General features: G+C 50.5%; 31 protein-coding genes, 2 tRNA genes, 2 rRNA genes and 1 CRISPR repeat array (1 of these 36 only partly in view). Of the genes, 12 read left to right on the forward strand and 23 right to left on the reverse strand.

Annotation, left to right across the window (positions count from 1 at the left end; translation table 11 throughout):
- The 19 genes from C8275_RS13990 to C8275_RS14075 form a co-directional block, all read right to left on the reverse strand.
- Nucleotides 1-1,047, reverse strand: a 23S ribosomal RNA gene (locus C8275_RS13990) (it extends 1,827 nt beyond the left edge of the window).
- Nucleotides 1,048-1,173: 126 nt separating this feature from the next.
- Nucleotides 1,174-1,247 (reverse strand) — tRNA-Ala (locus tag C8275_RS13995).
- A gap of 74 nt (nt 1,248-1,321) precedes the next feature.
- Nucleotides 1,322-1,395: transfer RNA gene (locus C8275_RS14000), tRNA-Ile, on the reverse strand.
- Between the two features lie 131 nt (nt 1,396-1,526).
- Nucleotides 1,527-3,060, reverse strand: a 16S ribosomal RNA gene (locus tag C8275_RS14005).
- The 16S and 23S rRNA genes sit together here with 2 tRNA genes alongside, the layout of an rRNA operon.
- A 563-nt stretch (nt 3,061-3,623) precedes the next feature.
- Nucleotides 3,624-4,958 carry an NADP-specific glutamate dehydrogenase gene (locus C8275_RS14015; RefSeq protein ID WP_022384739.1) on the reverse strand — a complete coding sequence of 445 codons (1,335 nt, stop codon included), beginning with the start codon at nt 4,956-4,958 and terminating at the stop codon, nt 3,624-3,626.
- A gap of 215 nt (nt 4,959-5,173) precedes the next feature.
- Nucleotides 5,174-5,341 carry a hypothetical protein gene (locus C8275_RS14735; protein WP_199881944.1) on the reverse strand — a complete coding sequence of 56 codons (168 nt, stop codon included), beginning with the start codon at nt 5,339-5,341 and terminating at the stop codon, nt 5,174-5,176.
- A gap of 92 nt (nt 5,342-5,433) precedes the next feature.
- Nucleotides 5,434-7,737 carry an NADP-dependent malic enzyme gene (locus tag C8275_RS14020; protein ID WP_022384737.1) on the reverse strand — a complete coding sequence of 768 codons (2,304 nt, stop codon included), beginning with the start codon at nt 7,735-7,737 and terminating at the stop codon, nt 5,434-5,436.
- A gap of 223 nt (nt 7,738-7,960) precedes the next feature.
- Entirely contained in the window at nt 7,961-8,758 is a 798-nt protein-coding gene (locus tag C8275_RS14025; protein WP_199881946.1) for a DUF6261 family protein, read from the reverse strand.
- Between the two features lie 562 nt (nt 8,759-9,320).
- Complete coding sequence (locus C8275_RS14030) at nt 9,321-11,312, reverse strand: hypothetical protein (RefSeq protein ID WP_157948292.1); 1,992 nt, start codon at nt 11,310-11,312, stop codon at nt 9,321-9,323.
- 21 nt (nt 11,313-11,333) lie between these two features.
- Nucleotides 11,334-13,451: a hypothetical protein gene (locus C8275_RS14035; RefSeq protein WP_106625621.1), complete on the reverse strand. Its 2,118-nt coding sequence runs from the start codon at nt 13,449-13,451 to the stop codon at nt 11,334-11,336.
- 5 nt (nt 13,452-13,456) lie between these two features.
- Nucleotides 13,457-14,833: a FimB/Mfa2 family fimbrial subunit gene (locus C8275_RS14040; RefSeq protein WP_157948293.1), complete on the reverse strand. Its 1,377-nt coding sequence runs from the start codon at nt 14,831-14,833 to the stop codon at nt 13,457-13,459.
- A 25-nt stretch (nt 14,834-14,858) separates the two neighbouring features.
- Entirely contained in the window at nt 14,859-15,785 is a 927-nt protein-coding gene (locus C8275_RS14045; protein WP_234395782.1) for a FimB/Mfa2 family fimbrial subunit, read from the reverse strand.
- A 104-nt stretch (nt 15,786-15,889) separates the two neighbouring features.
- Complete coding sequence (locus C8275_RS14050; RefSeq protein WP_106625624.1) at nt 15,890-16,966, reverse strand: hypothetical protein; 1,077 nt, start codon at nt 16,964-16,966, stop codon at nt 15,890-15,892.
- 76 nt (nt 16,967-17,042) lie between these two features.
- Nucleotides 17,043-18,497, reverse strand: coding sequence for a DUF3868 domain-containing protein (locus tag C8275_RS14055; protein WP_106625625.1), 1,455 nt, complete (start codon nt 18,495-18,497; stop codon nt 17,043-17,045).
- 18 nt (nt 18,498-18,515) lie between these two features.
- A complete protein-coding gene (locus C8275_RS14060) occupies nt 18,516-18,806 on the reverse strand; it encodes a DUF3575 domain-containing protein (protein WP_106625626.1) in 291 nt (96 codons plus the stop codon).
- The gene (locus C8275_RS14065) at nt 18,790-19,782 is read right to left on the reverse strand and encodes a transposase (protein ID WP_199881879.1); all 993 of its coding nucleotides are present in this window, start codon (nt 19,780-19,782) and stop codon (nt 18,790-18,792) included. The genes C8275_RS14060 and C8275_RS14065 overlap by 17 nt, the downstream gene beginning before the upstream one ends.
- Nucleotides 19,748-20,134, reverse strand: coding sequence for a hypothetical protein (locus C8275_RS14740; RefSeq protein ID WP_106484096.1), 387 nt, complete (start codon nt 20,132-20,134; stop codon nt 19,748-19,750). The genes C8275_RS14065 and C8275_RS14740 overlap by 35 nt, the downstream gene beginning before the upstream one ends.
- On the reverse strand, nt 20,067-20,525 hold the full coding sequence (locus C8275_RS14745) for a DUF3575 domain-containing protein (RefSeq protein ID WP_199881948.1): 459 nt from the start codon (nt 20,523-20,525) through the stop codon (nt 20,067-20,069). The genes C8275_RS14740 and C8275_RS14745 overlap by 68 nt, the downstream gene beginning before the upstream one ends.
- A gap of 752 nt (nt 20,526-21,277) precedes the next feature.
- A complete protein-coding gene (locus tag C8275_RS14075; RefSeq protein ID WP_106625627.1) occupies nt 21,278-21,844 on the reverse strand; it encodes a TlpA disulfide reductase family protein in 567 nt (188 codons plus the stop codon).
- 295 nt (nt 21,845-22,139) lie between these two features.
- On the opposite strand from C8275_RS14075, the gene C8275_RS14080 reads away from it, so the two are divergent.
- Nucleotides 22,140-22,805 carry a TetR/AcrR family transcriptional regulator gene (locus C8275_RS14080; RefSeq protein ID WP_022385240.1) on the forward strand — a complete coding sequence of 222 codons (666 nt, stop codon included), beginning with the start codon at nt 22,140-22,142 and terminating at the stop codon, nt 22,803-22,805.
- 105 nt (nt 22,806-22,910) lie between these two features.
- Here the strand turns inward: C8275_RS14080 and C8275_RS14085 are convergent, their stop codons facing one another.
- Nucleotides 22,911-23,681 carry an ABC transporter ATP-binding protein gene (locus tag C8275_RS14085; RefSeq protein WP_022385241.1) on the reverse strand — a complete coding sequence of 257 codons (771 nt, stop codon included), beginning with the start codon at nt 23,679-23,681 and terminating at the stop codon, nt 22,911-22,913.
- Nucleotides 23,678-24,421 (reverse strand): ABC transporter permease, encoded by a 744-nt coding sequence (locus C8275_RS14090; protein WP_022385242.1) that lies wholly within the window; start codon nt 24,419-24,421, stop codon nt 23,678-23,680. The genes C8275_RS14085 and C8275_RS14090 overlap by 4 nt, the downstream gene beginning before the upstream one ends.
- Before the next feature lie 119 nt (nt 24,422-24,540).
- On the opposite strand from C8275_RS14090, the gene lptB reads away from it, so the two are divergent.
- The 11 genes from lptB to C8275_RS14145 all read left to right on the forward strand — a co-directional run bounded on the left by lptB (nt 24,541) and on the right by C8275_RS14145 (nt 42,376).
- Nucleotides 24,541-25,344, forward strand: coding sequence for an LPS export ABC transporter ATP-binding protein (gene lptB, locus C8275_RS14095; RefSeq protein ID WP_022385243.1), 804 nt, complete (start codon nt 24,541-24,543; stop codon nt 25,342-25,344).
- Nucleotides 25,345-26,481: 1,137 nt separating this feature from the next.
- Nucleotides 26,482-26,760 carry an RNA-binding protein gene (locus C8275_RS14100; protein WP_106625629.1) on the forward strand — a complete coding sequence of 93 codons (279 nt, stop codon included), beginning with the start codon at nt 26,482-26,484 and terminating at the stop codon, nt 26,758-26,760.
- A gap of 319 nt (nt 26,761-27,079) precedes the next feature.
- A complete protein-coding gene (gene tig / locus C8275_RS14105) occupies nt 27,080-28,435 on the forward strand; it encodes a trigger factor (protein ID WP_106625630.1) in 1,356 nt (451 codons plus the stop codon).
- Between the two features lie 177 nt (nt 28,436-28,612).
- Nucleotides 28,613-29,278, forward strand: coding sequence for an ATP-dependent Clp endopeptidase proteolytic subunit ClpP (gene clpP, locus C8275_RS14110; protein WP_106625631.1), 666 nt, complete (start codon nt 28,613-28,615; stop codon nt 29,276-29,278).
- 43 nt (nt 29,279-29,321) lie between these two features.
- Nucleotides 29,322-30,566, forward strand: a complete 1,245-nt coding sequence (clpX, locus tag C8275_RS14115; RefSeq protein WP_106625632.1) for an ATP-dependent Clp protease ATP-binding subunit ClpX — start codon at nt 29,322-29,324, stop codon at nt 30,564-30,566.
- 142 nt (nt 30,567-30,708) lie between these two features.
- Nucleotides 30,709-32,889, forward strand: coding sequence for a DNA helicase RecQ (gene recQ / locus C8275_RS14120; protein ID WP_022385249.1), 2,181 nt, complete (start codon nt 30,709-30,711; stop codon nt 32,887-32,889).
- A gap of 203 nt (nt 32,890-33,092) precedes the next feature.
- Nucleotides 33,093-34,568 (forward strand): IMP dehydrogenase, encoded by a 1,476-nt coding sequence (gene guaB, locus C8275_RS14125; RefSeq protein WP_106625633.1) that lies wholly within the window; start codon nt 33,093-33,095, stop codon nt 34,566-34,568.
- Nucleotides 34,569-34,864: 296 nt separating this feature from the next.
- A complete protein-coding gene (cas9, locus tag C8275_RS14130) occupies nt 34,865-38,542 on the forward strand; it encodes a type II CRISPR RNA-guided endonuclease Cas9 (RefSeq protein WP_106625634.1) in 3,678 nt (1,225 codons plus the stop codon).
- A 65-nt stretch (nt 38,543-38,607) separates the two neighbouring features.
- Nucleotides 38,608-39,495 (forward strand): type II CRISPR-associated endonuclease Cas1, encoded by an 888-nt coding sequence (cas1, locus tag C8275_RS14135; RefSeq protein WP_106625635.1) that lies wholly within the window; start codon nt 38,608-38,610, stop codon nt 39,493-39,495.
- Entirely contained in the window at nt 39,492-39,830 is a 339-nt protein-coding gene (gene cas2, locus C8275_RS14140; RefSeq protein WP_106625636.1) for a CRISPR-associated endonuclease Cas2, read from the forward strand. Before cas1 ends, cas2 begins: the two co-directional genes overlap by 4 nt.
- A gap of 90 nt (nt 39,831-39,920) precedes the next feature.
- Nucleotides 39,921-42,128: a CRISPR direct-repeat array (repeat unit 36 nt; unit sequence GTTGCGGTTTGATGTAGAATATTGATAAGGAACAAC).
- 17 nt (nt 42,129-42,145) lie between these two features.
- Entirely contained in the window at nt 42,146-42,376 is a 231-nt protein-coding gene (locus tag C8275_RS14145) for a hypothetical protein (protein WP_157948294.1), read from the forward strand.
- Nucleotides 42,377-42,558: 182 nt separating this feature from the next.
- On the opposite strand, the gene der is transcribed toward C8275_RS14145, so the two are convergent.
- Nucleotides 42,559-43,872, reverse strand: coding sequence for a ribosome biogenesis GTPase Der (gene der, locus C8275_RS14150; RefSeq protein WP_022383336.1), 1,314 nt, complete (start codon nt 43,870-43,872; stop codon nt 42,559-42,561).
- A gap of 49 nt (nt 43,873-43,921) precedes the next feature.
- Complete coding sequence (gene era, locus C8275_RS14155) at nt 43,922-44,803, reverse strand: GTPase Era (RefSeq protein ID WP_022383337.1); 882 nt, start codon at nt 44,801-44,803, stop codon at nt 43,922-43,924.
- Nucleotides 44,804-45,000: the final 197 nt, after the last annotated feature.

Genomic DNA, 45,000 nt, shown 5'->3' on the forward strand with positions numbered 1-45,000 from the left:
ACTAACTCAGCCGTCATTTCGGGACCTTAGACGATGGTCAGGATTCTTCTCCTCTCGGGACCGGACCTTAGCACCCGGCCCCTCACTCCACGTGTCAAACCGGCAAGCATTCGGAGTTTGTCAAGACTTGATAGGCGGCGAAGCCCTCGCATCTTATCAGTCGCTCTACCTCATGCCGGTAATCACGCAGGCTGCACCTAAATGCATTTCGGGGAGTACGAGCTATCTCCAAGTTTGATTAGCCTTTCACCCCTACCCTCATCTCATCCAGAAGCTTTTCAACGCTTATTGGTGCGGACCTCCATCTGGTGTTACCCAGACTTCATCCTGGACAAGGGTAGATCACTTGGTTTCGCGTCTGCCACTGCCGACTGGACGCCCTGACTCGCTTTCGCTTCGGATCGTTTTCGCGCTTAACCTTGCCGGCAACGGCAACTCGTAGGTTCATTATGCAAAAGGCACGCCGTCACACCTTACGGTGCTCCGACCGCTTGTAGGCACATGGGTTCAGGGTCTGTTTCACTCCCCTGTGCGGGGTACTTTTCACCTTTCCCTCACGGTACTGGTTCACTATCGGTCTCTCGGGAGTATTTAGCCTTGCCGGATGGTCCCGGCGGATTCTCGCAGGATTCCTCGTGTCCCGCGATACTCAGGATACCACTATGCTTCCATCGGTTTCGGGTACGCAGCTTTCATGCTCTATGGCGGCGCTTTCCAGCGCCTTCCCCTCGCCTTTGTCTTGCAATCTCGTGGTCCTACAACCCCGCGGGTGCCGTAACACCCGCGGTTTGGGCTATTCCCCGTTCGCTCGCCACTACTGGGGGAATCATTCTTATTTTCTTTTCCTGCAGGTACTAAGATGTTTCAGTTCCCTGCGTTAGCCTCTGTCATTGACAGATGATGTCCCTTCAGAACACCGGGTTGTCCCATTCGGAGATCCGCGGGTCAAAGGTCATTTGCACCTCACCGCGGCTTTTCGCAGCTTATCACGTCCTTCATCGCCTCCGAGAGCCCAGGCATCCACCATGTGCCCTTATCTACTTCCTTTCCGTTCTGCAGTATTAACTGCCACGGATTATACTCTTGGCTCTTGCGTCTTACTGTTATTGGGTTTGTACAACATGTCAAAGATCTTCTTCCAATTGACAATTGACAATTGACAATTCTGGAGTGTGGAGAATAACGGATTCGAACCGTTGACCCCCTGCTTGCAAAGCAGGTGCTCTAGCCAGCTGAGCTAATCCCCCTTCATTTTCCGGGCGGCAAAGGTACGCTTTTCTGTACGTTCCGCAAGCGGATGCCCGGACTTTTTTTTTCGGAGTAGTCCCAGGCAGAGTTGAACTGCCGACCTCTACATTATCAGTGTAGCGCTCTAACCAACTGAGCTATAGGACTGTCAGTCTAACCTCAATCTGCCCGGACAGTGCCCGGCTTCTCTGGTTCTCCTTCATATCTTTACAAACAAACATCAGCAGTACAAGACCGGATAGAAAGGCCTATGTCCTATCGGAATCTCAAAGCTCCAGAAAGGAGGTGTTCCAGCCGCACCTTCCGGTACGGCTACCTTGTTACGACTTAGCCCCAGTCACCGGTTTTACCCTAGGACGACCCTCGCGGTTACGTACTTCAGGTACCCCCGGCTCCCATGGCTTGACGGGCGGTGTGTACAAGGCCCGGGAACGTATTCACCGCGCCATGGCTGATGCGCGATTACTAGCGAATCCAGCTTCGTGGAGCCGGGTTGCAGGCTCCAGTCCGAACTGGGAGGGGTTTTCGGGATTGGCATCCTGTCGCCAGGTAGCAGCCTTCTGTACCCCCCATTGTAACACGTGTGTAGCCCCGGACGTAAGGGCCGTGCTGATTTGACGTCATCCCCACCTTCCTCGCATCTTACGATGGCAGTCCCGGCAGAGTCCCCAGCATTACCTGATGGCAACTGCCGGCAAGGGTTGCGCTCGTTATGGCACTTAAGCCGACACCTCACGGCACGAGCTGACGACAACCATGCAGCACCTCCACAACCGCTATTGCTAGCTGTCGCGTTTCCGCGACATTCGGTTGCAGTTCAAGCCCGGGTAAGGTTCCTCGCGTATCATCGAATTAAACCACATGTTCCTCCGCTTGTGCGGGCCCCCGTCAATTCCTTTGAGTTTCACCGTTGCCGGCGTACTCCCCAGGTGGAATACTTAATGCTTTCGCTTGGCCGCTGACATTGTATCGCCAACAGCGAGTATTCATCGTTTACCGTGTGGACTACCAGGGTATCTAATCCTGTTTGATACCCACACTTTCGAGCATCAATGTCAGTTACAGCTTGGTGCACTGCCTTCGCAATCGGAGTTCTTCGTGATATCTAAGCATTTCACCGCTACACCACGAATTCCATGCACCTCAACTGCACTCAAGGCTCCCAGTTTCAACTGCAGTCCTACGGTTGAGCCGCAGAATTTCACAACTGACTTAAAAGCCCATCTACGCTCCCTTTAAACCCAATAAATCCGGATAACGCTCGCATCCTCCGTATTACCGCGGCTGCTGGCACGGAGTTAGCCGATGCTTATTCATAAGGTACATACAAACACCTACACGTAAGCGACTTTATTCCCTTATAAAAGAAGTTTACAACCCATAGGGCAGTCATCCTTCACGCTACTTGGCTGGTTCAGGCTCGCGCCCATTGACCAATATTCCTCACTGCTGCCTCCCGTAGGAGTTTGGACCGTGTCTCAGTTCCAATGTGGGGGACCTTCCTCTCAGAACCCCTATCCATCGTCGGTTAGGTGGGCCGTTACCCCGCCTACTGCCTAATGGAACGCATCCCCATCCTTTACCAGTTCGCACCTTTAATTGAATCCCCATGCGGGAATCCAATGCCATCGGGTATTAATCTTACTTTCGCAAGGCTATCCCCGAGTAAAGGGCAGGTTGGATACGTGTTACTCACCCGTGCGCCGGTCGCCATCCGAATTTCATTGCTGAAACTCTATGCTGCCCCGCGACTTGCATGTGTTAAGCCTGTAGCTAGCGTTCATCCTGAGCCAGGATCAAACTCTTCATTGTAATGAATTTCTTTAATCTCTTTTGCCCGGATTTCCGATTTCCTTTTGACTTATTGTCCAGGTTTTGACGTTGACCTTTCATACCCATTCCGCTGATTAACAATCATCAGCAGAGCTCTTGTACTACTTGTCTGTTTGTTGCATTCTTTTCAAGTATCTAACGCTTTACAGCGGCTTTCCTTATCGAAAGCGGATGCAAAGGTAGAGCTTTTGAATATTCCCTCCAAACATTCTACGCACTTTTTTGAACATTTTTTTGAACGTATTTTCTAAAGAACTCATTCACAGATATGTTTTATAACATGTTTTTCGGGGATTGTTGGGAAAATGTAACGGTGCGAAAGGCGGAATCGGGTGGATTCGAATGCAATGACGGAAAGGAAAGGGAGAAATTATTTGCGTTTGTTTGCATTTCAAAAGGAAATTACAGAAATGCCGCACCGGGAGAGGCGATGCAATACAATGAAGGCCTCCATATAATAATGTGAAGCCTTCCGCATCGAAAAGAGAAGGGGAAGCATCTGCGCGACGCCTCCCCTCCCATACATCGAATTTATTAGAAATTTAAACAATTCCTTGTGCCATCATGGCTTTTGCCACTTTCATGAAGCCGGCGACGTTCGCGCCCTTCACATAGTTGATGTATCCGTCGGGCTCGGTACCATATTTGACACATGCCTCGTGGATATTCTTCATGATGCTCTTCAGACGTTCGTCCACTTCCTCCTTGGTCCAGCCCAACTTGATGGAGTTCTGAGTCATCTCCAGACCGGATACCGACACACCGCCGGCATTGGCAGCCTTACCCGGAGCGTACAGGATCTTCGCTTCCTGGAACACGCGGATGGCTTCGGGAGTGGAAGGCATGTTCGCACCTTCGGAGACGGCAATCACACCGTTGGCAACCAACTGACGGGCATGGTCGCCGTTCAATTCGTTCTGCGTAGCGGAAGGCAACGCGATGTCCGCCTTCTCACCCCAAGGCTTCGCACCGGCAACGTACTTGCAACCGTATTTCTCGGCGTACTCGCGGATACGGCCGCGGTAGAGGTTCTTCAACTCCATGATGTAGTCGAGCTTCTCGCGGTCGATGCCGTCGGGGTCATAGATGTAGCCGTCGGAGTCGGACATGGTGACCACCTTGCCACCCAGCTCGAGCACCTTCTCGGCCGTATATTGTGCCACGTTTCCGGAACCGGAAATGAGGCAGACTTTGCCTTTCAAATCCTCGCCGCGGGTCTTCAGCATCTCCTGCAGGAAGTAGATGTTGCCGTAGCCGGTTGCCTCGGGACGAATCAGCGAACCGCCGAACTCCAATCCCTTGCCGGTCAACGTACCGGTAAACTCGCGGGTCAGCTTCTTGTACATGCCGAACATGTAGCCCACCTCGCGTCCGCCGACACCGATGTCGCCGGCAGGTACGTCGGTCTCGGGACCGATGTGGCGCCACAACTCAAGCATGAATGCCTGACAGAAACGCATCACTTCCGCATTGGACTTGCCGCGCGGGGAGAAGTCGGAACCGCCCTTGCCGCCACCCATCGGAAGCGTGGTCAGCGAGTTCTTGAACGTCTGCTCGAAAGCAAGGAACTTCAAGATACCCAGGTTCACCGAAGCGTGGAAACGAATACCGCCCTTGTACGGACCGATGGCGTTGTTGTGCTGCACACGGTAGCCCATGTTCGTACGGATGTTGCCTTCATCGTCCACCCAGGTCACACGGAACTGGTAGACGCGGTCGGGGATGCACAGGCGCTCCACCAGATTCACCTTGTCAAATTCGGGGTGCTTGTTGTACTCCTCTTCAATCGTACTCAATACTTCTTCTACCGCCTGGTGGTATTCAGGCTCGTTCGGGAATCGTCTCTTCAAATCCTCTAATACGTTAGCTGCATTCATAAAGCTTACTTACTTTTACTAATAACCTAATATGTGATTTTCTCGTTTACGGTGCAAAAGTATATATTCTCCCGAATATAGAAAACATTTTCGCAACTATTTTCGCAAAAAATCTATCAAATTTACATTTTAATCACTGAAAGTACAACAAACAGTAAACAATCAGATGCAAACAACGGACAAATGACAGCCGACGGACCGTCCGCCGACGCCCTCTACTTCCAACTCCGCCACACCGGGATGCCGACCAGCACCGCGGACAGCACCAGCGAGACCACCAGCGGACCGTCAATCTTCGCACCGGACGTCAGCACGATGAAGCACAGGGCGACCCACAACAGCACGAAGCACACGGACTGCGAACGGGACAAACGTTTTCTCATAACTCTTTTCTTCATTTGGGATAAAACAAAGAGAGCTGCCGCAAGACTTGCTTCCGCTTGCAGCAGCCCCCGGGATTCAATAGTCAACGGGCTCACGCACCCAGGATGGTGCAGACCTCACGCTTCTTCTTGTCGACAATCGCGTCGATGACCGCAACGGCGGTGATGTTGACGATGTCGCGCACGGAGCTTTCGAAGTCGGTGAAGTGGATGGGCTTGTTCAGACCCATCTGAATCGGGCCGATCATCTCCGTCTCGCTCATTGCCTGGATGAGCTGGTAGGCGGAGTTCGCCGAGCTGAGGTTCGGGAACACCAGCGTGTTCACCTCCTTGTCCTTCAGACGCGTGAAGGGGTACTTCGCATCACGCAGCTCGCGGTTCATCGCGAAGTTCACCTGCATCTCGCCGTCGATGGCAAGGTCGGGATAATGCTTCTGCATGTAGTCCACCGCCTCGTGAACCGTCGCAGGACTGCCCGTGGTGTCGGAACCGAAGTTCGAATACGAGAGCATCGCCATCACCGGCGTCCGGTTGAAGAATTCCACCGTCCGACGCGCCAGACGGGCGATGTCGATGAGCGTTGCCGTGTCGGGATGACGGTTGATGAGCGTGTCAGCCAGGAAGTAGGTCCCCTTCTTCGAGTTGAGGATGTGCATCGTGCCGAAATGCTTGAACTCCGGCTGGATGCCGATGACCTCCTTCGCCACCTTGATGGTGTTCGAGTAACGGGTGTACAGGCCGGTGATGAACGCGTCCGCCTCGCCCGTCTCGACCATCATCATGCCGAAGTAGTTGCGCTCGAACATCTTGTCGTTCGCCTCCTCGAAGGTCATGCCCTCGCGGCCGCGCTTCTCCGCCAGGATGCGGGCATACCGCTCGCGGCGCTCCGTCTGGCAGTCGTGGCGCAGGTTGACGACCTCGATGCCCTCCAGGCTGACGTCAAGCTCCTTGGCAAGCTTGGCTATGCGCTCCTCGTTGCCCAGCAGGATGGGGTAACAGATGCCTTCCGCCTTTGCCTCGACGGCCGCCTTCAGCATGTGGGGGTGCGTACCCTCGGCGAAGACCACGCGCTGCGGGTCGCGGCGTGCCGTGTCGTACAACTGACGGGTGAGCTTGCTCTCCTGCCCCATGAGCTCGCGCAGGTGGGTCTTGTAGGCGTTCCAGTCGGTGATTTCCCGACGGGCGACACCCGACTCGATGGCGGCTTTTGCCACGGCGACGGACACCTCGGTGATGAGACGCGGGTCGACGGGCTTCGGGATGAAGTAGTCGGGACCGAAGGTGAAGTTGTTCACGTGATAGGCGACGTTCACCACGTCGGGCACGGGCTGTTTCGCCAGGTTGGCGATGGCGTAGACGGCGGCGAGCTTCATCTCCTCGTTGATGGCGGTGGCGTGGGTGTCAAGCGCGCCGCGGAAGATGTAGGGGAAGCCGATGACGTTGTTTATCTGGTTGGGATAGTCCGAGCGTCCGGTGGAGATGAGCACGTCAGGGCGGGAAGCCTTGGCATCCTCGTAGGAGATTTCCGGCGTCGGGTTCGCCAGGGCAAAGACGATGGGATTCTCCGCCATGCTGCGCACCATGTCCTGCGTCAGCACGTTGCCCTTTGACAAGCCGAGGAAGACGTCTGCCCCGCGGATGGCCTCAGCCAGGGTATGCACGTCGCGGCGGTCGGTGGCAAAGAGGCGCTTCGTCTCGTTCAGGTTCTCGCGGTCGGAGGTTATCACGCCCTTGCTGTCGAGCATGAGGATGTTCTCCTTGCGCGCACCCAGGGCGACGTAAAGCTTCGTGCAGGAGATGGCGGACGCTCCGGCGCCGTTGACCACGATGCGGACGTCCTCGATGCGCTTGCCTGCCACCTCGAGGGCGTTGAGCAGTCCCGCGGCGGAGATGATGGCGGTGCCGTGCTGGTCGTCGTGCATCACGGGGATGTCCAGCTCCTCTTTCAGCCGACGCTCGATTTCAAAGCACTCCGGCGCCTTGATGTCCTCGAGGTTGATGCCGCCGAAGGTGGGTGCAATCGCCTTGACTGCCGCGATGAACTTCTCGGGGTCCTTCTCGTCGATTTCGATGTCGAACACGTCGATGCCGGCGTATATCTTGAAGAGCAGTCCCTTACCCTCCATCACCGGCTTGCCGCTGAGCGCGCCGATGTCGCCCAGACCGAGCACAGCCGTACCGTTGGAGATGACTGCCACGAGATTGCCTTTGTCCGTATAGTCGTACGCCGTGTGGGGGTCCTTCTCGATTTCGAGACAGGGCTCGGCGACGCCCGGCGAATAGGCGAGCGACAGGTCGGTCTGCGTACGGTAGGGTTTGGTGGGAACTACTTCAATCTTTCCGGGCCTTCCTTGTGAATGATAGAGCAAGGCCGCTTCTCTCGTTATCTTTACCATAATAATATGTATTTAGTGATTCCGTTTAACTAGTTGTAGCAAAGGTAGGAAGAATATTACAATGTGCGCGTCTGTCCATCGTTTTTAACGTGATTTTGATATTTCGGATACAAGCAAGGGGGAACGCGCAAGGCGACTTCGGCTGAACAAAAAACAGACGGACGCCGCAGCCTGTCAGCCACGACGCCCGTCCCAAAAATTCCAACATTACAATTCTTCAGACTCAGATGCCCTCGTCCGTGTCATCGCTGCTGCCACCACCGGAAGGCTTTCCTCCGTCCTCCGCCGGTGTGCCGCCGGTGTTGCCCGACGTCGTGGTGGCGTCTGCCTTCTGACCGATGACCTCGCGCTTGTAGTGCGTCACCTCGGTGTTGGCGTAGTCGATGAAGGAGGCATAATCCTTCTCGCCCTCGATGAGCGCCAGTGCGTTGACCCATTTCACCAGCGTACGGTAGGCCTCATCGGACGCCCGGCGAGCCTTCTTCAGCGCGCCGACGGGTTGCAGCATCCGCTCCTGCGTGCGCTGAGCGGTGAAGGTGCGCACCTGCTCGTTGGCACCCTTCAGCGCGGTGACGAACGGGGTGAGCGAGAGGGTGCTGACCTGTGTGGCATACTTCCCTTCGAGGTCGGCGACGAAGTTGATGAGCAAGCCCGTCTCCTTGTCGAGCTGGTCGGTCGTGGAGATACCGTAGTCAACGATGTGCTGGTTGAGGACCCGGGCAGCCGCCGCCATCGCCTCGTCGGGGAGGTTGAGGAAGCCCTTCACCGCCTTCTTGTAGCCGTTGTAGAGGGCGTCGCGCAGCCGGTCCGCCTCCATGATGTCGTCGGTCAGCAGACTCTTCTGCGAGAGTTTCAGCGCGTCATCCTCGGCAGCGAGAGCTGTCTTGAGGGCGGCGAGTTGGGCGGAAGCCTTGGTTTTCAACTGTGCATTTTTCTCGGCATTTGCCAAGATGTTGCTTACGTAGAGGTAGTGCGCACCATTGTTCATGCGCTCCAATGTGATGTTTTTGAGTTCCATCATACACAAACCGTTTAAATGATTAATACTAGGTGCAGGCATCGTGCCTGCATCGGAACAGGCACGAAATTACAGAAGTTTTTATAATTATTCCCATTTCTTAGGAGGAATTTTTTCGCGGACGTTATATTTCAGCCATTTTTGCCCGGAAAGATGTTAAGAAACATGTTTTCCGCGTCCGTTTGGTTTCTCGGGACGCTGGAAATGTCGTATCCAACGCCAAACTGTTTTTCGGGACGCTGGAAATGTCGTATCCAACGCCAAACTGTTTTCCGGGACGCTGGAAATGCCGTATCCGGCGCCAAAGTGTTTTGAAAGGTTAAGGATACGCTATATCCAGCTTCAAAATGTTTTCAAAGGTTAAAGAAACGTCGTATCCAGGCTCAAAACATTTTGCGGGAAGGCTTTGTCATCCGTTTCTCGTTTGAACGGCCTTCGAACGGTGTTCATGTCGGGTGTTTCTTGCCTGACGGGGAGCATAAGGAAGGGGGCAGCCCCTTGTTGTGGACTGCCCCCCGTTCGCTAGTGAATGATAATTATGTTTGTGTGATGCTTGCAGGAGAAGTTATCTACCACGCAATGTAAATTCAGTTGCTGTGCCATTTCTCAATGCGCCTACCGTTGTAGTGGCGGTATATCTATTACTATATCTGAAAGTTATTTGCGTATCGTCATCATAATCGGCTAAAATATCCAATCCAAGGTCAGCTTTACCCTGCGAACCAACCGTCAACGTTTCAATCTCCGTTGTTTGTCCCCAACCTGAGGGCACTATTACTTGAACCTGTCCATTGTTAGGTACATTCTGAGTATTTCCATAATACCCTCCATATTTAAATGTCAACGATAATATGACAGGTTCCGGATTCGTAAAGCTCAACAACTCATGTTCCGCGAACAAGTCGCTCGACACCTTAATCTGCGTAGCACTCTCTGCGATATTCGACAAGAAATGGAACTCAAAGGTGCGATTGGCTGTCGTTTCATATTCCTCTTGCGTGATGGTAGCCACATAGTCGAACGAAGAATTTTCGTGCAAGCGGACAGGCAGACGGTTCTTCTCAACATCGGGATAGATGGTCTTCTTGATGGGTTCGATGTAGAACTCCAAGGGGAAGACTGACTGCGGAAGATTCTCCGGCAATTGAAGCGTGACGGTTTGCGGAGTTCCTGCCTCTGCATCAATCTGGGGGATACAGCTAGCTGTAAACTCGAACGGCGTACGTACATTGACAGTAACCCGACGGGATAATCCTTCGTCACTAATCACAATGAATTCCTGTGTTTGCATGGAGGCAGGCAACGGATCAGCCGGAATGATGGTTATCGTTCCGTCCTCATTGCATTTGATTTCCTTTACAGCCTCATGATTATAGCCGCCTTCATCGTCTCCGTCAACCGGCACGGCATTCACATGGTCGTTTGCCGGCTTTCCGTCAATCGTGTAATTGTAGTTCAGGGTATATGCGTCCGTTGATACCAACATGATGTGGAGCTTGTCGACACTCAACTCACGTCCTACATTGTCCTCGATGCGGTTTACCTCGCTGACTTCGACAGAAGCTGAAATGTTGTTGGACGCTGCCGCGTTCATGGCTTCCTCAATGCTATCATATCCCTTGCTCTCCACGTTGCCTATAATCACATGATAGGCAAAGTTGCGATACAGATTGAGGTAGGAAGTAACGCCCGTAGTCGCATCGCTGCTGACAATGTCCAGCTTATAATAACATGTAGCCCCATTGAAGTCTGCTTTCACAAGGATATAGACCGGAGCATCCGAATCATCCTGATTGCGTTCGTACACGTATTTGGGTTCTGGCGTGAATTCGTCCGCTTCGGGTGCACTCTCATCTATCTCTCCACAAGTGACACCGGGATACCGTTCGTTTTTTTCACGGAAGGTTGCATACACATCATCCGCTGTGTCCAGTCCCTCGAACTTCGCAAAGCCACTGCCCGTGTATGGAGCCACGGTTCCTTCGTTGGTTTCATTTACAAGGGCATAACCTAAAAGCGTAAAGTTCTCGTTTCTGCCCTCACCTTTCGTAACACTGATCTTGGCAAAGTTGCGCACCAGCTTGACAGTCTCCAACTTCGTATTTTTCGTAATGCCATCCTTGACTGTCAAATGTCCCCAATAAGCATCCACACCGTCCTTCACAGTCAGGTTGCTAAAGATGCTTACTTCATTCGCCGCCGGGGAATACGTACCGAACGTAACATCTCCCAAGACGAAATGCAAAGAAACATCCGCGTCAGACTTGGGCAAATTGACCGTATAAGTGCCTTGGTTACCCACAAAACTGTTTACGGTCGCCACCTGGTTGGCTATAAAGAATCCGTTTTCATCGAAGACCAACACACGCATCGGCATCTGCATTACGTCCTGAGGTTGGTCGCCCAAAGCACGGGAAGCCACAACCGGTTCCGGAATCGTAACCGTAAATTGATACTCATCCGGTTGCAGCGTCGGTGAACTCACCAATTCGTCCTGCTGACAAGCTGTTGCCAGCAAGAGCATCAACATACTTATATAGGTATATATCTTTTTCATAACTTATTTCATTTTATAAGTTTATCGCATCGGTTCATCACCCCATACGAATTGCGTATCGGAACCACCCTTCTCACTCATCTTTTCATTGCCCCAATACCATACATCGTAAACGCAGCGGACAGAGTGCCCCCACCCATCATCATCATGGAAACCTGCCGGAGAAGACTCATTATCATAGTATCTACCAGACGAAGCATAATAGTCACCTCCAAACAGCACCGGAATCACCCCACGGTCTGACAGACTCACAATATACTTGATTTCGGCTTCTGTCGGCACACGCCAACGACCAGCAGGATAACCGTTTTCCTGATAGGATGCACAACGCCGTTTAGCCGTTTCATAAGTCAAAGAGTACCTATCCACAACTCCCCACGACGAAGCTATCTTGAATGCCGGGGCAATCACATTCTGCACATCGCCCTTACGCGTCGGATAATAGTAGCTCAAAGTCTTTCCATTGAATTCCTTCTTCAGAAAATCCAAATTGTCCACTGTGGAAGAACGCGGGTCACCAATGGCATAATTGCTACCTGCGATGTCAAAAGAGGTAATATAAATGGTATATTGGTTCAAGTTTTTATTCGTTGCATTGACTAATGGATTATTAACACCACCTAAAGTATTACCATACCAATCGTACTGCCCTTTATCATCATCATAAACAGAACCAGAAGACACACCATACACAAAACGATTACTTGCTCCGTTCGGATTATAATCTCCCACAATATAAATTGCAGGATATTGTGTAATCTCCCAAGTGGCATCCAGCTCTTGCTCGTTCCAGACTTTAACCGTGATTGTATAAGGAACATAGTCTTCTGTAGTTACAGGATGGGTAAATATCAACTCGTCGTCATTCCATGTAAGCGAGAAGCCGGCATCCCAAATTGCCTCCGGAGTATCCAATTTCACAGTGTCTGTATGGCTAGCATCATCCGTTTTTGCATTGTAATTCGGATAAGTAACCTTCGTTATCTGAGTTTCACCCATCGTCAGTGCACTACTGCTGACATAAGGCATCCGCAGCTCATTGGTATTATTCATGACCGATGTATACTCTTCCAACACCAAATATTTATAATTGTTCATGTCGGCAGAAATATTCATGTCAAACCAGTCATAGATGATGAAGTCTGCGTCCAGCGTAACTGCCTCACGAGGATTCATACTACCCAAAACACTCACATTGACATTTACCTTATAATATTTGTTGCGCTCCAGCAAGGCAGGAGTGTCCTCACTTCCGGTAATGGGCACACGGTAGTAGTAGTTGACAGGTTCCTCACCAGAGGCTGTCTTCATGTTCCAAGGAACACAAAGAATCAGATAAGAATCCTTTCTATCCGTCGTATTGAGCGGGTTCGGATAAGAGTAGAAAGGCACATGCTTCGTTCCATCCTGTGTATAGGCACGATGCATACGGGTCACGTAATCTTCAGCCACGACCTCATAATCACCTGCCAGGTTCGTAGCCTGTACACCGTAAACCATTGTCACGCTCATCGCGTTCACGATAGGAGTGTATTCCACACCGTTCTCGACAATCGGTTCTGTCGTCACGGTCGGGAACAAAGCCACCTTTGCCATGGCGCGTTTCAGTGAAATCTCGCCCGGAGTCTCTCTTGACACGGTAACCGATGCCTCACCATCCATCAGGAGGGATTCTTCTATCTCGCCGTTTGACTTATATCCGTCTTTCCACGTGGTCTGTATGCGTTTGTCCTGTAACTCGGCTATTGTCATGCCGACGGCAGAAGCATCATTAACGTTTGCATAATAAGCACGTCCATTGGCTATGACATATATATAATAGGAGTTACCAAAAGACACCGCAGTATCAGCGAGCTTCACACGCAGCTCATTTCCGACAGGCTCCAAACCTGTTTGTGCGTAGATACATTGTCCGTCGGCATCATTGAAGAAAAAGACATCAGCCGAAGTGACCTTATTCTCATTATACTCATCCACACCCGGAGAGCGTGAAGGCTGAACAGCCGTAGCTTCCAGATTCAGCACCCACGTATTTTCATCACCCGCCAACGGGCCATTGTCAAAATCTTCCTGGCAGGCACACAAGCAACCCAGTGCCACAAGCACCGTACAAGCAATCGTATAAATTCTAAGTTTCATGGTGTTTATCTGCTTTGAAGTAATGTAAATCGGTTAATCTCGTCCGTTGAACCCGGCTGAATGGTCTGATCCGGGTCAGTCAAATCGAGTTCATAGGTTTTTCCGGCAATATCGGCAAATACCCGGAGCACCGCCTCATGACGTTCATCTGATGCGGGGTCGGTGACTTCAATCCGAAGGGTTTGCGTCACGGGTTTACCCTCTGCATACGCCGGTCCGGAAGTCGGCGTTACAAATCGGAATGCATTTATATCGCCTTCCAGATAAGCACGCCACAGAGTTCCACTGGGGGCATTGATGACGAACTTCAGCTCCGCAGTACGATTCGGATTCATCCATACGGTGTTCTCATCGCCTGCTACTCCCAGTTGGTAGTATGTTCCTTCGGTCCATCCTTCACTCATGTAGCTCAGCACATCCTTAAAGTCAATATTGATTTCAGGAGCATCTTCCCAATCGAGAACTTCGTATTCCAGCTTCCAGTCATTCTGCTTCAGTATAATATTGATGTTGATGAAAGCGTTGCGGAGGATTTGAGACAAGTCGCTGCCTTCCTCCGTCTCCATGTCATTCAACGGGAATGTTTTCTTATTGCCATTCCAAGTAGCTTCCAATACATATCCGCCTTCGGGAGCCACGCTCTCATAGAAATAGCCCAAGGCAGTCGAAGCTGTCGCATCCATAGGTGCAGACACGGTGACATCTCCCAAAGCCAAATCCTCGGAACCGGCGTCATTGGGCGTATAGGTCATCTCATAATTTTTCGCGAACAGAGACGTATTCTCAGCTCCCACCTTTACCAAGCGGATATCTGTAATCTGTTGCTCTGCCCCTGTCTGGTTGATAAAGTTGACTCTCGCTTTGGCAACCACACGCTGCATCTCAATCTCGAGCTGTTGGTTTTCATTCCCTTCGATTTTCAATGAACGCTTGGCAGCGGCAGGCAGGTGTTTCCCGGCAGACGCGTCAATCAGCGTTCCGGGCACCTCATCCAAAAGGGTTGCTTCGAGTTGTTCCAAATCGGGCGTTCCGCTGAAGTCTCCACCAAAGCTTTCCTCGTTGGCAATGGCATAGAAGTCATACGTGTGTCCGGCATAGAGGTCGCCGAAGGTCACGGTTGCGGAGATTTCATTTTGCTGAAACTCGCGTTCGTAGTTGAAACGGATTTCACTCGTCGCCTGATCGACCACAAGGACACGCAGATGCTTCATGCCTTCGCCCGCCTCCAGATTGGAGTCCGTTGTACCATTGGCACGTGTCGTAAACGTCAGCGTCACGCTCGCCTTGTCAGCCACGGCGTAATCTTCCTTGATGCAGGAGGTCAGGCAGCAGGCCAGCAGCAGGAGCATTGCGCCGGTGTATTTCAATAAATTGTTTCTCATAAGGCTTGTTCCTTTCTGCATATAGTTATTCCCAGCCGGGAGTTACATCCTCGATGTACCAGGCAGGTAGTTTGATTTCAATGTTAGTTTGCTTAAAGTTGATGGCAATCGGCAGGTTGGCTTCTTGCCGGATGACATCGCGGGTGATGTCGTTCTCCATGATGTAGTCATAGAGCGATGTTTCCACCAGGAGTTCATCGTCGGGACCATACAGACGAAGCAGGTGCTGGCTCAGGTCGGCATCCAGTGCCCCGTTGGCATCCATACGGAAGACAGGTACCTCGCCCGTGGTGTAGCAGCCCAGTTCCGTGTTCCACTCCAGTGCCGGAACCAGTGTCTCCTTTTCGTCATTGACCTTGTTTGTCAGTGATGTCTGTGCGTTGGCATTCTCAATCACCAGACGGAGCGGCATGCCTTCGTCAGGCGACGGCCATCCGTTCACCTCCACGCTCAGGTTGATGTGCGAGCTGCGGAGCGTCACGGTGTCGCGGTTCATCACACCATCACCGGAAGCGACGAAAAACTCCGATTGTCCCAAGTAGTTGTGGTCATGTGTGGCCACCTCATTGTTTCCTCCTCCCCAGTCGGGATTCTGGATGAATATACGGTCAAAGTCGGCAGCGTTCATGTCTGTCAACTCCGTATTGTCGCCGGCATTACCCACGGCAACCACCTTGTAGCGTACACCGGCAGGCAGCTTGAACGACGGTTTGGCAAAGTTCGAAAGTTCGTCCTTGTTGTATTGGCGGCTGCTCAGTAAGTGCCCGCCCTCATCGAAAACATACAGGTCTACCTTACTCATGTATTGATAAAGCACATCCGTATTGCCATCCGCCAGATATTGGAAGTAGATGGTCACATTGTCGCAATCGTCGTAATCCTCTTTTATACAACTGGTCGTCAGGACGGGAACGGCCAGCAACAGCATTAGTTTATATATAATATGTTTCATCACTTAGTACGGTTTTGTTAAACTGTATGTCGTTAGTCCTATGATTCAAAAGAGGAAAAAGGGAGAGGAAATTTCTTCCCTCCCTTTTCCATTTATTTAAGAGATTAATACTCTTGCCATACAGCTGTAAGGTTCTCAATATCCCAAGCAGCTTCTACTACTGTTACGTCAACAGCATAAACATCTTCATCTTGATGCTCTTCGTTCGGACCGATGTTCTTGTCAGCAATCTGGATATCAGTGATACGGTAGATTGTACCTGCCTTGAACTCAAAATTCTCAGAACCGTTGAAAGACTTAACAATAGCATAACGGGGCTCATTAATAACAGTACCATCAGCTCTATCAGCATTCTTGAAGCAGAGCTTCAGCAAAGGCATTTCATTCTGGTTGTTGGGGAAGAAGTGATAAGCATAAGCCTGAGCCGGTTCAGCTACAGCAGGCCATACAGCATTTGCAGCTTTGAAATCATTGTTCGGAGCAGCGATTTCATCCAACAATACAGGAATAGGAGCTGTAATTCCTTCAGTTGCAGGATAGTAATAGTTGGTAGCATTAGCAGCACCCTTGGTAGCCTTTACATGGTCCACATAAACAGCATCGAATGACAATACACTGTAGATACATGCTGCAGCTCCATCCACATGCTTAATGCCAGACACTTCCAAACGAGCAACAGGAATTTCCAAACTTACCGTTACATCTTCATACATCTTATAAGTCTTTCCATCATGTTGACGCTCGTTATCGGTCAATTGGAAAGCTTTTGCTACAGAACCGTAAGCCGGGATTGTTTCAGGCTCTTTAACCAAGTCTTCTTCATTCATTTCTTCCAACGAGGTTAAATCATCAATCTCCTGACCGCCATTTACCCATGCTTCTACTTTAGAAAGTCCGTTGACTCCATAGAAAGTATACTCAGTCGTACCTGCTTTCAACTGAACAGCTTGACCTGCACCATTATTATCGGTAATGCGAACATAGATATCACCAGTTACCTCCACCATGTCGGCACCTGCTGCTTTATCCGTTGCCGGAACGAGGGCACGAGTACCCGGTTGAACCAAATTGATAGTCACTGCAGATGTGCCGTCGGCAATCATCGCATTTTCCTCGTCATTACTACAAGCAGCAAACGCAAGAGCAGCTGCTGAGAACATAATTAAACTTTTCAGTTTCATACTCTTTAAATTTTAGAATTAAACAATCGGTTAATTAGTATTTTACTTACTTATCTCTTCATTTGTTCATGGCAAATCACAGTTGTTCCATCACCTTCACGAGCTGCTCCAGGTTGCCCTTCGCGTCGGCGTTCCCCTCGCGCACAGCCTCCTCAAACAGCGACTTTGCCTTGTCGTAGGCACCCGTCTCGGCGTATGCCACAGCCAAGGTGTTCTTCGCGGTCGCGTCGAGACGCTTGCCTTCCAGCAGGGCGATGGCCCCAGCCGCATCCTTCTGCGAAATCTTCGTCACGGCGGCATTGCTCAGGGCGATGGGGTTGTCAGGATAGGTGCGGGCGGCAATCTCCATCACCTCGTTGTATTCCGCAGTCCCCTTGCCATAGCTGCCTGCCACCTGATACATCTCGTTCAGGCTGACGAGCTTCGGGTTCGTGCGTACCTGCTGCTTGGCTTCCTCCAGACTGAAGTTGCGCACGTTGTACTCGATGCGGTACTCGTTGCGGCGCAGGGGGACGTACATCTCGTTGAGCAGACGCTCGTAGATGGTCGGCGGAACCAATGCCTTCAGCTGGTTCTCACACTCGTCCTGGTTGCCGTCGCAGCCGTCGATGATGGCGAGCACCTCGTCCTGCTTCAGCAGACCCGGATGCTTCTCCACCTCACGGCGCAGGCCTTCCCAGTCCTCACCCTTCCAGTCGACGTGCCACAGCGAGGCGTCGATGTTGCTGTTCTGACGCTTGATGTAGTCGGTGAAGGTCTTCGCGCGGCGTTCCGACAGGGTCATGTTGTATGCCACCGAGCCTTCGGGCGATGCGTATCCCGTGATGTAGATGCCCGTGATGGTCAGGTCGCGGTTCTCCTTCACGGCGTCGAGCGAAGCCTGCACGTCAGCCAGCTCCTTGGCGTTGTTGCCATAGCCCGGCTCCGTCTTGTAGCTCGCGCGGCGGTATTGCAGACGGGCGCTGCGCACCTCGTCACGGCGTTTCACCGGTTCGGGTGCCGGCTCCTGCAGAGCCACCTGATAGTTGGGCACGAAGCGTGCCAGCACCAGCGGGTCGAGCGTCGATGTCTCGCCACCCTCGCTACACTCTGCACAGCCTGTCACAGCCTCGCGCACCTCCAGCCGGCTGTCATACATCCAGCGTGCAAAGGGTGCCGTGGCTTCGTAGCTGACGGTCTGCGCCTCGCCGTTCTTCCGACGGACGGTCGTGCTGACGTTCTCATACACCGGCTGTCCCGTCAGTGCCTCCTGACGCCGGATGGCGCGGTTGCGGATGCGTCCGTTGACCACGATGGCAGGGAACACCTGCTCCTGCGTGCCGTCCTTCGACACGAGCACGGGGACCAGCTGTGTGGTGTGCTGCTGCTTCATCTTCACCGCGCTGAGGTCCAGGTTCATCGTCACACGCACCTCGTCGCCCACGCGCTGCACCTCGCGGCCGCTCACCTCGATGTCTTTCATGTAGCCCGTCTGGGCAAAGGCACTCATGCCCGCCAGGAGCATGCCTGCCAAGAGAATATGTCTTTTCATAACGTCGCCCTCCTTGTTTTACTTAATGATGTAGATGATTGAAATGGCAGCCTTCGTCAAGCCCAGGTAGTTCTTGTGGTCCCGTCCGAGAATCTCGCCGCAGTGCCCGCACTCATAGCGCTTGTAGTTGGCATGGATGAATCCCAGCCCCAGTTCAGCCTCCAGGCTCCAGCGGTTGCCGAGAATCCAGTGGTAACCATATCCCACACCGCCTCCGGCAAACCATCCCTGTGCACGCGAGTTCTCCAGCGCGCTGAACGTACCGAAAGGCAGGTCCAGGAGCAGTAGAAAATCAGTGGGGATAACCATACAGCTTTGCGATTCTGAAGAGGAAGAATTTTTTGTCTACGACTCCATGCAGATTCGCCCTGAAAAGTTTGATTTTGGCGTTGAATGATTCGGCTGCCGCATTTGATGAGCGTTTGTTGTAGAAGTTCAGGATTTCGTCATAATGCTCATAGAATGTCGAGGCAATGACATTGAACTGCTTCATTCTTGAATCATCGACTTTGTTGTACCATTTGGCCATGCTCAACCGCGCTGCATCTTTGATGGTGTTCTTTGAGAATATCATTCTTAATGAGTGGGACAGACCATAAGCCATTTTGATGTCAGGATACTCCTCGAAGAGGATTTTAGCCCTTTCCTTTTGTCTTTCCGTCCATTTGTCTGCTGATTTGAACAGAAGGTAACGGCTTCTGATGAGCAATTCCGGACGCGTGTCTCCATTGGAAAAGCGGAACGGCACATAGGGCTTGCCGGTTTGTTTGCACTCTTCCATTTCTTCATTGCTTTGCTGCAAGGCGTCCCAACGGTGCGCCACACGGATTTCCTGCACGGCATCACAAGCCAGTTTCTGGATGTGGAAACGGTCAATCACTCTTTGAGCCTTCGGAAATGCGACAGAAACAATCTTGCGCATTGAATCGGAAAGGTCAAGGGTCACTTCCTCCACTTTCATGCGTTCTTCCTCGTCTATCAACTTCAGCACCTGTATCACGTCTTCCGATTTCGTGCCGGAAACGACCGCCACCAGACTTCCTTCACCTGTATGCCGGTCACGGTTGGTGACAAACGTATACAGCTCCCCATTGGACAGGGAAGACTCGTCTATGGCAAGATGCCGGCCTATGTTTTCGGGAAACAACAGCCATGAATCGGCATGGTCTAGCTGGTCCCAGTCGTGGAAGCCGCTTAGCGTTTCCTTGTACTGTTTCTCAAAGGTATGTGCATTTATGTGGTAGAATGTTTCAAGCGTACGGCAGGTCACAGGGGATGTCTCCATACGTTTCTTTTAAAAAAGCCCCGAACTCCTTGGAGTAACGGGTTCCTTTGCAGGCTATGTCAAGGCTGATTGGAAGGCTGAAACTCTTGCCTGTACGCAGGTCGGTCCACCTGCGACGGCGTATGACCAGTATGACCTTATGGTCGCGTATCGGGAAATCGGTTACATTCACAGCCTCCATGAAGCCTTTGGATGCAAAATTGGCATCTGATGACAATCCCGCATTCATTAACTCGTCGAGATAAATATGAATCTCTGTCCGACTCTGTTGCACACCTGCTATCTCAAAATGATCCAGTATTTCTGAAGGCAGCACGATACGCGCAAGCACTTCCAATTGATTCTTTTCCATAAGGCAAAGGTCGGAATTCCTCTGGATATTGGAAAACTAATCCCCACTGATTTTCTACTGCTCCCAGGTCCAGGTTCGAGAGGTTGAACTCTCCGCCCAACGCATGGAGTGCAAAGAAGTGTCCGTTGAAGCGCTCGCAGAGCCAGTAGCGTCCTTCGGGCTGCACCATCCAGTGCTTCAACTTCTTGTCGTCAGAAAAAGTCCAGGGATTGTAGTTGCCGGACACATTGAGTGTCCACTTCGGCGCCAAGCCGACTTCCACACCCAAGTTGAGCGTGGTAGTTGCATCGTAAAGCAAATTGCTCTTGACAACCCACTTTTGGGCGTGAAGCGGAGCTGCGAACAGGAAGAAGAGCCCCGCCACCAACAGATACAGGAGTCTGCGTTTCATATTATTCTTTATTTAATAGTTTATCACGGTTGCATGTTTCCTCGTTCAGTGTGCGACGAACGCAGGCAGGAATTTAAGGAGATGTGTTTCTCTATAATGACCGTTATCTCTTAAAATTCGTAGCAACTTTCTTGCTTAATCACACTTGCAAATATAAAGACTTTTCCGAAACAATGTTCAAACGTTTTACTGCCACTATTTGGCATTAGGGTGAAATTAGGGTGGGGATTCCTTAAATCCGTGCCCGTCCGTTAACAATCGCGTTTAACACACCTCTGCCGACGGCTCTCCGACGGCATCTGTTTCTATAATATTTACAAACAAAGAAGCAAATAGAGCGGTTAAGTCAGGAAATAAAGGGAATACGTGGATTTACTTCGGGCGGCAGCCCCTTCCGTTCATCATCCTGCTGCCCGTCCGTCTTTCATACCGACGGACGGAAGCACCGCCTCCTCCCCTTCCGCTGGAAGGCGTCTTTCTCGTCAGCACGACACACGGTCCGACAACTTAAACAGAGTACCCTAAAACTCCATAATTTTTACCATACCAATTTCCGACGGAAAGTCATCCCTCCCCTCCCGATGGATGCGATTTACGGCAGTTAACCTTTTCGTATTTATTTACAGACGAGAACGATAATTAACACAAAGAACCTAACAAATAAGGGCGAGCACTCGGCTCGCCCCTATCCATTTCCCGGGTCATTGGAGTCATCCGGGAGGGAAGATTCCGTCCAGCGGACGCCCCCGGCATCATTCCGCTCCTGTGACGGACGTGCGCAGCGTCCCGATTTCCTCTGCCAGCTCCCTGGCAATGGGCAGCGGATAGTCGGTGTGTGCGAAACGTACCACCCGCTGTGCGTCGGAGATATAGATGCGGGGGATGGTCGCGTCGGCAAACAGGCTGTAGATGGTGCGCGAGGGGTCGGCATAGTAAGGCAGCGTCAGTCCCTCTTCCGCCCAATAGGAAGCCACGGAAGCCTCATCTTCGGCACGGCTGATGAACGCCATGCGTATGCCCTCCTGGTCGCGGAAGCTGTCGTAGACCTGCTGTACGCGCGGCAACATCTCGCGGCAGTCGGGACAGCTCGTGTCAAAGAACATGATGAGGGAGACGGAACCGCCGAGCGTCGAGGTGTCGAACTCCGTCCCGTCGGAGAGTGTCACACGGAAGTCGGGCAGCGTGTCGCCCACCTGGACGTAAACTTCGCCCGTCGGCAGGTCATCGTCCGTGATGCAGGAGACCGCCAGCAAGGCAACCAAGCAACTGAAAAGGCGGAGGAGAGAACCTGCCCGCCGTTTGTTCAAAAAATGTATCATAAGTCAAAGCGTTTTTTGGTATGCGGAAAGGCATCCTTCCCGCTTGTTCGCGGCAAAGGTAAGTGTTTCAGGAAGAATCTCACCGCCTTTCTATTAATAAATTATAAAAAGAAGAAATATTTCGGAGAAACTATTTATAGTTTTAGGGTTTTCATTTATACTTGTCAACGATTTTACGGGCGGGTGTCAGACGGTCTTCCACTGAGGAGTCATTAAAGGAAAACTAACCCAACGAGCTGCCCACACGCCAGCCGTAAGAGAAACGAGAGTGTATAATCATAAAAACAGATACGCTATGGTTAACAAGTACACAAAGTATATCAGAAACCGTGCTCCACGGCCAGAGTTGCACGACAAGATTCTCCTTGCCACGAAAGCGATGTTCTATAAACAAGGTATCAAACAGGTGCGCATGGACGACATCGCCAAGGAACTGACCATCTCGAAACGTACGCTTTACGAGATTTTCAACGACAAGGAAACGCTGCTGCTGGAATGCATCAAGTACAAACATCAGCAGGAGGAAAGCTACCTCCAGGCGCTCGACCTCTCGAATGCCAATGTGCTGGAGGTGGTGCTGCGCTACTACGAATACACGATGAAGGAACTGCCGCACATCAACCCGACCTTCTTCGAGGACATGAAGAAGTATCCCGGCGTGCTGGCATACATGCGCAGCAAACGTGACCAGAACTTCAAGGATGTGGTGAGCTATTTCACCCGGGGCATCGAGCAGGGCATCTTCCTCCCCGATGTGGACATGGAGCTTTTCATCCGTCTGCTCAACCTGACGTTCGACCACAGCATGGAGTCGGAAATCTACAAGCAGTACCCGATGGACCGTGTCTACCGCGCCATCCTCTTCACCCACTTGCGCGGCATCGCCACGGAAAAGGGACTGGCAATCCTCAATGACTTCATCCGCAAGCATGATGAGGAACAAGCCAAGCAGGAAGGCTGACCCGCCCGACTTCCAAACTGAATAACAGATAAGACTGACGCGATTGGCGTGGATTCGGAGAATCCGTCCGCCAATCGCGTCAGTTGTGTTTGTATGGTAGCTATCCTACCCTTCGCGGGTCGTCATCTCCATATCCTTCACCTTCTTCAGTAAGTCGGAAGCAAAGATGAAGTCATTCAGGCGACGGTTGCTCGAAGTGAAGATTTCCTCCTTCGTGCCCTGCCACTCCTGGCGGCCTTCGTAGATGAAAAGGATGCTGTCGCCGATGCCCAACACGGAATTCATGTCGTGCGTGTTGATGATGGTGGTCATGTTATATTCGGTCGTGATGCTGTGAATCAGCTCGTCGATGACCAGCGAAGTCTTCGGGTCAAGACCGGAGTTCGGTTCGTCACAGAAGAGGTACTGAGGCTGCAAGGCGATGGCACGCGCGATGGCTACGCGCTTCTGCATACCGCCACTGATTTCTCCCGGGTATTTCTGTTGTGCCTCACCCAGGTTGACACGGTCCAGACAGAAACGGGCACGCTTCAGACGGTCCCGGTAGGTGTCTGTGGAAAACATGTCGAGCGGGAACATCACGTTCTCCAGCACCGTCATCGAGTCGAAGAGGGCGGCACTCTGGAAAATCATGCCCATCTCACGACGCAAGGCAATCTTTTCCTTTTTATTCATGTTCAGGAAGTTCCGTCCGTCATACAGAATCTCGCCCTGCTCCGGGGTCAGCAGCCCGACGATGGACTTCATCAGGACAGTCTTTCCCGAACCACTCTGCCCGATGATGAGGTTGGTCTTCCCGTTTTCAAACACCGTACTGATGTCCTCCAGCACCGTGCGCCCTTCAAAGGACTTGCATACAGATTTGAGTTCAATCATTTCGTCAACAGTTGGGTTAGGAACAAATCGGAGAAGAGAATCAGGATGCTGCTGCACACCACCGCGTCGGTGCTCGCCTTGCCGACGGCTATCGAACCGCCCTCGACCGTATAGCCGAAAAAGGACGAAACGCTGGCTATGATGAAAGCGAAGAAAAACGACTTGATGATGCCGCACCACACGAACCACTCCGTGAATGAATATTGCAAACCGTAGGTCAGGTCTTCCGCGTTGATGATGCCACCGAACCATGCCGTGGCATACGCTCCCAGGATACCCGCAAAGATGCTGATGCTCACCAGCACGGGGATGAAGCTCACCAGGGCGGCAATCTTGGGCATGATGAGGAAGTTGGCGGAATTGACCCCCATGATTTCAAGGGCGTCTATCTGTTGGGTGACGCGCATCGTGCCCAGCTCGGAGGCGATGTTCGAACCGACTTTTCCTGCCAGGATGAGACACATGATGGACGACGAAAATTCGAGCAACATGATTTCACGGGTGACAAAGCCGGTGGTGAACCGGGGCATCCACGCGCTCTGGATATTCAGTTTGATCTGGATACAGATGACTGCTCCGATGAAGAACGAAATGAGCAGGACAATGCCTATCGAGTTGACACCCAGCTGTTCCAGTTCCTTGGCATACTGCTTGAAAAACATACGCCAACGCTCCGGACGGCCGAAGGTGCGCCCCATCAGAATCATGTAGCTGCCCAGTTGTTGAAGTGCTTTAAACATTACTCTTGTGCTATTTTCTGCAAAAATAATAGAAAACCTCCGATAGCGCCTTAGTTTCCCCCTCTTGATAACCTTTTTTAAAACCAAAAGTTGTATTTTTGCGCCAAATTCATTGAACTATGGCGCACGATTCAGAGACTCTTGAAATGCACATTCCGGAAGACGGACGGATGGTCCTCCGCACGGAAGGACTGGTGAAGAAGTATGGCAAACGTACGGTGGTCAACCATGTTTCCATCAACGTGAAACAAGGAGAGATTGTCGGCCTGCTCGGACCGAACGGTGCCGGGAAAACCACCTCGTTCTACATGACCACCGGTCTGATCGTGCCCAACGAAGGCCATATCTTCCTCAACGATCTCGACATCACCAAATACCCTGTCTACAAGCGGGCGCAGAACGGCATCGGCTACCTGGCACAGGAGGCGTCGGTCTTTCGCAAGATGAGTGTCGAGGACAACATCGCGTCCGTGCTGGAGATGACCAACAAACCCCGCGAATACCAGCGCGAGAAGCTCGAAAGCCTGCTGACGGAGTTCCGCCTGCAAAAGGTGCGCAAGAATCTGGGAGACCAGCTATCGGGTGGTGAACGCCGACGGACGGAGATTGCCCGCTGCCTCGCCATCGACCCCAAGTTCATCATGCTCGACGAACCGTTTGCCGGTGTAGACCCCATCGCCGTGGAAGACATCCAGCACATCGTCTGGCGTCTGAAGGACAAGAACATCGGTATCCTCATCACCGACCACAACGTACAGGAGACACTGTGCATCACCGACCGTGCCTACCTCTTGTTTGAAGGAAAAATCCTCTTCCAGGGGACGCCCGAGGAACTGGCAGCCAACCAAGTGGTGCGCGAGAAATACCTCAGCCAGAGCTTCGTGCTCCGCCGCAAGGATTTCCAGCTCCGGGAAGACAACTGAACCACATCACGACACGGGAGGCCGTTCCTCACAGAAAGGAAGCTCCATCAGTCCCATTTTGTATACGGAGGCGCAGAGAATCCCAAGCTCTGCGCCTCTGCCTTTTTTGTACCGACGCCGACAGCCTCAGCAGAAGGCAGGCAACTTCCGCCTGAAGACTGCCCTGCCCTACCGAAGGGAATGTCCCGGACAGCAAAAATCAGAAAGAAACCAAAATCACCCGTCCGCTTGACAAAAACGGCTTAAACATTCCCTTCAGCTAACTCACACTTTGCAAAAGTCGGGCAAACCAGCAAGCAAACGCTAACGAATGCAAACAAAACCGCCCGAAAAAGCCTTCGATTTTAGAAAACTATACACTTCAATTCCGGAATATGAACAAAACGCGCCCGGAACAATATTGTTTCGTGAGCCAAACAATATTGTTTGACGCGTCAAACACATTAGTTTCATACTCCAAACACTATTGTTTCGCCCGCGGAAGTCAAACCTTTGGAAAATGGAAGTAAAAAGAAGTGAGTTTCGTTCTCTGGAAGAAGGCCGGCGTCAACGAATCGGAAGGTAATAAAAGGAGGGGTAAAACGGCGTTATGAACAGTCAAAGGATACAGTTGCCCCATTTCCTCCGTCCCCATGCAACCGGAATAAGCCATTTGCCGTCAATGTGTATTTTGCGAATCGCCCGAGAAGGGCCTCGGAATCCACGGAACTGTATTTTGGTGCGAGGAAAGGCACTGTCGGGCGCTTCATTTGACATTTTGACACTTCGGCATCCGGAGGAAGAACCGGGCAGTGTCCGTACGGATGCATGACGGAAGGCGAACGTACTGCACTCCGACTTACAGGCACCCAATATGTTAATTATTGGAGGGACGGCGAAAAAAGTGGTTGCATTTATTGCCAATTCAAATAATATGCGTTCCTTTGCTGCGTAATGGTGTAACATCAAAGTTACGAGATTTTTATTACATGGTTTTTACTCTTCGCCCGTCATTCTGACGCATAGGTAAACTCTCTGTCATTCTAATCCTTTAATTTTATTGCATACCATTGAGAGTCCGTCCGGTCATTGCCGGTCAGTGAACGGATGAGCTCTGAGAGTTTTACTATTTATTTTATTTACCATTTTATTTTCATTATGAACATTTATGTAGGTAACCTGAACTATCGGGTTAAGGAGAATGAGTTGAAACAGGCTTTGTCGGAGTTTGGTACAGTGGATTCCGTGAAAATCGTGACCGACCGCGAAACCGGACGTTCCAAAGGTTTTGCTTTCGTCGAGATGCCCAACGATGAAGAGGCTTCCAAAGTGATTGCCCAGCTGAACGGTGCTGAGTATGCAGGCCGTCAGGTGGTCATCCGCGAGGCGACTCCGCGTGCTCCCCGCGAACCGCGTGAACCGCGCAGACGTGAATAAACCCGACTTCCGCCGGTTTCCATAACCGGCTCCATGGAGTGACAAACAACAGAAGACGGGTCGGCATCCGACAGGAGAACCGCCCCACCCTTCATGCCATAACAGCGGCAGGACAGATTCCCCGACGGAAGGGGGTTCTGTGCCTGCCGCTTTGTTTTCAGGCATCCGTCTTACGCTGCCCTGAAAAAAGCGGAACTGCAATTTAATCCATTCTCTTTTTGGGGATTTAAAAGAATAACGCTAATTTTGCGCACTCTTATGATTAATAATGAGGTAAAGTCGCAATAAAAATAGTAATCATTAAAAATAAATTGTCAGAATGAACGTTTCATTAGAGAACATTGACAAGGTAAGCGCACTGCTTACGGTAAAATTGGAAAAAGAAGACTACGAGGCACGAGTTGAGAAGGCCCTGAAAGACTTCCGCAAAAAGGCAAACATGCCGGGTTTCCGTCCGGGTATGGTTCCGATGGGCTTGATCAAGAAGCAGTATGGAACTGCCATCAAGGCTGAGGAAGTGAACAAAGTGCTTCAGGAAAAGGTTTATGAATATCTGAAAGATAACAAGGTGAACATGTTGGGCGAGCCCCTTCCCAATGAAGAGAAGCAACCCGCCATCGACTTTGCAAAGGACGAGGCTTTCGAATTTGTATTCGACATTGCCCTGGCTCCGGAGTTCGACGTCGTGCTTGACACCAACGATGAAATCGACTACTATACCATCGACGTAAACGACGAGCTGGTTGAGCGTCAGGTGAAAATGTACGCACAGCGTGGCGGAAACTACGAGAGCGTACAGGAGTACACCGAAGGTGACATGCTGAAAGGTCTGATTGCCGAGCTCGACGAGAACAACAACGTGAAGGAAGGCGGCATCCAGGTTGAGAACGCCGTGATGATGCCTACCTATATGAAGAACGACGAGCAGAAGGCTATCTTTGCCAATGCCAAGACCAACGAGGTGCTGGTGTTCAACCCGTCGGTTGCCTTTGACGGCAACGAGGCTGAAATCGCTTCCTTGCTGAAGATTGAGAAGGATGCCGTTGCCAACGTGAAGGGCAACTTCAGCTTCCAGGTAGAAGAAATCACCCACTTCGTTCCGGGCGAACTCAACCAGGAGTTGTTCGACAACATCTTCGGCGAAGGGGTCGTGAAGAGCGAAGAGGAGTTCCGCGGCAAAATCAAGAGCGAACTGGAAGAGCAGTTTGTCAACGACAGCAACTACAAGTTCCTCATCGACACCCGCGAATACCTGATGAAGAAAATCGGCAAGCTGGAATTCCCGGATGCCATCCTGAAGCGCATCATGCTGCTCAACAACCAGGAGAAGGGCGAAGCTTTCGTAGCCGAGAACTACGACCGCAGCATCGAGGAGCTGACCTGGCACCTCATCAAGGAGAAACTGGTTGCTGCCAACGAAATCAAGGTCGACAACAACGACATCATGGACATGGCGAAGGAGGTTACCCGCATCCAGTTCGCACAGTACGGCATGCTGAACGTGCCCGATGACATGCTGGACAACTACGCCAAGGAAATGCTCAAGAGAAAGGACAGCGTCGAGCAGCTGGTTAACCGCAGCGTAGAGTCGAAGCTGGCTAAGGCTCTGAAAGATAAAGTGAAACTGAACAACAAGACTGTCTCTGTAGAAGACTTCAACAAGATGTTCGAATAAGCAGCTTGTTTTGCTAAATCTTCCTAAAAGGGAGGCTTTTGGTACGAGTTATATTGTACATTTGTGCGCAATATCGGAGAGCCAGAAGCCTCTCTTTTTTGACCCTTACCGAGCGGTTGCCGCGCTGCATGCCCGGCACTCCTTAAGGGCCTGACCCTAACTAATTAAGCAATGAATATGACAGACGATTTTAGAAAGTACGCCACCAAACATTTGGGAATGAACAGTATGGTACTCGACGACGTCATCAAGTCGCAGGGTTATCTCAATCCGTACATCCTCGAGGAACGTCAGCTCAACGTGACCCAGCTCGACGTGTTCTCCCGCCTGATGATGGACCGCATCATCTTCCTGGGCACTCCCATCGACGACTATACCGCCAACACCTTGCAGGCACAGTTGCTCTATCTCGACTCCGTCGACCCGGGCAAGGACATCTCCATCTACATCAACTCTCCCGGCGGTTCGGTCTACGCCGGTCTGGGCATCTATGACACCATGCAGTTCATCTCCAGCGACGTAGCCACCATCTGTACCGGTATGGCAGCCTCCATGGCAGCCGTTCTGCTGGTAGCCGGAAAAGAGGGCAAACGTTCCGCGCTGACCCACTCGCGCGTGATGATACACCAGCCGATGGGCGGTGCACAGGGACAAGCGTCGGACATCGAGATCACGGCCCGCGAAATCCAGAAGTTGAAAAAGGAACTCTACAGCATCATCGCCGACCACTCTCACACCGAGTTTGACAAAGTGTGGGCAGACTCTGACCGCGACTACTGGATGACAGCCCAGGAAGCCAAAGACTACGGCATGATCGACGAGGTCCTGGCACGCAAGAAGTGACCCCGTAACTCAAGGACTCAAAAACTAAAAACCTAACAAGACATTGGATTCAAAGAATAAATCAAAGAGACATTGTAGCTTCTGCGGACGTCCGGAGAGCGAAGTCGGCTTTCTCATCACCGGACTGGAGGGCTGCATCTGCAACGACTGTGCAGAGCAGGCCCACGAAATCACCCAGGAGGCAATGGGCGAGGTGATGAAAGGACGGCTCTCCCGTCTGAACCTGAACGACCTGCCCAAGCCCAAAGAAATCAAGGAATTCCTCGACCAGTATGTCATCGGGCAGGACGATGCCAAGCGCTACCTGTCGGTGTCGGTCTACAACCATTATAAACGTCTGCTTCAGAAAGACGAAGGCGACGATGTGGAAATCGAGAAGTCGAACATCATCATGGTGGGCAGCACCGGTACGGGCAAGACACTGCTCGCCCGCACCATTGCCAAGCTGCTTCATGTCCCCTTCACCATCGTCGACGCCACCGTGCTGACCGAAGCCGGATACGTGGGCGAGGACATCGAGAGCATCCTCACCCGTCTGCTTCAGGTTGCCGACTACAATGTGGCAGAGGCTGAAAGAGGTATCGTGTTCATCGACGAAATCGACAAAATTGCGCGCAAGGGCGACAACCCCTCCATCACCCGCGATGTCAGCGGAGAAGGTGTGCAGCAAGGCCTGCTCAAGCTGTTGGAAGGTTCGGTCGTGAATGTTCCGCCTCAGGGTGGACGCAAGCACCCCGACCAGAAGATGATTCCGGTGAACACGAAGAACATCCTGTTCATCTGCGGCGGCGCGTTCGACGGCATCGAGAAGAAGATAGCCCAACGCCTGAACACCCACGTGGTCGGTTACGGAGCAGTCCAGAACACGATGCACATCGACAAGGAGAACATGATCCAATACATTGCCCCGCAGGACCTGAAGGCCTTCGGACTCATCCCCGAAATCATCGGACGTCTGCCGATTCTGACCTACCTGAATCCGCTGGACCGCACCGCCCTGCGAAGCATCCTGACGGAACCGAAAAATTCGGTCATCAAGCAATACATCAAACTCTTCGCCATGGACGGTGTGGAGCTGTCCTTCGAGCCGGAAGTGTTTGAGTTCATTGTCGACAAGGCCATCGAGTACAAACTCGGCGCCCGCGGACTGCGTTCCATCGTGGAAACCATCATGATCGACACCATGTATGAGGTGCCCTCCAAGCATGTCACGGAGTTCAAGGTGACACTGGACTACGCCAAGCAGCAGTTGGGCAAGGCCAACCTGTCGCGCCTGCAGAATGCCTGAACGAGGTCGGGAGCCGAAAAAGAGGGGACTTATTGCGTCGGAACCCGAAAATAGTATCGAAATAATTTGTACTTTATAGTAAGTTGTTTATAATTTTGTTAGTCATTCATTTCGATTTATTCAATTAACGAGAACAAGCGATATGGCGGAGAAAACAGATTTAACAGCGCAACTAAAAAAGTTCTTTGGTTTCGATACGTTTAAAGGAGAGCAGGAAGCTATTATCCGCAACCTCATGGCGGGTAATGACACGTTCGTGCTCATGCCCACCGGAGGCGGTAAGTCTTTGTGCTATCAGCTTCCGTCTTTATTGATGGAGGGGACGGCTATTGTAATCTCTCCTCTGATAGCCCTGATGAAAAACCAGGTGGATGCCATACGGAACGTATGCGAAGAAGACGGAGTGGCGCACTTCATCAATTCGTCGTTGACCAAAGCTGCCATCGACCAGGTGAAGAGCGACATCCTCTCCGGCAAGACCAAGTTGCTGTATGTCGCCCCTGAATCGTTGACGAAGGAGGAGAACGTGGAGTTCCTCAAAGGTGTCAAAATCTCGTTCTATGCCGTCGACGAAGCACACTGTATCTCGGAGTGGGGACATGACTTCCGCCCCGAATACCGGCGCATCCGCCCCATCATCAACGAAATCGGCAACGCACCCGTCATTGCCCTCACGGCAACTGCAACCGACAAGGTAAGAAGCGACATCAAGAAGAGCCTCGGCATCGTCGATGCCAAGGAGTTCAAGTCGTCGTTCAACCGTCCGAACCTGTACTACGAAGTACGCCCGAAGACCAAAAACATAGACAAGGACATCATCCGATATATCAAAAACAACAGTGGCAAGTCGGGCATCATCTATTGCCTGAGCCGGAAGAAGGTGGAAGAGCTCGCCGAAATCCTGCGTGCCAACAACATCAACGCACGCGCCTATCATGCAGGCATGGACTCTGCCACCCGTTCAGCGACCCAGGACCAGTTCCTCATGGAAAAGGTCGACGTCATCGTGGCGACCATTGCTTTCGGCATGGGCATCGACAAGCCTGACGTGCGTTATGTCATCCACTATGACATGCCGAAGAGTCTTGAAGGGTATTATCAGGAGACCGGACGCGCCGGACGCGACGGTGGAGAAGGCCGATGCATCGCTTTTTATTCAAACAAGGATCTCCAGAAACTGGAGAAGTTTATGGAAGGGAAACCTGTGGCAGAACAGGACATTGGCCGACAGCTTCTGCAAGAAACAGCTGCCTATGCCGAATCTTCCGTGTGCCGCCGGAAGCTGCTGCTGCACTACTTCGGCGAAACGTACAAGGAAGATAATTGTGGAAATTGTGACAATTGTTTAAACCCTAAGAAACAAGTGGAAGCTCAAGATTTATTGTGTACCGTCATTGAAACAGTTCTTGCCGTCAAGGAAAAGTTCAAGGCAGAATATGTGATTGACGTCATTCTCGGAAAAGAAACGACAGAGGTATTAGACCACAAACACGAAGAACTGGAAGTGTTTGGCTCCGGCACGGGCGAAGAAGACAAGCTCTGGAATGCCGTAATCCGCCAGGCACTCATTGCCGGATACCTCAGCAAGGACGTGGAGAACTACGGACTGCTGAAGGTGACGGCGGAAGGAAAGAAATTCCTGAAACACCCGAAATCATTCAAGATAGTTGAAGACAATGACTTTGAAGAGGAAGAGGAGGAGACTCCCGTTCGCGGAGGTGCCTCGTGCGCTGTCGACCCGGCACTCTACTCCATGCTGAAGGACCTGCGCAAGAAACTCTCGAAGAAACTGGAAGTGCCGCCCTACGTCATCTTCCAGGACCCGTCGCTCGAAGCGATGGCAACCATCTATCCCGTCACACTGGAGGAGTTGCAGAACATCCCGGGTGTGGGAGCCGGAAAAGCCAAACGCTACGGTTCCGAGTTCTGTGCACTCATCAAACGCCATTGCGAGGAGAACGAAATCGAACGCCCCGAAGACCTGAGAGTCCGCACGGTCGCCAACAAATCGAAGCTGAAGGTGTCCATCATCCAAAGCATCGACCGCAAAGTGGCGCTTGACGACATCGCCCTGGCAAAGGGTATCGAGTTCGGCGAACTGCTCGACGAGGTGGAAGCCATCGTCTACTCCGGCACGAAACTCAACATCGACTATTTCCTGGAGGATGTGATGGACGAAGACCACGTGGACGACATCTACGACTACTTCAAGGAGTCGACTACCGACAGCCTGGAAGTGGCGATGAAGGAGCTGGGCGACGAATACACCGAAGACGAAATACGCCTGGTGCGCATCAAGTTCATTTCGGAAATGGCCAATTGATTCCATAGACATATCCGGCTCGGAAAGAGCCGTCGGGGACCCCCGCTATGATGTTGTAAATCATGGCGGGGGTCTCTTTATCCGTGCAATCGGGATGCCGTGGAAAAGAGTAAAAAAATATAAAAAACGCACGACGGTATTTCCGCCGTAACGGATAAAACGTGTATATTTGCACGCAATAAATTCTAAAGCTTAAAAGCCCTATGTCATTTGTTGCAGATAAAATTGTGATGGACGGACTGACGTATGATGACGTTCTTTTGATTCCGGCCTATTCTGAAGTATTACCCCGCACCGTCGAACTCACGACGAAATTCTCACGTAACATTACTCTGAACATCCCCTTTGTGACAGCTGCCATGGACACTGTGACCGAAGCCAAGATGGCGATTGCCATTGCACGCGAAGGTGGCATCGGTGTCATCCACAAGAACATGTCCATCGAGGAACAAGCCCGTCAGGTAGCCATCGTGAAACGTGCTGAAAACGGTATGATTTACGACCCTGTGACCATCAAGCGCGGTTCGACCGTACGCGACGCATTGAACCTGATGGCTGAATATCACATCGGCGGTATTCCCGTGGTGGACGACGAACGTCACCTGGTGGGAATCGTGACCAACCGTGACCTCCGCTTTGAAAAGAACATGAACAAGAGCATCGAGGAAGTGATGACCAAAGAGCATCTCGTGACCACGACTCAACAGACTGACATGGAGGCTGCCACACAGATTCTGCAAGAGAACAAAATCGAGAAACTCCCCGTTGTCGACAAGGATAACAAACTGGTGGGCCTGATTACTTACAAGGATATCACCAAAGCCAAAGACAAACCGATGGCTTGCAAGGATGCCAAAGGCCGTCTGCGTGTAGCTGCCGGTGTCGGCGTGACCAACGATACCCTCGAACGTATGCGTGCACTGGTTAATGCCGGAGCGGATGCCATTGTCATCGACACGGCTCACGGACACTCGAAGTTCGTCATCGAAAAACTGAAAGAAGCGAAACGCGAGTTCCCCAACATCGACATCGTAGTGGGCAACATCGCTACGGCTGCCGCTGCACGTGCCCTGGTTGATGCCGGAGCGGATGCAGTCAAAGTGGGCATCGGTCCGGGTTCCATCTGTACGACCCGTGTCGTAGCCGGTGTGGGTGTTCCACAGCTGTCTGCGGTATACGATGTAGCCAAAGAGCTGGAAGGCACAGGTGTTCCCTTGATTGCCGACGGTGGCTTGCGCTATTCAGGCGATGTCGTGAAGGCGTTGGCTGCCGGAGGATACTCCGTGATGATTGGTTCACTGGTAGCCGGAACGGAAGAGTCACCGGGTGAAACCATCATCTTCAACGGACGTAAGTTCAAGTCCTACCGCGGTATGGGTTCGTTGGAAGCAATGGAGAACGGTTCGAAAGACCGCTATTTCCAGAGTGGAGAGTCCGACGTGAAGAAGCTTGTCCCCGAGGGCATTGCCGGACGTGTGCCTTACAGAGGCAGTCTCTATGAGGTCATCTACCAGCTGATTGGTGGTCTGCGTTCCGGTATGGGTTACTGTGGTGCTGCCAACATCGAACAGCTGCACAATGCCAAGTTTACCCGCATCACCAATGCCGGTGTGATGGAAAGCCACCCGCACGATGTGACCATCACCAGCGAGGCTCCCAACTACAGCCGTCCGCAATAAGCCGGCAAGGGCTTTCGTCATAGCACAAACATAACGCAACATAATAAATCGAAAAGAGGGTGTGTCATCCGGCACATCCTCTTTTCGATTTTATCTCCATACGTTCGCCCCACAACGTTCCGAGGACGTATCCGAAGCACAAAAAAAGCCCCTCCGAAGAGGGGCGTAGGAGAAAACTCCTTCGGCATATAGCCTTATTGCGATAAGATGTAGATCTTATGGCACAAATGTAACAACTCATTTTGTCATATACAAGTTTATTCCTAGTTTTATAGACAACTTTTAATCACACAACCATGAGTAAACGCATACTAGGAATCGATGTAGGTACCAACAGCCTGGGGTGGGCTGTCGTTGACCGCACAAACTGTGACAATTATACCCTTGTCAAGAGAGGAGATGTGATATTCCAAGAAGGAGTAAACATCGAAAAGGGAAATATTGAAAAGTCAAGAGCTTCAGAGCGCACCGGGCATCGGAGCACCCGGAAGCATTATTTCAGAAGGAGGATGCTGAAAATAAAAGTGCTGGAGATACTTGTCGAACATCAGTTATGCCCCTATCTCTCCCACGAGGAACTGCACCAGTGGATGACGCGTAAGGTCTACCCTACTAACGAAGACTTCCGCCTGTGGTTACGGACCAACGATGCCAACGACCAGAACCCCTATCATGACAGGCATGTCTGCCTGCATGAACGGCTGGACCTCCGTCTGCAGGAGAACCGGTACAGACTGGGAAGAGCACTCTATCACCTGGCACAACGCAGGGGATTCCTCAGCAACCGACTGGAACAGAAGAGCAATACCGATGAAACCGGGGCTGTAAAGTCTGACATTTCCCAACTGAACGAGGAAATGGAAAAAGCAGGTTGCCAATACCTGGGCGATTATTTCTACCGGCTCTATCAGGAATGCGGCAATCAAGTCACCCTGCGCGCCCGATACACCGACCGAATACAACATTATCAGAAAGAGTTCGAAGCCATCTGCCAAAGACAGCAACTGGGCGACGAACTTGTCGACAAGCTGAGAAGAGCCATCTACTTCCAGCGTCCGCTGAAATCACAGCGCGCAGGTGTGGGAAAATGTACCTTTGAACCGGACAAACCGCGTTGCGCCCTGTCCCATCCGCGGTATGAGGAATTCCGCATGCTGTCTTTTCTCAACAATGTCAAGGTAAAAGGTCCGTCGGATGACAGCCTGCGTCCGTTGAGCCCCTCGGAAAAGGAGAAAATCAAGCCTTTGTTCTTACGCAAGTCAAAAGCCAACTTCGACTTTGAGGATATAGCCAAGGCCATCGCCGGCAAAGGCAAATATGCCTGCATCCGGGACAAAGAGGGAGCACAGAAACCCTACCAGTTCAACTATGCCCTTAGTCAAGGCGTCAGCGGATGCCCGGTCACGGCAAAGCTGACAGCCGTCTTCGGAGAGTCTTGGGAGCGCAACCTCGTCAATGCCTACCGCAGCCGGAACGATACGCGGAAATCGGACGAGGAGATTGTCAACGAAGTTTGGAACGTATTGTACTCATTCTCATCCAAAGAGAAACTCCGCGCATGGGGCATGGAGAAACTGGGACTGGACGAAGCCTGTGCCGGAGAATTTGCCGACATCACACTGCCGGCAGCCTTTGCTGCACTCAGCTTGAAAGCCGTCAACAAGATACTGCCTTTCCTGCGTCAGGGATTCATCTATTCGCATGCAGTGATGCTGGCAAACATACCTTATATTATAGGTATGGACAGGTGGAACGACCCCAGGCAACGTCAGTTCATCATGGACAACCTGCAAGAGCTGTTGGATAACTTCACTGCATCCGACAAGGCATTGCAACAGACCCTGGACTTCTGCATCAAGGACTTCCTGCTCAACAACTACGAACTGGCTCCGGGAAAAGCAGACCGGCTCTACCACCCCTCAATGATTGAGACATACCCGGATGCAAAGGCAGACGGACAGGGCATCTACCAACTGGGCTCTCCTGCAACAAACGCCATACGCAACCCGATGGCCATGCGCTCGCTACACATCCTGCGAAGGGTCGTCAACCAACTGCTTAAAGAAAAGACTATTGACTCCGAAACGGAAGTCCACATTGAATATGCCCGTGAATTGAATGACGCCAACCGACGTTGGGCCATCAACCAGTGGCAACGTGAACAGGAAACCCGACGCAAAGATTATGCCGAGAAGATTCGGAAAGTTTATGCTGACGAGTTCGGAAAAGTCATCGAACCGACCCAAGAGGAGCTTCTGAAATACCAGCTCTGGGAGGAGCAGCAGCACCTGTGCCTGTATACCGGGGAACAAATCGGACTGACGGATTTCATCGGCCCCAACCCCAGATATGACATCGAGCACACCATACCACAAAGTATGGGAGGCGACAGCACACGGATGAACCTGACGCTGTGTGAGCGGACATACAACCGAACGGTGAAAGGCAACAGGATGCCGTCGCAACTGGCGGAACATGAAAGCATCCTGACGCGGATAAAACCTTGGAAAGACAAATACGAAGAGCTGACCGTCAAAATAAATAAACTCCGTACGCATCCCGGCATGGACAAAGCATCGAAAGACAACATCATCCGCAAAAGGCATCTGCTGGAACTGGAACGTGACTACTGGTTCCAGAAATACCAGCGATTCACGATGACTGAAGTCCCTGAAGGGTTCAGCCTGAGACAAGGGACCGGTATCGGATTGATTGGCAAATATGCAGGGCTGTTCCTGAAATCGCTCTTCCACCATGTCAAAGAGCGCAACCGGAAACAGGTCTACGTCATCAAGGGCCCCATCACGGCTGAATTCCGCAGATTGTGGGGACTGCAGAACCTCTACGAACAGAAGTCACGGGACAACCATGCCCACCATTGCATCGACGCAATCGTCATTGCCTGCATCAATCCTACGGAATATGCACGGATGGCATCCTACTACCGACAGGAAGAAGACTTCCGACTGAACAAGGGAAACAAACCTGTATTCCCAAAACCTTGGGCTACCTTCACACAGGACCTCCAAGCACTGGAAGCAGAACTTCTGGTCGTACATGAGACACGGAACAACCTGACAAAGAAGACCCGTAAGAGAGTCCGGACAAAGGGCGGAAATGTCCTGTCAGAAAGCGACAGTGCACGCGGAAGCCTGCACAATGACACCTATTATGGAGCAATCCAAAAGGATGGCGTCATAAGGTATGTCGTGCGCAAAGCGCTGAGCTCCTTAAGCGAAAAGGACGTGAAAGACATTGTCGACAAGACTGTACGGGAGAAAGTGCAGGCGGCTATCCAGGAAAAGGGATTAAAAGAAGCACTTGCCGGCACCATCTATATGAACGAGGAGAAAGGCATCACCATCAAAAAGGTAAGATGCTTCACCAAAATCGCCTCACCACTGGCTATACGCAGGCACCGCGACGCTTCAGCGAAAGAGTACAAGCGGCCCTATTATGTCACGAATGAGTCGAACTATGTCATGGGAATTTATGAAGGGTGCATCAAGAAAAAGACCAAGCGTGAATTCATCCTGGTAAATAATCTGGAAGCCGTGCGACAACTCAAGACGGCACGAAAACAAGGCGTCGTCAGCTCGATACTGCCTCCCGTAAGTGCGAAGTCGCAATTCCCCTTGAAATACAGGTTGTACACGGGAACTCTGGTGCTGCTCTATGAGAACTCTCCGGAAGAAATCGATTTCACCAATCAGGCAGACATCTGCAAACGGCTTTACAAAGTCACTGGACTGTCTTCCATGACTGTAACCGGGAATCAGTATGGCACAATCCAACTGAGATACCATCAGGAAGCCCGGCAGGCAAAGGACCTAAAAGCCCAGAATGGAGCCTATAAAGAGGGTGAAGAACATCGCCCCGTCATTTTCCTGTACCATACACAATTTAAAGCCCTGGTTGAAGGTACCGATTTCCGCATGAATATCTTAGGAGAGATTGAGCCTCTCCGAAAATAACCGGGTTTCGTGTTGCGCATATCCGAGCTCATAAACAATTCAATAACCTATAAAACACAAATGCCATGTTAAAACGAAGTCTAGTCTTTGAAAATCCCGTTATCTTACGGCTGAAGGATAAACAACTTGTCGTATCCTTTAAGGAACTGCCTGATGAAAAACGTACGATTCCCATCGAAGACATAGGCTTCGTTTTAATCAATCACCCCATGGTATCCATCTCGATGCCCCTACTGAATGAGCTTGCTTCCAACAATATAGCAGTTGTATTCTGTGACGAGAAGGGATTGCCACAGTCCATGTTGCTCAATTTTGATTCCAACCTCACCCAAGGGAAGATTATCAGTGAACAGCTCGTTGCCGGAGAAGTCTTGAAGAAGAATTTGTGGAGGCAGATTATAGTCTCCAAAATCAAGAACCAAAGCCTGCTTCTGAATAAGCTGGGACTTGACGGAGAGTCTTTGAAGCCCCTGTACATGAATGTAAAATCCGGAGACAGCGACAATAAAGAAGGTATTGCAGCCAGACTGTATTTCAAGACTTTGTTCGGAAAGGAGTTCACCCGTGACCGTAATGCCGGTGGGATCAATGCCTTCCTGAATTATGGATATGCCATTTTGCGGGCAGCTACAGTCAGGGCAGCTCTTAGTTCCGGCTTATTCCCTGCCCTGGGCATTTTTCATCATCACAGGAGCAATGCTTTTCCATTGGCTGATGATATCATGGAACCATTCAGACCCTTCGTAGACGAAATAGTCTATGACTTGTTCCGACAGAACCAATCTGAACTTACCAAAGAAAATAAGGGTAAGCTGATAGCATCCCTGTATTGTGACACCTATTACGAAAAAGTTACCCGTCCACTTTCCGTTGGACTTTCCATCACGATGGCCTCTTTGGCCAAATGCTACATCAATGAACACAAAACACTCAACTTACCGTCGGTCAAATGAGCGAACTAAGACTTAATGCATATCATATCATGTGGTTATTTGTAATGTTTGACCTGCCAACCACAACCAAGAAAGAACGAGGATTGGCAGCCAAGTTCCGAAAAAGCCTGGAAAAAGATGGTTTCACACGCTTTCAATACAGCGTCTACATCCGCTTCTGCGGGTCTTTGGAAAGTTCCAAAGTCCATATCAAACGGGTAAAATCATGTGTTCCGCCTAAAGGCTCTGTAAGCATTTTGTCTGTCACAGACAAGCAATACTCCAACATCATCAACATTTGGGGTGAAATTGAGAAAAAGGCTTATCCGGAACCACAACAACTAGAATTTTTTTAATATTTTTGTTTCCAACAAAGCTCTTCATTTCGCAATTGTATCGCCATTATTGAACTTAATCATTGATTATGAATCAAATAAAGCGCATACGTTGCGGTTTGATGTAGAATATTGATAAGGAACAACATAGTTATTAATCAGCGGAGTGAATGCATTCGTTGCGGTTTGATGTAGAATATTGATAAGGAACAACCATGGCTTTTCAAGTAAGATTCAGTTTTTAGTTGCGGTTTGATGTAGAATATTGATAAGGAACAACTACATACTCTACACGGTACAGGATGTTGTAGTTGCGGTTTGATGTAGAATATTGATAAGGAACAACCTGGATAGCGAAGAACGGAATCGCGGAAAAGTTGCGGTTTGATGTAGAATATTGATAAGGAACAACACGCAAGCGAGCGAAAGCGGCAGTGTTTAGTTGCGGTTTGATGTAGAATATTGATAAGGAACAACGTTTGAGCCAGCAGAAGCGACACCAGCAAGTTGCGGTTTGATGTAGAATATTGATAAGGAACAACACGCTACGGCGGCACAGGCTACGCTGTCTAGTTGCGGTTTGATGTAGAATATTGATAAGGAACAACTCGTTCCATCTATGTTATGCAGTAAATGCAGTTGCGGTTTGATGTAGAATATTGATAAGGAACAACTCAAATTCTTGATTCATCGCGACCTGTCGCGTTGCGGTTTGATGTAGAATATTGATAAGGAACAACTACCCCTTTTCGATTCAGCAATGGACTATCGTTGCGGTTTGATGTAGAATATTGATAAGGAACAACTCGGCATTTTCGTAAGATTTCATAATTGTAGTTGCGGTTTGATGTAGAATATTGATAAGGAACAACTATCCCAATCCCGTTCGGCTAACCGTCGGAGTTGCGGTTTGATGTAGAATATTGATAAGGAACAACTAATGCAAGTGGAACATCAACCTATGAGTAGTTGCGGTTTGATGTAGAATATTGATAAGGAACAACTTGGCGAGTTCGCCCTGGCACGCGAACTGGGTTGCGGTTTGATGTAGAATATTGATAAGGAACAACTCGTCGGCTGAACATCATAGGCATGTTGGTGTTGCGGTTTGATGTAGAATATTGATAAGGAACAACCAGTCGAAGACCATCGAGAGCATCTTCGGAGTTGCGGTTTGATGTAGAATATTGATAAGGAACAACTTGCGCGGCTTCGGCCTTGGCGGCAATTTCGTTGCGGTTTGATGTAGAATATTGATAAGGAACAACAATAAGGAAGCAACAATACGTTAGGCGTGGGTTGCGGTTTGATGTAGAATATTGATAAGGAACAACCGGTAGTAAAACAGCCAGGGGCTGGAGTCGTTGCGGTTTGATGTAGAATATTGATAAGGAACAACTTTATCTAGTACATTAGCATTTTCATCTAAGTTGCGGTTTGATGTAGAATATTGATAAGGAACAACCTCGTAATGCCGTGGACGCTCCGCTCTCTAGTTGCGGTTTGATGTAGAATATTGATAAGGAACAACACATTATTTACAGGTAGTCCGGCGTCAAGGTTGCGGTTTGATGTAGAATATTGATAAGGAACAACTTATCAATTATCAGAGAACGTTATCCGGAGTTGCGGTTTGATGTAGAATATTGATAAGGAACAACTATATCATATTCTTATACTCTCTACAGTAGTTGCGGTTTGATGTAGAATATTGATAAGGAACAACAAGGGGTTGCGCGCCACACAGACCGACCCCGTTGCGGTTTGATGTAGAATATTGATAAGGAACAACTTGTTTTGATTCGCGTTTAAAATCCACGTAGTTGCGGTTTGATGTAGAATATTGATAAGGAACAACTCTTTCAACCGGGATACCTGATTAGAGGCTGTTGCGGTTTGATGTAGAATATTGATAAGGAACAACTGTCGGTCAAGCGTCTGCGCGACGAGTATGTTGCGGTTTGATGTAGAATATTGATAAGGAACAACTGACACCCTCCGAGCTCGAGTGGCTCAGGAGTTGCGGTTTGATGTAGAATATTGATAAGGAACAACCCGGGGCAATGTCAATAAACTGAATCAATAGTTGCGGTTTGATGTAGAATATTGATAAGGAACAACGCAAGGTGAATATAAAAGAGTTGTGACTATGTTGCGGTTTGATGTAGAATATTGATAAGGAACAACCTATAGATAAATGGTCAGCGGCGGCCCAACGTTGCGGTTTGATGTAGAATACTGATAAGGAACAACGTCGCGACAAATCATAAAGGCGGACGCGTGGTTGCGGTTTGATGTAGAATATTGATAAGGAACAACTAGCTTTACATACCAATATGAACCTAAAGTATCTACAAACGATGTTATTGGCTGGCAAAACAGTCTATATTTTAGACGATTTTGAAGAAGCTGCAGTACGTCTCATTTATGAAGATGAAGTCACTAAGGCTTATCTCAAGCATAAAGGGAGAAAAGAAGTTAGTATACCTCAATCTAACAAAACTGTGTGCGAAATCATTCTTGCAGGCAAAGAGATAACAAAATTTGAATATGAAAAATACGAATGAATCGCTACAAAAGCACATGCCGGACAAACTGACCAGACAGATACTGCCTGCATCTCCTCCTTCCACTACGCCCCAAAGTGAAGAGGAAGACGGTCGGATATAAAAAATCCCGCTACAACCACAAAAGCCATAACGGGATTATCTTATCCAGGAACAGTCCGGAAGAGGAAATGTTCACCAGCCTACTTCTGACGTATAAATATATTGATGGGAGTACCGCTCAACGACCAGCGTTCCCGCATCTTGTTTTCCAAGAAACGGCGGTAAGGCTCCTTCACATATTGCGGCAGGTTTGCAAAAAACACGAAGGAAGGTACCTTGGTGTTGGGCAGCTGCGTACAATACTTGATCTTAATATACTTGCCTTTGATGGAAGGGGGCGGATAGGCCTCGATAAGAGGCAACATTTCCTCATTCAGGCGAGCCGTAGAGATGCGTGTCGTACGGTTCTTATAAACCTGTTCGGCAGCCTCCAGCACCTTATAGATACGCTGTTTGGTGAGAGCCGACGCGAAAATAATGGGAAAGTCGGTAAACGGAGCCAAACGGCTGCGAATGGCGTTCTCAAACGTCTTCATCACCTTATCGCTCTTGTTTTCCACCAAATCCCACTTATTGACCACCACAACCAACCCCTTCTGGTTACGCTGAATGAGGGAGAATATGTTCAGATCTTGTCCTTCGACACCGCGTGTAGCATCCAACATGAGGATACACACATCGGAATTCTCTATGGCACGGATGGAACGCATCACCGAATAGTATTCCAAATCTTCCACCACCTTGTTCTTCCGACGGATTCCGGCAGTATCAACCAGATAGAAGTCGAAACCGAACTTCTCATAGCGGGTATAGATGGAGTCACGGGTTGTTCCGGCAATCTCAGTCACGATGTTGCGTTCTTCTCCAATGAAGGAATTGATAATGGACGATTTTCCGGCATTGGGACGTCCCACCACCGCAAAACGGGGGATTTCGTCATCCAGCAGCTCACCGGAGTCTTTCTTGAACTTACTGATTACCAAATCCAGCAAATCGCCCGTACCACTTCCGCTAAGAGCAGAGATACAATGAGGATCACCCAGCCCGAGCTTGTAAAACTCAGCTGCACTATATTGCAAATCATTGTTGTCAGTCTTATTGGCCACCACGATCACGGGCAGCTTGGAACGCCGCAGAATAGAGGCAACCTCCATGTCGAGGTCAGTCACCCCATTGACCACATCGACCAGAAACAGCACCACGTCCGCCTCGTCGATGGCTATGATTACCTGCTTGCGTATTTCTTCTTCAAAGATGTCGTCGGAATTGACCACCCATCCCCCGGTATCCACCACGGAGAATTCCTGTCCGTTCCATTCGCTTTTTCCATATTGGCGGTCGCGGGTCGTTCCGGCTTCATCGTTCACAATCGCCTGCCGTGTACGGGTGAGGCGATTGAACAGTGTCGACTTTCCCACATTGGGACGTCCGACAATCGCTACTAAGTTTCCCATAAATAATTTCTCTTTACTATGACGACTTCACAGTCTGTCAGGTTGTTATTCAATCCAGGTTGTAACCGAAGTTTTTCAACTCCTTATCTGAGCTGCGCCAGTCCTTATCCACCTTGACAAAGGTCTCCAGATAGATACTTTTGCCGAAGAATTTCTCCAGTGACTTGCGTGCTTCTGTGGCTACCTTCTTCAAAGCCCGTCCTTGTTTTCCAATGATGATGCCCTTCTGCGACTCCCGTTCCACATAGATGACCACATTGATGTGAATAGACTTCTCATCTTCCTTAAACTGCTCCACAGCCACTTCTACAGCATACGGAATCTCCTTGTCATAATACAGGAGAATCTTCTCACGGATGATTTCAGTCACAAAAAAGCGTGCCGGACGATCGGTCCATTGGTCTTTGTCAAAATAGGGAGGAGAATCGGGAAGCAGCTCCTTGATACGCTTCATCACCGCATCGATATTGAAACGGGCGGTAGCGGATATAGGGATAATCTCCGCTTTGGGAAGCAAACCATGCCACTCCTCGACAAGATTTGTCAGAGCATCCTGGTTGCTCAAGTCAATCTTGTTGATCAGCAGCAAAACAGGAACATCCATCGCCTGCACCTTCTGGATGAAGTCGAGATTCTTATCAGGCTTCTCCACAACGTCAGTTACATAAAGCAACACATCGGCATCTTTCAGTGCCGACTCGGAGAAGTTGAGCATGGACTCCTGCAACTTATAGTTTGGCTTAAGCACTCCCGGAGTGTCAGAGAAAACAATCTGCATCTCATCCGTATTGATAATACCCATGATGCGATGCCGGGTCGTCTGTGCCTTAAAAGTGGCGATGGATATACGTTCGCCGACCAGAAGGTTCATCAGGGTGGATTTCCCCACATTGGGGTTTCCCACGATGTTTACAAATCCTGCTTTGTGCATAAAGTCTTCAGTTGGTTTCGTTCATTATAGGACAAAAGAAGCTGTTTCAGGAAAGGATGGGTTTGTCATCATGCAAAAAAGCACGGACCTCAAGGATCTCACCGGTCGTCGAAACAAACTTCCCGCTGTGTGTATCCGTGAAATCCGTGCCTTCGATATTGCGTCCTTTTGAAACAGCTCTTTGTCAGTAGAAAAAC

This window comes from Bacteroides sp. Marseille-P3684 (genome assembly GCF_900291465.1).
Lineage (GTDB): Bacteria > Bacteroidota > Bacteroidia > Bacteroidales > Bacteroidaceae > Phocaeicola_A.

What these genes read in the sequence shown, in the direction of transcription:
- C8275_RS14015 (WP_022384739.1), bottom strand. Translation starts at nt 4,958, where the DNA reads ATGAATGCAGCTAACGTATTAGAGGATTTGAAGAGACGATTCCCGAAC.
- C8275_RS14735 (WP_199881944.1), bottom strand. Translation starts at nt 5,341, where the DNA reads ATGAGAAAACGTTTGTCCCGTTCGCAGTCCGTGTGCTTCGTGCTGTTG.
- C8275_RS14020 (WP_022384737.1), bottom strand. Translation starts at nt 7,737, where the DNA reads ATGGTAAAGATAACGAGAGAAGCGGCCTTGCTCTATCATTCACAAGGA.
- C8275_RS14025 (WP_199881946.1), bottom strand. Translation starts at nt 8,758, where the DNA reads ATGATGGAACTCAAAAACATCACATTGGAGCGCATGAACAATGGTGCG.
- C8275_RS14030 (WP_157948292.1), bottom strand. Translation starts at nt 11,312, where the DNA reads ATGAAAAAGATATATACCTATATAAGTATGTTGATGCTCTTGCTGGCA.
- C8275_RS14035 (WP_106625621.1), bottom strand. Translation starts at nt 13,451, where the DNA reads ATGAAACTTAGAATTTATACGATTGCTTGTACGGTGCTTGTGGCACTG.
- C8275_RS14040 (WP_157948293.1), bottom strand. Translation starts at nt 14,833, where the DNA reads ATGAGAAACAATTTATTGAAATACACCGGCGCAATGCTCCTGCTGCTG.
- C8275_RS14045 (WP_234395782.1), bottom strand. Translation starts at nt 15,785, where the DNA reads ATGAAACATATTATATATAAACTAATGCTGTTGCTGGCCGTTCCCGTC.
- C8275_RS14050 (WP_106625624.1), bottom strand. Translation starts at nt 16,966, where the DNA reads ATGAAACTGAAAAGTTTAATTATGTTCTCAGCAGCTGCTCTTGCGTTT.
- C8275_RS14055 (WP_106625625.1), bottom strand. Translation starts at nt 18,497, where the DNA reads ATGAAAAGACATATTCTCTTGGCAGGCATGCTCCTGGCGGGCATGAGT.
- C8275_RS14060 (WP_106625626.1), bottom strand. Translation starts at nt 18,806, where the DNA reads ATGGTTATCCCCACTGATTTTCTACTGCTCCTGGACCTGCCTTTCGGT.
- C8275_RS14065 (WP_199881879.1), bottom strand. Translation starts at nt 19,782, where the DNA reads ATGGAGACATCCCCTGTGACCTGCCGTACGCTTGAAACATTCTACCAC.
- C8275_RS14740 (WP_106484096.1), bottom strand. Translation starts at nt 20,134, where the DNA reads ATGGAAAAGAATCAATTGGAAGTGCTTGCGCGTATCGTGCTGCCTTCA.
- C8275_RS14745 (WP_199881948.1), bottom strand. Translation starts at nt 20,525, where the DNA reads ATGAAACGCAGACTCCTGTATCTGTTGGTGGCGGGGCTCTTCTTCCTG.
- C8275_RS14075 (WP_106625627.1), bottom strand. Translation starts at nt 21,844, where the DNA reads ATGATACATTTTTTGAACAAACGGCGGGCAGGTTCTCTCCTCCGCCTT.
- C8275_RS14080 (WP_022385240.1), top strand. Translation starts at nt 22,140, where the DNA reads ATGGTTAACAAGTACACAAAGTATATCAGAAACCGTGCTCCACGGCCA.
- C8275_RS14085 (WP_022385241.1), bottom strand. Translation starts at nt 23,681, where the DNA reads ATGATTGAACTCAAATCTGTATGCAAGTCCTTTGAAGGGCGCACGGTG.
- C8275_RS14090 (WP_022385242.1), bottom strand. Translation starts at nt 24,421, where the DNA reads ATGTTTAAAGCACTTCAACAACTGGGCAGCTACATGATTCTGATGGGG.
- lptB (WP_022385243.1), top strand. Translation starts at nt 24,541, where the DNA reads ATGGCGCACGATTCAGAGACTCTTGAAATGCACATTCCGGAAGACGGA.
- C8275_RS14100 (WP_106625629.1), top strand. Translation starts at nt 26,482, where the DNA reads ATGAACATTTATGTAGGTAACCTGAACTATCGGGTTAAGGAGAATGAG.
- tig (WP_106625630.1), top strand. Translation starts at nt 27,080, where the DNA reads ATGAACGTTTCATTAGAGAACATTGACAAGGTAAGCGCACTGCTTACG.
- clpP (WP_106625631.1), top strand. Translation starts at nt 28,613, where the DNA reads ATGACAGACGATTTTAGAAAGTACGCCACCAAACATTTGGGAATGAAC.
- recQ (WP_022385249.1), top strand. Translation starts at nt 30,709, where the DNA reads ATGGCGGAGAAAACAGATTTAACAGCGCAACTAAAAAAGTTCTTTGGT.
- guaB (WP_106625633.1), top strand. Translation starts at nt 33,093, where the DNA reads ATGTCATTTGTTGCAGATAAAATTGTGATGGACGGACTGACGTATGAT.
- cas9 (WP_106625634.1), top strand. Translation starts at nt 34,865, where the DNA reads ATGAGTAAACGCATACTAGGAATCGATGTAGGTACCAACAGCCTGGGG.
- cas1 (WP_106625635.1), top strand. Translation starts at nt 38,608, where the DNA reads ATGTTAAAACGAAGTCTAGTCTTTGAAAATCCCGTTATCTTACGGCTG.
- cas2 (WP_106625636.1), top strand. Translation starts at nt 39,492, where the DNA reads ATGAGCGAACTAAGACTTAATGCATATCATATCATGTGGTTATTTGTA.
- C8275_RS14145 (WP_157948294.1), top strand. Translation starts at nt 42,146, where the DNA reads ATGAACCTAAAGTATCTACAAACGATGTTATTGGCTGGCAAAACAGTC.
- der (WP_022383336.1), bottom strand. Translation starts at nt 43,872, where the DNA reads ATGGGAAACTTAGTAGCGATTGTCGGACGTCCCAATGTGGGAAAGTCG.
- era (WP_022383337.1), bottom strand. Translation starts at nt 44,803, where the DNA reads ATGCACAAAGCAGGATTTGTAAACATCGTGGGAAACCCCAATGTGGGG.